We start from the raw sequence: 57,516 nt of genomic DNA, 5'->3' as shown, positions 1-57,516 counted from the left end.
GCCGCGCTGCCGGGCTTCCTGGCCGGGCTCAAGCAGGGCTGGGCGTTTTCGTGGCGTTCGCTGATGGCCGCCGAACTGATCGCGCTGTCGCCGGCGCTCGGCAAGGGGCTCGGCGCGTATCTGAACGAGGGCTCGTCGTTCAACAGCATGGAGGCCGTGATCTCGGCGATCTTCCTGATCCTCCTGGTCGGCGTCGGCATCGAACTGATCGTGTTCCGGCCGCTGGAGCGGTCGGTCCTGCGCGCGCGAGGGCTGACCGCTTCGCTCTAGGCCTGAGCGTTCACCTTCCGTCGGTGGCCTACCTACGAGACCGTAAGTTACGGTGTCGTAGGTAGGCGTTTTCCGTACCCAGGAAGGACGAACGCATGACCACGGTCCCCGAAAGCACCCGGCTGATGCTCGAGCTGGAGGGAACGGTCGAGGAGAACCTCAACCGGCATCTCTCGGTCGCCAAGGAGTGGATGCCGCACGAGTACGTGCCGTGGAGCGAGGGGAAGAACTTCGCCGAACTGGGCGGCGAGCCGTGGGATCCCGAGCAGTCGCGGGTGTCGCCGATCGCGCGGACGTCGTTGGAGGTCAACCTCCTCACCGAGGACAACCTGCCGAGCTACCACCGCGAGATCGAGCGGGCCTTCGGCCGCGACGGCGCGTGGGGCACGTGGGTGCACCGGTGGACCGCGGAGGAGGGCAGGCACGGCATCTGCATCCGCGACTACCTGCTGGTGACGCGCGCGGTGGACCCGGTCGAGCTGGAGCGGGCCCGGATGCAGACGATGCAGGCCGGATACGACAGCGGCGACAAGGCGTTGCTGAACGTCTTCGCGTACGTGTCCTTCCAGGAACTGGCGACGCGGATTTCGCACCGGAACACCGGGCGGTACACGCAGGATCCGCTGTGCGAGAAGCTGCTCTCCCGGGTAGCGATGGACGAGAACCTGCACATGGTCTTCTACCGGAATCTGGTGCAGGCGTCGCTGGAGCTCACCCCCGACGCGATGATGCGCGCGATCACCGACGAGGTCGTCCAGTTCCAGATGCCGGGCGCCGTGATCCCGAGTTTCGTGCGGAAGGCCGCGCTCATCGCGAAGGCGGGCATCTACGACCTGAGGATTCACCACGACGAGGTGATCTGGCCGCTGCTGCGGCAGTGGAAGATCTTCGAGCTGGAAGGGCTCGGCGAGGTCGGGGAGAAGGCCAGGGACGAACTCGATCAGTTCCTGAAGGCCCTCGACACTCAGGCGTCGCGGTTCGAAGAGCGACGCGCGGCCGCCGAAGCCCGCTCCGCCGCCCGGCGCTGACCGGACGGCGAAGCGAAATGCTCTAGCGAGAGCGGCGGGCTCCGGCGCGGGTTCCCGACGAGAACGCGGCGGCACCGCCACGGCGGGCAGGAGCGCCGCCGGAGCCGGTGCGGGACTGGGACTTCGCGGCCCCGGAACCGCGGCGCGGCTGCGACTCCGCCGCACCACGACGAGCCTGGCCGCCCTTGGGCGCGCCTTCGCGACGTCCGGTGGTCTCGGCGCCGCGACGGCCCTGACCGGCGGGGGCGCCACCGCGGCGATCACCCTCCGCCCGAGGCTGGCGCGAGCGGCCCTCCGAGGAGCCACCACTGCGACGTCCGCCACCGGAAGCGCCCCGACCACCGGCGGACGGGCCACGGCCACGGCCCGCGCGGTTACCGCGGCCACGGCTCGGCGGGCGGTCCTCTTCGTCGTCGCCCTTGCCGAGGATGGCCTCGCCGCTGGCGGAGACCTTCTTCGGCCGGGTGTCCACGATCGGCCGCCGCGGTGACGCGGTGAACGAACGCTCGCCGGGAGCCAGTTCGGCCAGCAGCGGATGGCCGGGGCCGAGCTGCGTCGTGGTCGGCTTGATGCCGGCCTTGCGGGTGAGGTCGCGGACGTCGCCGACCTGCGCGTCGGTCATCAGCGTGACGACGGTGCCGGACGCCCCGGCCCGCGCCGTCCGGCCGGACCGGTGCAGATACGCCTTGTGCTCGACCGGCGGATCGGCGTGGATGACCAGCGTGACGTCGTCGACGTGGATACCGCGGGCGGCGATGTCGGTCGCGACCAGTGTCTTCGCCGCACCGGAGGAGAACGCCTCCAGGTTCCGCGTCCGCGCGGTCTGACCGAGGTTGCCGTGCAGTTCGACCGCGGGCACGCCGGAGGCCATGAGCTTGCGCGTCAGCTGCTTGGCGCGGTGCTTCGTCCGGGTGAACACCAGGGTGCGACCCGGCGCCGCGGTGAGGTCGATCAGCACCGGCAGCCGGTGGACCTCCTCCAGGTGCAGCACGTGGTGCTTCATGGTCGAGACCGGCGACTGCGCCGAGTCGACGCTGTGCGTGACCGGATCGTGCATGAAGCGCTTGACCAGCACGTCGACGCCGGCGTCGAGGGTCGCGGAGAACAGCAGCCGCTGGCCACGCTCCGGGGTCTCGGCCATGATGCGCCGGACGTCGGGCAGGAAGCCGAGGTCGGCCATGTGGTCGGCCTCGTCCAGCACGGTGATCTCGATGTTGTCGAGTTTCACCTCGCCCGAACGCATGTGGTCGGCGAGCCGGCCGGGGCAGGCGACGACGATGTCGACGCCGTCACGCAGCCGGGTGATCTGGGGGTTGGGGCTGACGCCGCCGAAGATGGTGGTGACCTTGAGGCCGAGCGGCTTGGCCAGTGGAACGAACGAAGCTTCGATCTGGGTGGCCAGCTCGCGGGTCGGGGCCAGCACCAGCGCACGCGGACGGCCGGGGCGGCGCCGGGTCGGGCCGGCGGCGAGCCGGGCGAGGACGGGCAGCACGAAGCCGTAGGTCTTGCCGGAGCCGGTGCGGCCGCGGCCGAGGACGTCGCGCCCGGCCAGCGAATGCGGCAGCGTGGCGGCCTGGATCGGGAACGGGCTGGTGACGCCCTGCTCGGCGAGCGAGTCCACGAGGGTCTTGGGCAGGCCGAGTTCGGTGAAAGTAGGTGTGCTCATAAGCGTGTGGGCACAGGTGCGCCCTGGTATCTCCGTACGGATAGGAAGGGTTGTCCTGCCCGGCGCAGACCTCGGGGGGCCGCGGCGCGTGGTCTTCGACAACGAAACGCGGCCCGAGGCAGAACTGAGCGGACCGCGGCTCCAGTGTAGCGGGTCGTGATCTCCCCGACTACGTGATATCGCCCGCATCGGTCCGGCGATGTTCGTCGGTTCGGACGAGCCGGCCGCGGCGTCGCGGTGAAACGCTGGCCTGACCGTACGAAAGGGGACACGGGTGTCGAACGTTCAGGAGCTGCAAGGCGTGCTCGACGAGGGGGCGCGGGAGGTGGCTGTCCCCGGAGCCGTGGTGGGGGTGACCTACCGCGGCGAGGAGTCGGTTTTCGCCACCGGAGTGTCCAGTGTGGACACCGGTCTGCCGGTCGATCCCGGCACTCTGTTCATGATCGGCTCCACCAGCAAGACCTTCGCCGCGGCCGCCGTCATGGCCCTGGTCGAGGACGGCCTGCTGGACCTGGACAGGCCGGTCGTCGAGTACCTGCCCGATCTTCCGCTGGCGGATCCGGTCGCGCGGAAGACGGTGACCCTCCGGCATCTCCTCACCCACTCCGCCGGGTTCCTCGGCGACGTGGACTTCACGACCGGCTGGGGTGACGACGCGCTGGCCCTCGCCATCGCGAAGTTCGGTGAACTGCCGCAGAACTTCCCGCCCGGTGAGGTGTTCTCCTACTGCAACGCCGGGTTCCAGCTGGCCGGACGGGTCGTCGAGGTGGTGGCGAGCGAACCTTTCGAGGACGTCGTCCGCGCCCGGCTGCTCGAACCGCTCGGCATGACCGAGTCGTATTACCTGCCGTGGGAGGTGCTCACACGCCGTCACGCCGTCGGTCATGTGGTGCGTGAAAGCGGTCCGGCGGTCGAGCACACCGTGGGCCTGACCCGCGCGGACAGCGCGAGCGGCGGCCTGTGGTCCACGGCGGGCGACCAGCTGAAATGGGCCCGGTTCTTCCTGGCCGGCGAGGCCGAGGGTGAGCCGCCGCTCAGTGCCGCGTCCCGGGACCTCCTGCGCGCGCCACAGCGCAAGGCCGCCCTGCGGTTCGAGGAGGTCGGGCTGAGCTGGCTGCACACGAGCCACGGTGACGCGCGTTTGGTCAGGCATGGGGGGAACGTGAGCAACCTGCAGCTGTCGGACTTCGTGACCCTGCCCGAGGAGGACTTCGCCGTCACCGTGCTGACCAACAGCGCGGGCGGCTCCGCGCTGGGCGCGAAAATCGTCGATTGGTGCCTGGAGAAGCTGGTGGGGCTGCCTCCGCTCGCGAGCCCGCCGCCGGTGCCCCAGCCGGACATCGCCGAGTACCTCGGCCGCTACCAGACCGGGGACCTGGCGTTCGTGGTCAGCGACCGTGACGGCGCGCTGCAGGCCCAGCTGGTCGCCGACGTCGAAGGCCTCCCGTCGCCGCCGCCGTTCGAAGCCGTGTTCGTCGGCGACGACGCGATCGCCCCGGCCGCCGACACCCGGAAACCCACCGCGCGCTTCCTGCGGAATGAGCACGGGGAGGTGACTTCGGTCGAGTTCGGTGGCCGGACGGCGAAGCGGCGCGCTACGGTTACCGAGTAGTAACTTCGGCGACCAGGAGTGACGATGAGCGAAAAGGCGACCGCGTTGTTGCTGAACCCGGGTGGGTACGACCCACGGCAGTTCGACCCGGAGACGCGTCGCCTGCTTCGTGCCACCATCGAGTGGTTCGAACAGCGAGGCAAGCGCAAGCTCGTCGAGGACTACCACGAGCGCACCTTCTACGCGGACTTCATCGAGTTCGCGGGCAAGGAAGGGCTCTTTTCGACGTTCCTCACTCCCGGTGCCAGCGCCGAAGGGAATCCCGACAAGCGCTGGGACACCGCGCGGGTCGCCGCACTGTCGGAGATCCTCGGCTTCTATGGGCTGAATTATTGGTACCCCTGGCAGGTCACGATCCTGGGCCTCGGCCCGGTGTGGCAGAGCGCGAACGAGGCCGCCCGCAAACGCGCGGCGGACTCGCTCGCGGCCGGCGGCGTCGCCGCGTTCGGACTGTCCGAAAAGGAGCATGGCGCCGACATCTACTCGTCGGACCTCGTGCTGACCCCGGACGGCGCGGGCGGTTACCGCGCGAACGGGTCGAAGTACTACATCGGCAACGGGAACTGCGCGCGGACCGTGTCGGTCTTCGGCCGTATCGACGGTGTCGAGGGCCCGGATCAGTACGTGTTCTTCTACGCGGACTCCGAACACCCGAACTACCACGTGGTGAAGAACGTCGTGCCGTCACAGATGTACGTGGCCGAGTTCCGGCTCGACGACTACCCGGTGTCCGAAGAGGACATTCTGCACGTCGGCTCCGAAGCGTTCTCCGCGGCGCTGAACACGGTCAACATCGGCAAGTTCAACCTGTGCTTCGGCGGCATCGGCATGTCGACGCACTCGCTGTACGAGGCGATCACGCACGCGCACAACCGGGTGCTCTACGGCAAGAAGGTCACCGAATTCCCGCACGTGCGCAGGGAATTCGTCGAGGCGTACGCGCGGCTCATCGCGATGAAGCTGTTCTCCGACCGCGCGGTGGACTACTTCCGCAGCGCGAACCCGGACGACCGCCGGTACCTGCTGTTCAACCCGATCACCAAGATGAAGGTGACCACCGAGGCGCGGAAGGTCATCGGTCTGGTCGCGGACGTGGTGGCGGCCAAGGGTTTCGAGGCCGACACCTACCTGGCGATGTCCAAGAACGACATCGACGGCCTGCCGAAGCTGGAAGGCACGGTGGCGGTGAACCTCGCGCTGATCGCGAAGTTCGTGCCCGCGTATCTGTTCGCGCCCCAGGACTACGAGCCGGTGCCGACGCGTTCCGACGCGGCCGACGACGAGTTCCTGTTCCGTCAGGGCCCCGCGCGCGGGCTTTCGAAGGTGCGGTTCCACGACTGGCGCGAGGCCTACGCCAAGGCGTCCACGATCCCGAACGTCGCGCGGTTCACCGAACAGGCCGAAGCGCTGGTGAAGCTGTTCACCGACGCGGCACCGGACGAGGCGCAGCAGCAGGACATCGACTTCGGCCTCGCGCTGACCGAGCTGTTCACCCTCGTCGTCTACGGGCAGCTGGTGCTGGAGCAGGCCGAGATCACCGGCATCGAGACCGAGGTCGTCGACCAGATCTTCGCCATCCTGGTGCAGGACTTCAGCGCCACCGCGGTCGAGCTGCACGGGAAGTCGTCCTCGACCGAGGCGCAGCAGGCACTCGCGCTGGCTTCGATCCGGAAGCCGGTCGTCGACGCGGCGCGGTTCGACCACGTGTGGTCGCTGGTGCGGGACCTCTCCGGCGCCTACGCCATGAACCCGTAAAGGTCCGTGAAGGCCTCCTTCCCTACCCTGAGAGTAGGGAAGGAGGCCTTCACGGACTTCTGAGACCTACTTGCCGAAGCCGGCCTTCCGGAGCGCGTCCGCCATGGCGCCGCCGCCCCCGGAGTTGCCGCCGCGGTCCCGGCCGCCACCACGGCCGCCCTGGCCGCCACGCTGACCGCCGCCCTGACGCTGGCCGCCACCGCCCTGGCCGCGGTCACGGCCGCCGCCCTGCTCGCGAGCAGGCTTGCCGGGCTCGTCGTCCAGCCGCAGCGTCAGTGAAATCCGCTTGCGCGGCACGTCGACTTCCAGGACCTTCACCTTGACGATGTCGCCGGGCTTGACGACCTCACGCGGGTCCTTGACGAAGTTCTTCGACAGCGCGGAGACGTGCGCGAGGCCGTCCTGGTGCACGCCGACGTCGATGAACGCGCCGAACGCGGCCACGTTCGTCACGACGCCTTCAAGCCGCATTCCCGGCTTGAGGTCGCCGATCTTGTCGACGCCCTCGGCGAAGGTCGCGGTCTTGAACGCCGGACGCGGGTCGCGGCCCGGCTTTTCGAGTTCGGCAAGGATGTCGGTCACCGTCGGAAGGCCGAAGGTCTCGTCGACGAACTCCGACGGCTTCAGCGCCTGCAGCGTCCGCGAGTTGCCGATCAGCGAGCGGATGTCCGTGCCGGTGGAGGACAAAATCCGCCGCACCACCGGATACGCCTCCGGGTGCACCGAGGACGAGTCGAGCGGGTCGTCGCCGTCCGGGATCCGGAGGAAGCCCGCGCACTGCTCGAAGGCCTTGGGGCCGAGTCGCGCGACCTCCTTCAGCCCGGAGCGGGTCTTGAACGGCCCGTTCGCGTCGCGGTGCGCCACGATGTTCTCCGCCAGCCCCGTCGTGATACCGGAGACGCGGGTCAGCAGCGGCGCCGACGCGGTGTTGACGTCCACGCCGACCGCGTTCACGCAGTCTTCGACCACCGCGTCGAGTGAACGCGACAGCGAGACCTCCGACAGGTCGTGCTGGTACTGCCCGACGCCGATCGACTTCGGGTCGATCTTCACCAGTTCGGCCAGCGGGTCCTGCAGCCGTCGCGCGATGGAGACCGCGCCGCGCAGCGACACGTCCATGCCCGGCAGTTCCTGCGAAGCGAACGCCGACGCCGAGTAGACCGACGCGCCGGCCTCGGAGACGACGGCCTTGGTCAGCTTCAGGTCCGGATGCTTCTTGATCAGCTCACCGGCGAGCTTGTCGGTCTCGCGCGACGCGGTGCCGTTGCCGATCGAGATCAGGTCCACCTTGTGCCGGGCGCACAGCGCGGCGAGTTCGGCGATGGACTGGTCCCATTTGTTGGCGGGCTGGTGCGGGTAGATGACGTGGGTGTCGACGACCTTGCCGGTCGCGTCGACCACCGCGACCTTGACGCCGGTGCGGAAGCCCGGGTCGAGGCCCATCGTGGCGCGGGTGCCGGCCGGGGCGGCGAGCAGCAGGTCGCGCAGGTTCGCGGCGAAGACGCGGACGGCGTCGTCCTCGGCCGACTGGCGCAGCCGCATCCGCAGGTCGATCCCCAGGTGCAGCAGGATCTTCGTGCGCCATGCCCAGCGGACGGTGTCGTTGAGCCACTTGTCGCCCGGGCGGCCTTCGTTGGAGATGCCGAACTTGTGCGCGATGCGGGTCTCGTAGTCGGTGGGGCCGGTGCGCGGCTCTTCGGAGGGCTCCTCGGACTCCATCGTGAGGTCGAGGATCTCCTCCTTCTCGCCGCGGAACATCGCGAGGATCCGGTGCGAGGGGAGTTTGGTGTAGGGCTCGGAGAAGTCGAAGTAGTCGGAGAACTTCGCGCCCTCTTCGGCCTTGCCGTCGCGGACCTTCGAAGCCAGCCGGCCCTGCGACCACATCTTCTCGCGCAGTTCGCCGATGAGGTCGGCGTCCTCGGCGAAGCGTTCGACGAGGATCGCGCGGGCGCCGTCGAGCGCGGCCTGCGCGTCCGCGACACCCTTTTCGGCGTCGACGAACACCGCGGCGGCGGCCTGCGGGTCGGTGTTCGGGTCGCTCAGCAGCCCGTCGGCGAGCGGCTCCAGACCGGCTTCGCGGGCGATCATCGCCTTCGTGCGCCGCTTCGGCTTGAACGGCAGGTAGATGTCCTCGAGGCGGGACTTCGTGTCCGCCGCCATGATCGACGCTTCCAGCGCCTCGTCGAGCTTGCCCTGGCTGCGGATCGAGTCCAGCACCGCGACCCGGCGCTCGTCGAGTTCCCGCAGGTAGCGGAGGCGTTCTTCGAGCGTGCGGAGCTGGCTGTCGTCCAGCATCCCGGTGACCTCTTTGCGGTACCGGGCGATGAACGGCACGGTCGATCCGCCGTCCAGCAGGTCGACGGCCGCCTTGACCTGCCCTTCGCGCACACCGAGTTCTTCGGCGATCTTCTGCTCGACTGTCTGCAGGCCCTGCACGCTCACTCCCACGCTCCTGAATCCGCCCTCGGGTGCTCTGGACTCTGCATTCTGCCGCTCGTACCGAGCCGACTTTCGTATGGCCTCCCTTAACCGAAACCTTGACAGGCGTATTGGTCTAGTCCATTTTGAGGTGGCCGACGTCACCCGTTCGTGGAGGCCACCTGTGAAAGTCAAGCCGAAACACGCGTTCCTCGCCTTGCTGTCGTCACTGGCCGTGTGCCTGGGGGTGACTTTCGCGGTGTCGGGCAGCGCCTCCGCCGCCAACATCCTGACCAACCCCGGCTTCGAACTCGGGACCACGAGCGGCTGGACCTGCTCCGGCACGAACGCGGTGGTCAGCACACCGGTCCACTCGGGCAGCCGCGCGCTCAGCGCCACCCCGGCCGGGCAGGACAACGCCCGCTGCTCGCAGAGCGTGCCGGTGAAGGCCAACACCGCGTACACGCTGTCGGCGTGGGTGCAGGGCAGCTACACCTACCTCGGCGTCACCGGAACCGGGACGGGTGACAAGAACACCTGGACCCAGGGCGGTGCCAGCTGGTCCCAGCTGTCGCTGACCTTCACCACCGGCGCGTCCACCACCAGCGTCGACATCTACCTGCACGGCTGGTACGGCCAGCCCGCCTACTTCGCCGACGACGTCAACCTCGACGGCCCCGGCGGCTCACCGACCACGACGCCGACCACGCCGACGACGTCCACGAGCCCGACGACGACCACCACCACCAGCTCGCCGACGACCACGACGAGCACCCCGCCGACCGGGAACCTGCCGAAGCACGTGATCACCGGGTACTGGCAGAACTTCTACAACGGCGCGAAGGCGCTCAAGCTCGCCGACGTCCCGACGAAGTACAACATCATCGCGGTGTCCTTCGCCGACGCGACGACCACGCCGGGCGCGGTCACCTTCACCCTCGACTCCGGTCTTTCGAGCCAGCTCGGCGGCTACACCGACGCGCAGTTCAAGGCCGACATCAAGACGGCACAGGCACGCGGGCAGAAGGTCATCCTCTCCGTCGGCGGCGAGAAGGGCACGATCCGCGTCGACTCCTCGGCCGCGGCGGCGAACTTCGCCAACAGCATGAAGTCGCTCATCGCGACCTATGGCTTCGACGGCGTCGACATCGACCTCGAGAACGGCGTCAACGCGACCTACATGGCGCAGGCGCTGCGCAGCATCCACGCGGCGGGCGGCACGGTCATCACGATGGCGCCGCAGACGATCGACATGCAGAGCCCGGCGGCCGAGTACTTCAAGCTGGCGCTCAACGTCAAGGACATCCTGACGATCGTCAACATGCAGTACTACAACAGCGGCTCGATGCTCGGCTGCGACCAGAAGGTCTACTCGCAGGGCACGGTCGACTTCCTCACCGCGCTGGCCTGCATCCAGCTGCAGAGCGGCCTGCGGGCCGACCAGGTCGGGCTCGGCCTGCCCGCGTCGGGCTCGGCGGCCGGTGGCGGCTACCAGGCGCCCGGTAACACGGTCAACGCGCTGAACTGCCTGGCGAAGGGCACGAACTGCGGCTCGTTCAAGCCGTCGACGACGTACCCGACGATCCGCGGCGCGATGACCTGGTCGATCAACTGGGACGCCTCGCAGGGTTACGCGTGGTCGAACACCGTGAGCGCGGGGCTCGCCGGCCTCCCGTGAAACGCGTTTCGTCCTCTGAATGCGGTGGTTCGCACTAGCGACTACCGCATTCAGAGGACGAAATGCGGGGGTCAGAGCGGGGTGAGGGGGAGACGGAGGGCGGCCGGGGCGTGCGGGGGCACGACGGGCTTGAGAGGGGCGACAGGGGAGAGGCGCCGGTAGGGGGAACCCAGCGGTGGCCGCGGGTCGGCCTCTCCCTTGTTGGGCCACAACGACATCGCGCGCTCCGCCTGCGCGGTGATGGTCAGCGACGGGTTCACGCCCAGGTTCGCCGAAATCGCCGAGCCGTCGGCGATGTGCAACCCGGGGTGGCCGTGCACTCGCTGGTACGGATCGACGACGCCGGTCTCGGCGCTGTCGCCGATCGCGCAGCCGCCGATGAAATGCCCGGTGATGGGGATGTTCGCCAGATCCGTCCACGCGCCCTGCGCCAGCCCGCCGATCTTGTCCGCCACCCGCCGGGTGACCTCGTGTCCGGCGGGGATCCACTCGGGATTCGGGTCACCGATGCCCTGCTTCGTGGTCATGCGCCGGCCGAAGAGCCCGCGTTTGGTGTACGTGGTCACGGAATTGTTCAGCGTCTGCATCACCAGCAGCCCGACCATCCGCTCCGACCAGCGCCGCGGGTTGTGCAGCCGCACCAGGTGCCGGCGATTCCGCACGAGTTCGCGCAAACCCAGCACCCACCGGTGTTTCCCCGGCTCGGCGTCGACGAGCACCGTCGTCAGCAAGCCCATGAAGTTGCTGCCCTTGCCGTAACGCACCGGTTCGACATGCGTGACGGCGTCGGGGTGGATCGACGACGTGATCGCGACGCCGCGGGTGAAGTCGGTGTCCTCGCGCAGCGATCGCGCGGCTAGGACGGCCTCGGAGTTCGTCCTGGCGAGCAACCCCAGCCTTGGTGACAGGTTCGGCAGCGTGCCGGAGTCCCTCAGCGAATGCAGAAGCCTTTGTGTGCCCAGGGAAGCGGCGGCGAACACGACCTGCGAGGCGGTGAAGGTCTGCTTGCGCTTGCGTACCCACCGTCCTGTTTGGACGGTATCCACCGCGTAGCCGCCCTCGATGGGCCGGACCGACACGGCGGTGGTCAGGGGATGGACCGCCGCGCCCGCCTTTTCCGCCAGGTACAGGTAGTTCTTGACGGTCGTGTTCTTCGCGCCGACCCGGCAGCCGGTCATGCACTCCCCGCAGTGTGTGCACGGCTTCCGCGCGGGGCCTTCGCCACCGAAGAAGGGGTCGACGTCGCGCTTGCCGAAGTAGACACCGACCGGTGTCGGCCGGTAGGTGTCCGCGATGCCCATGTCCTCCGCGACCTCGCGCAGCACCCGGTCGGCCGGGGTGACCAGCGGGTTCTCCACCACGCCCAGCATCCGTTTCGCCTGGCCGTAATGCGGGGCGAGTTCGGCCTTCCAGTCGGTGATATGCGCCCACTGCGGGTCTTCGTAGAAGGTGTCCGGTGGCTCGTAGAGCGTGTTCGCGTAGACGAGAGAGCCGCCGCCGACGCCCGCGCCGCTCAGGACGAACGTGTTCTTCAGCAGAGTCAGCCGCTGGATGCCGTAGCAACCCAGTTTCGGGGCCCACAGGTATTTCCGCAGCCGCCACGACGTCTTCGCGAACTCGTCGTCGGCGAACCGGCGGCCGGTCTCCAGCACGCCGACGCGGTAGCCCTTCTCGGTCAGCCGCAACGCGGTCACGCTGCCGCCGAAACCGGAGCCGATCACCAGCACGTCGTAGTTCATCGCGATCCCGCCGTCCGGTAGTCGCCGAGGTCGAGCGTCTTCGTCCGGCGGTGGTATTCGGTCACCGAACCGGGCCAGTTCGTGGTCACCCGGCCGTTGTCCTGGCGGTACCAGCTGGCGCAGGTCGTCCAGACGCTGTCGGCGAGCCGTCGCTGGACCTCTTCGTCGTAGCGCTGTTCGACCTCGGGGACGACGTCCAGATAGGACACTCCGGGACGGCTGAGGTGTTCGACGGCTTGGCGGATGTAGCGCGCCTGGCGTTCGATCATGTAGATGATGGAGCCCGCGCCGAGGTTGGTGTTGGGCCCGTAGACACAGAACAGGTTCGGGAAGCCCGGCACCGTCATGCCGAGATACGCCCGCGCGCCGCCCTTCCACGCGTCGGACAGTGACTTCCCGCCGAGGCCCTCGACCTTCAGTTCGCCGAGGAAATCCGTTGCCGCGAAACCGGTTCCGTAGACGATGACGTCGGCCTCGTGCTCGACGCCGTCCTCGGTTCGCACCCCGGACGGCGTGATCGCGCTGATGCGGCCGGTCTCCACCGCGACGTTGTGCTGCGCCAGCGCGGGCAGGTACTCGTTGGTGAACAGGATCCGCTTGCAGCCCAACGGATAGTCCGGCGTGAGCTTCGTGCGCAGCCCCCGGTCCTTGAGGTGACGGCGGCGCAACTGGGCCGCGCGGAGTTCGAAGACCTTGGCCAGCGACGGATGTTTGGTCATCGCGTAGGTCGCGTACTCGGCGAGAAGGAAGATCCGGAGTCTGCCGAGCAGTTGCGTGGCGGGCAGCGAGCGGAACAGCCGCTGCTGCCAGCGGCGGTAGCGCGTGTCCCGTTTGGCCAGGATGTAGGGCGGGGTTCGCTGGAACACCGTCAGTTCCGCGGCCTGGCGCTGGGCTTCGGGCACGAACTGGATCGCGCTCGCGCCGGTGCCGATCACCGCGACCCTCTTGCCGCGCAGGTCGACGTCGTGGTCCCAGCGCGCGGAGTGAAAACTGGGGCCCTCGAAGGTGTCCTGGCCGGGGATGTCCGGCAGCACCGGCCGCGAGAGCTGCCCGACGGCGGGGACGAAGACGGTCGCCTCGAAGGTCTCGCCGTCCGCGGTCTCCACCCGCCAGAGCCCGCGCTCCTCGTCGAAGGACGCGCTGGTGACGCGAGTGTCGAAGCGGATGTGCGGTTCGAGCGCGTAGCGGCGGACCACGCGTTTGAGGTAGGCGTGGATGTCGGGCTGCAGCGAGAACCGCTTCGGCCAGTCGGGATTGGGCTCGTAGGAGAACGAGTACAGCGGCGAGGGGATGTCGCAGCCCGCGCCCGGGTAGGTGTTCTCCCGCCAGACGCCGCCCGGTTCGGCGGCGCTCTCCAGGATGGTGAAGTCGTCGAACCCGGCGCGTTTGAGTTCGATCGCCGTTCCGACCCCGCCGAAGCCCGTCCCCACGATCAGCACGCTCGTCTCGCCCATGCCGAACGAAGCTACCCACCGGTCACCCCTGGTGGAAGTACATGCCCGGCCACGCAATCGAGATTTCCGGCCACCTCGCGACCGCATTTCGTCCTCTAAATGCGGTAGTTCGCACTCCCAACTACCGCATTTAGAGGACGAAATGCACAGAATGGGCCTCGGACTTGGGGTGCGCCCAGGTCAGGAGGCGGTGAGCGGAGCTTTCGAGAGCGTTCAGATCGCGCTTCGGGACGCGTTCGAACGGAGTGATGACGACCGAAGCGGCCTTCTTCGCCGTCTTGATCTCCCAGAAGCCCTTCACCCACCCGTCGACCAGGATGGTGCCCTTGACCAGGCCGTTATGGGTGATGACGACCTTTCGGTACTCGTCGCTGATCGCGCGCGTGCGGTCGGCGTAGGACAGGATGGTCTGGTCGAACGGCCCCAGCAGCCGCGGCGGCGCGGGGGTGTCCGGATCCGGCCGCGGCGCGTCCGGCAGGTCGAACAGCTCGCGTCCGTTCTCGTCACGGAACGTCCGCAGCTCCGGCCGCAACCGCTCGGCGACCTCGCCGAGTTTCGTGATCCCGGCCCACGCCTGCGCGTCCTGCACACTGGCCGGCCCGAACGCGGCCAGATAGCGCCGGAACATCGCTTCCGGCGACGGCGTCGCGTCCGGTTCGGCGCCGAGCCAGTCCCCGGTGGTCTGATACGTCGGCTGTCCCGATTTGCCCCATACGCCGCGCGGCGGGATCTGCACCAGCGGCAGCAAGGCCCGCGCGACGTGTACCAGCGACGATGGCCCGGCGCTCTCCCAGCGCTTCGCGAGTTCCGCGCCTAGTTCGCCCGACGAAAGCGGTCGTTCGCCGAGCAGTTTGCGGGCGGTGCGGGCGATCTCCTGGTGGTCGAGGCCCTTGATCTCCGGGGAGAACTGGGTGTTTCCGTGCACCGACCGGTCGTAGAGGGGCTGCACGATCGGCCGCCACGCCAGCGCGTCCTCCCGCGTCACCAGGTGCACGGTGCCGCGCATGAGCGCGATCCGCACGACACTCTTGTCCAGCAGCAGCTTGGCCAGGTCGTCCTGGCGGAAGCCGTGCAGCCGCGTCCACAGCGCGAAGTACGGCGGGTTGGGCGCCTGCGCCTGCAACCCGGCGAGCTGCTCGACCGCTTCGAGCGCGGTCATCTTCGAACGCCGGAGCAGCAGTTGCCGGTCCAGCATGGCGCGGTTCAGCGCGCGCCTGCTCAACGTGTCGGACATGCGGCTCACCTTAAACGGGATCAAGGACAGCTACGGTCCTCAATGCGCCGATCGCTGCCGGGATCCATAATCCCGGCCATGGAACTACCGCCGCCGGTGATCCGCGATTGGGACTACCCCCGTGGCACGGCGAGCATCGTGCTCATGGCCCGCTTCGCCGCCGAGCACGGCGTCACCGGACTGGCCCACTACGAGCACGCCCCCGTGGACGGCCAGGTCGACGCGCGCCAGGAACTCGCCGTGGTCCGCGAGCTGATCCGCGGGCTCGGTGCAGGGGACGCCGTCGCACTGCGGCTGAGCAGGCGCTACCGGGTCAGCGCGTTCGGCATCTTCGGCTTCGCGTGCATCAGCAGCCCGACATTGGGTGACGCGATGCGCTTCGCGCTGCGATACCTGGACCTGAGCTTCACCTTCTGCATCCCGCACGTGACCGTCGAGGCCGGACGGCTCGCGCTGACCATGGACGACAGCCGGGTGCCCGACGACGTCGCCCGCTTCCTGATGTTGCGCGATCTCGGCGCCATCCACACCGTCATGCGCGACATCCTGCCGGACATCTCGTTGCGTTCCTTGTCGTTCCGGCACGAGCGACCCTCCACTGTGGACGAATATGTGCGGACCTTCGGGCTGGAGCCTTCGTTCTCCGCCCGGTCGCAGGTCGCCACCCTGGACCCGCTCCTGCTCGACAAACCGCTGCCGCAGGCCAACGACCAGACGGTCGCGGTGTGCGCCGCGCAATGCGATCTGCTGGTCTCCCGGAAACGTGAGCGGTCCGGGATCGCGCAGCAGGTCCGGGAACGGCTGGTGCGGCTCGGCGGGGTCGACGCCGGGATGGACGAGGTCGCGCGACGGCTCGCGCTCAGTCCCCGCACCCTGCGGCGTCGCCTGTTCGAGGCCGGGACCGGCTACCGCGCGTTGCTGGACGAGGTCCGCCAGGCGCTGGCGGAGGAGATGCTCGACACCGGCGTGCTCAGCGTCGAGGACGTCGCGCTGCGGCTGGGCTACGCCGAGGCGTCGAGTTTCATCTACGCCTTCAAACGCTGGAAGGGGATGACGCCGGCGGCTTATGCCCGGCGGAACGCGTTGCGAGCACGGCCGGGTAAGTGACCCGCAGCAGGTGCAGGATCGAATCGGTGAGGAAGATCCGCAGTTCTTCGCGGTCGAGCGTGCCGCGGATCAGCCACTCGCGTGACGCGGCGCGCAGCATCCCGCCGTACGAGCGGATCATCGCGCGGAGTTCTTCACGACCCTCGGTGATGTCGCTCATCAACGCGGCCGCGAGCACGCGGTCGGCGGCGATCTCGTCACCCTCCAGCATGATCCGCTCGATGTCCGGGTCGCGGCCGACGGCTTCCTGGCCGATCGCGGTCAGCCACGCCTGCTCGTTGCGTTCGACGACTTCGATCCAATGCCGGACGCTGATCTCGAGCCGCTCTTCGGCGGTCGTGTCCGGCAGGTTCTCGATCACCGGCGCGGGCACGATCATCATCTGCCGCACGACTTCCAGGTACAGCTCGCGTTTACCGCCGAAGTAGTGGTTGATCAGCGGCCTGGCCACCCCGGCGGCCTTCGCGATGTCCGAGGTCGACACCGAGGCGTACGTACCCGCGCCGAACAGCCGTCGTGCCGCGGCCAGGATCTCCGCACGCCGGGCGGCCGGTTCGAGTCGGCGCCGCCGGATCTCCGGATCGGTGCTCATGGGCCGAGCGTAACCGTTTCACGTGGGCGGGTGCCGTTATCGAACCGGAACAACCGGCCGGTAACCCTCCGCGCCCCGGGTGCGACGTTCGTGGCGAGGGAGCGGGCGTCATAGGTAGGGACGAATGGCCAGTGCCGAACGCGAACCGGTGTGCCGCCCCGGACGGTGGGTCAGTGTGCGGCTGCAGCATCGTGACGTCCGGATCCAAGGTGACAGCGGGGACGAAACCGTCTCCTACGCCGGGATCGTGATCACCAGTTTCGAGAATGGCGCCGAGGTCGGCGAACGGTGGATCCCGCTCGGGGTCGATCCGTCGGAGGCCGACGACGAACAGCTCATCCAGCAGTTGCGGGACGCGCTGATCTGGCAGGCGCGGCAGCCGCCGAAGGCCGCGGGGGAGTAGCGCACGCGTGCAGCCTCGCATCCTGGGGTTCCGCGACAGCCAGACGCGCCAAGGGGCCTACTGCGTCCGAAGCCCGTCGAAAGCGATCTTGCACACCGCGTCCGCCAGTTCCGTCCCCGCCGAGCCCCGCCGCGGCCGGTACCACTCGATCAGCGAGTTCACCATGCCGTACAGCAGCCGCGCGGTGACCGCCGGATCGATGTCGGGCCGCACGTCGCCTTCGGTTTCGGCCTGTTTGACCAGTTCCGTGACCAGCCGGTCGAATTCGCGCCGCCGCGCCAGCGCCGCGCGCTCGATCTTGGTGTTGCCCCGCACCCGCAGCAGCAGCGTGACGAACGGCAGCTGCCCGACCAGCACGAGGACACTGCCCCGCACCAGATGCTCCAGCTTCTCGATCGCCCTGCCCTCGAAGGACTCCGTCTCGGCGGCGACGGCGAACAGGCCGTTCAGCGCGCGGTCGACGGCGAGTCGCAGCAGTTCCTCCTTGCTCGGCACGTGGTGGTAGATCGCGGATTTCGTGATGCCGAGCTTGCGGGAGAGGTCTTCCATGCTGGTGCCGTCGTAGCCGCGTTCGTTGAACAGCTTGACCGCGACCTGCAGCAGCGATTCGAGGTCGTAGCCGGGGCGTCCCCGGCGGGCGGGCGTGCTCAACCGCGGTCCCGCTCGTCGAGGACGCGGCGCATCTTGCCCAGCGACCGTTCCAGTGTGTCCGGGTCGACCACCTCGACGCCGACGCTCACGCCGACGCCGTCCTTGACCCCGGCGATCAGCCGCGCGGCGGCTTCGGCGCGTTGCTCGGCGGTCGCGTCCGGGCGGGCTTCGACGCGGACGGTCAGGTGGTCCATCCGGCCCTTGGTCGAGCGCACCAGCTGGAAATGCGGGGCGAGCGCGGGGGTCACCAGCACGACTTCCTCGATCTGCGTGGGGAAGACGTTGACGCCACGCAGGATGATCATGTCATCGGTACGGCCGGTCACCTTCTCCATCCGCCGGTACGACGGCCGCGCGGTGCCCGGCAGCAGCCGGGTGAGGTCGCGGGTGCGGTAGCGGATGATCGGCAGCGCCTGTTTGGTGAGCGAGGTGAACAGCAGTTCCCCGGTGTCGTCGATCGGTTTCTCGGTGAACGGGTCGATCACCTCGGGGAAGAAGTGGTCCTCCCAGATGTGCAGCCCGTCCTTGGTCTCGACGCATTCCTGCGCGACACCGGGCCCCATCACCTCGGACAGGCCGTAGATGTCGACGGCGTCGATGCCGACGCGTTCCTCGATCTCGGTGCGCATCTGCTCGGTCCACGGTTCCGCGCCGAAGATGCCGACCTTGAGCGAACTGGTCTGCGGGTCGATGCCCTGTCGCTCGAACTCGTCGAGCAGCGTGAGCAGGTACGACGGCGTGACCATGATGATCTCGGGTTTGAAGTCGGTGATGATCTGCACCTGACGCGCTGTCATGCCACCGGACGCGGGAATCACCGTGCAGCCCAGTTTTTCGGCGCCGTAGTGCGCGCCGAGGCCGCCGGTGAACAGGCCGTACCCGTAGGCCACGTGGACCTTGTCGCCCGGCCGCCCGCCCGCCGCGCGGATCGACCGCGCCATCACCGTCGCCCAGGTGTCGATGTCGCCGGCGGTGTAGCCGACGACGGTCGGCTTGCCGGTGGTGCCGCTGGACGCGTGGATCCGGCTGACCTGCGATTCCGGCACCGCGAACATGCCGAAGGGATAGTTGTCGCGCAGGTCCTGCTTGGTGGTGAAGGGGAACTTCGCCAGGTCTTCCAGCGCCTTGCAGTCGTCCGGATGGACACCGGCCTCGTCGAACTTCCTGGTGTAGAACGGCACGTTGTCGTAGGCGTGCCGCAGCGTCCACCGGAGCCGGTTCAGTTGCCGCGCCTGGAGTTCGCCGATGGTGAGGTTCTCGGCGTCGTCGCTGAAAGTCATCGTCATGCCTTCTGGATGGTGCGGCTGCGGCCGCGGAATTCGGCGACGACCTCCGGCCCGTCGGGGGTCTCCCGGTGCACGGTGACGTCGTAGATGCCGTTGCGCCCGTAGCGGGTCCGCTCGGTGGCGGTGGCGATGAGGTGGTCGCCGAGTGCGCCGGTGGCGACGAAGGAGATCTCCGCGCCGGACGCGACGGTGACCGGACCATGACTGTTGCAGGCGCAGGCGAACGTCGTGTCGGCGAGCAGGAAGACATAACCGCCATGGGCGATGCCATGGCCGTTGACCATCGTCTCGGTGATCCGCATGGTGGCGACGGCGTGCCCCTCGGCCGCCTCGACCAGCTCGATACCCAGCGCGCTCGACGCCAGGTCGTCGGCGAACATCGCGTGCGCCGCGTTGGTCGTCATCACACCACCTGGTTACTGACCGAATGGACGGTTGTTAAAGGGTGCCGCCAGTAAAGGCGTGCTTCCGCGTGGATGTCAAGGATCCGCCGCCGTCCGGGGGTTTGCAAGACCCCGGACGCGAGCTACAGTGAATTACTGAACGGACGGTCTGTTAATCCACCATCGAAGGGTTCGGCCCCATGGCATTGCTGCGCAGCTACGTCTCCGGCGGATGGCACACGGCGGACAACGACGGAGTGCCGCTGCACGACGCCTCGACGGGCGAGGAGGTCGCCCGGGTCTCGTCCGACGGCATCGACTTCGCCGCCGCGCTGGAGTACGGCCGCCGCACCGGCGGACCCGCCCTGCGTGAGCTGACCTTTCATCAGCGCGCCGCGTTGCTGAAGGCGCTGGCCTCGCACCTGCGCGAACACCGCGACGAGCTGTACGCGCTGTCGGCGCGCACGGGTGCGACCAAGACCGACTCGATGGTCGACATCGACGGCGGCATCGGAGTGCTGTTCGCCTACTCCAGCAAGGGCAAGCGCGAACTGCCGAACGACACCGTCTACGTCGACGGCAACGTGGAGCCGCTGAGCAAGGGCGGCACCTTCGTCGCCCAGCACATCGCCGTGCCGCTGCGCGGTGTCGCCGTCCAGATCAACGCCTTCAACTTCCCGGTCTGGGGCCCGCTGGAGAAGTTCGCGCCCGCGTTCCTCGCCGGGGTGCCGAGCCTGATCAAGCCGGCCAGCCAGACCGCGTACCTGACCGCGCGGCTGGTCGAGATCATCATCGACGCCGGCATCCTGCCCGAGGGCACGCTGCAGTTCGTCGCGGGCAGCGTCGGCGACCTGCTCGACCACGTCACCGCGCAGGACCTCGTCTCCTTCACCGGTTCCGCTTCAACGGCGCAGAAACTGCGTGCGCATCCGGCGATCGTGCGCAACTCGGCCCGGTTCAACGCCGAGGCCGACTCGCTGAACTGCTCGATCCTCGGCCCGGACGCCAAACCCGGCACCACCGAGTTCGACCTCTTCGTCAAGCAGCTGACCACCGAAATGACGGTCAAGGCCGGGCAGAAGTGCACCGCGATCCGTCGCGCGTTCGTCCCCGCCGACCTGCTGGACGACGTCGCCGAGGCCGCGAGCGCGCGGCTGGCGAAGGTCACCATCGGCAACCCCACCGCCGAGGGTGTCCGGATGGGCGCGCTGGCCAGCCTGGAGCAGCGTGAGGAGGTCCGGCGGTCGCTCAAGGCGCTGCTGGACGTCGGGTCGGTCGTCTTCGGCGACCCGGAGCGGGTCGAGGTCGTCGGCGCGGACGCCGAGCGCGGCGCGTTCATCTCGCCCGTGCTGCTGAAGGCGGACCCGGAGCGTTCCGAGCCGCACGAGGTCGAGGCGTTCGGCCCGGTCTCCACGTTGCTGCCCTACACCTCGACCGAGCAGGTCGTCGAACTCGCCGCCCGCGGCGGCGGCAGCCTCGTCGGCTCCGTCGTCACCGCGGACGCGGAGTTCGCACGCGAGGTCGTGCTCGGGGTCGCGCCGTACCACGGCCGTCTGCTGGTGTTGGACGCCGACGACGCCAAGGAGTCCACCGGCCACGGTTCGCCGATGCCGCAGCTGGTCCACGGCGGCCCCGGGCGCGCCGGTGGCGGCGAGGAGATGGGCGGGATCCGCGGCGTGCTGCACCACATGCAGCGCACCGCCGTCCAGGGCAGCCCCAAGGTGCTCAGCACGGTCACCGGCCGCTGGGTCGCGGGTGCCCCGCGCACCGAGAGCGACGTCCATCCGTTCCGGAAGTCCTTGGCGGAACTGAAGATCGGCGACTCCGTGGTCGCTGGGCCGCGCACTGTCACCCAGGAAGACGTCGACCACTTCGCCGAGTTCACCGGTGACACCTTCTACGCCCACACCGATCCCGAGGCCGCGGCGGCGAACCCGCTGTTCGGCGGCATCGTGGCGCACGGATACCTCGTGGTTTCGTTCGCCGCAGGCCTGTTCGTCTCGCCCGAGCCCGGTCCGGTGCTGGCCAACTACGGCTTGGAGAACCTGCGGTTCCTCACCCCGGTGAAGGTCGGCGACTCGTTGACGGTGACCTTGACCGCCAAGCAGATCACCCCGCGCATCGACCAGGAGTACGGCGAAGTCCGCTGGGACGCCGACGTGACCAACCAAGACGGCGACTCGGTCGCCAAGTACGACGTGCTCACCCTGGTGGCGAAGGAGCAGGCATGACAGCGACGGTGTCCGAGGAAGACCTCGAACGGCATTTCGAGGCGACCATCGCGCGTGACCAGCGCATCGAGCCGCGCGACTGGGTGCCCGAGGGGTACCGCAAGACGATGATCCGGCAGATCGCGCAGCACGCGCATTCGGAGATCATCGGCATGCAGCCGGAAGGCAACTGGATCACCCGGGCGCCTTCCTTGCGGCGCAAGGCGATCCTGCTCGCGAAGGTGCAGGACGAGGCCGGTCACGGGCTGTACCTGTACTCGGCGGCGGCCACGCTCGGCGCCGACCGGGCGGACCTGACCGACAAGCTCATCAACGGCAGGCAGAAGTACTCGTCGATCTTCAACTACCCGGCGCTGACCTTCGCCGACGTCGGCGTGATCGGCTGGCTGGTCGACGGCGCGGCCATCTGCAACCAGGTCCCGCTGTGCCGCAGTTCCTACGGGCCGTACGCGCGCGCCATGATCCGCATCTGCAAGGAGGAGTCCTTCCACCAGCGGCAGGGCTTCGAACTGCTGATGACCATGATGCGCGGCACGGAAAAGCAGCGGGAAATGGTGCAGGAGGCGGTCAACCGCTGGTGGTGGCCGTCGCTGATGATGTTCGGCCCGCCGGACGCGGAATCGCCGAACACCGCGCAGTCGATGGCGTGGAAGGTCAAACGGCACACCAACGACGAGCTGCGTCAGCGCTTTGTCGACATGTCCGTTCCGCAGGCGGAGGCGCTGGGCGTCACCTTCCCGGACCCGGACCTGAAGTGGAACCCCGAACGCGGCCACTACGACTTCGGCGCGGTGGACTGGGACGAGTTCAAGAACGTGTTGAAGGGCAACGGTCCGTGCAACGCCCAGCGCGTCGCGCACCGGCGCCGGGCACAGGAAGACGGCGCGTGGGTGCGGGAAGCCGCCGTCGCGCACGCAGCGAAGAAGGGTTCGTGATGAAGCACGACTGGCCGTTGTACGAGGTGTTCGTCCGGGGAAAGCGCGGCCTGAACCACGTGCACGTGGGTTCGCTGCACGCCGCCGACGACGAGATGGCGCTGCACCACGCCCGGGATCTCTATACCCGCCGCAACGAAGGCGTGTCGATCTGGGTCGTGCGCGCGAGCGCCATCACCGCGTCCTCGCCGGACGAGAAGGACCCGTTCTTCGCGCCCAGCGGCGACAAGGTGTACCGGTATCCGACGTTCTACGACATCCCCGACAACGTTCCGCACATCTGACATGAGCTTCGACAACGCCTACGAGGCGATCACCGAGGAAAATGACTCGCGCTGGGCCTTCGGCACCGGCTTCGAGGATCCACTGTCCGGTGTGGACACCACGGTTCCGTCCGGTGTGGACGGTACGCGGCTGGCCGCGTACTGCCTGATGCTCGGCGACGACGCGCTGATCTTCTCGCACCGCCTGCAGGAATGGTGCACGAACGCGCCCGAACTCGAGGACGAGGTCGCGATCGCCAACATCGCGCTCGACCTGCTCGGACAGGCCCGTCTGCTGCTCGCCCGCGCGGGCAAGGCCGACGGGAGCGAGCGCACCGAGGACTCCTACGCCTTCTTCCGGAGTGAGCAGGAGTACCGCAACGTCCGGCTCGCCGAACTCGACGGCGGCCACTTCGGCCAGCTGATCGCGCGGCTGCTGGTGTTCTCGATCTGGCGGCTGGCCTTGTTGCAGCGCTTGCAGACCAGTGTCGATCCGGTGCTGGCGGCCATCGCGGACAAGGGCGTCAAGGAGGTCGCCTACCACCGTGACTACGCCGCCCAATGGGCCGTGCGGCTCGGCGACGGGACCGAGTTCTCCCACGCGCGGATGCAGGAGGGCCTGGACGCGGTCTGGCCCTACGTCGACGAGCTTTTCGTGGCACACCAGGACGAGTTCGTCGAATCGCCGTCGCTGCGGCCCGAGTTCGACGCGATCCTCGACCAGGTGCTGGCCGTCGCGAAGCTGACGCGCCCCGAGGCCGGCGCCATCGCCGGGGTCTCCGGCCGGATGGGCCGCGACGGTGTGCACACCGAGCGGATGGGTTACCTGCTGGCGGAGCTGCAAAGTGTCGCCAGGGAACATCCGGACGCGACATGGTGACCGCGTACGCCGTGGCGGCCACGGTCACCGACCCGGAACTGCCGATGCTCACCCTCGCCGATCTGGGCGTGCTACGGGAAGTGTCCGAAGAGGACGGTCGAGTGGTCGTCGCGATCACCCCGACCTACACCGGCTGCCCGGCGATGGACACCATGCGCGACGACCTCGTGCACGCGCTGACCGGGGCGGGCTACGGCGAGGTCGAGGTCCGGACCGTGCTGCGGCCCGCCTGGTCCACCGACTGGATCACCGAGGACGGCAAGCGGAAGCTGGCCGAAGCGGGCATCGCGCCGCCGGGGGCCGCGCCGCGGCGGACCGGGCCGATCCCGCTCACGTTGAGCCCGCCGGTGTCGTCGGTCCGTTGCCCGCACTGCGGTTCCGCGGACACCGAGGAGCAGTCCCGGTTCAGCGCGACGGCGTGCAAGGCCCTGCGCCGCTGCCGTTCCTGCCTCGAACCGTTCGAACACGTCAAGGAGATCTAGCGTGACCGCGTCCACTCTGCGCCGCACGGGGTTCCACACCCTGAAGGTCTCCGGCGTCCAGCGCCTCTGTGACGACGCCGTCGCGGTGACCTTCGACGTACCCGAAGACCTCGCCGAAACCTTCCGGTTCAAGGCGGGCCAGTCGCTGACCCTGCGCCGCGAAATCGAAGGCCGGGACGAGCGCCGCTCGTACTCGATCTGCGCGCCGGCCGGTGCGGCGCCGCGCGTCGGCGTCCGGGAGGTGCCGGGCGGGCTGTTCTCGTCGTGGCTGGTGCGCGACGTGCGCCCCGGCGATGAGATCGAGGTCGCCGCGCCGACCGGCAACTTCACCCCGGATCTGGACTCCGCCGGGCACCACGTGCTGATCGCGGCGGGTTCGGGCATCACGCCGGTGCTGTCGATCGCGTCGTCGCTGCTCGGCGCTTCCGACGCCACCGTGACCGTGCTCTACGGCAACCGGCGCACCGACACCGTCATGTTCGCCGACGACCTCGCGGATCTGAAGGACCGCTACCCGGCGCGGCTCGAACTCGTCCACGTGCTCTCGCGTGAGCCGCGCGAGGCCGAACTGTTCACCGGGCGTCTGGACGCGGAGAAGCTGCGGCGCCTGTGCACCGTGCTGATCCCGGCCGACGACGTCGCGCACTGGTGGCTGTGCGGCCCGTTCGACATGGTGACCGGTGCGCAGGAACTGCTGCGCGCCCTCGGCGTGCCGGACGAGCGTGTCCACCAGGAACTGTTCTATGTGGACACTCCGCCGGAGCCGGTGCAGCACATCGACCCGGCCGTCGTGGGGTCCTCCAGCGAGGTCACGCTGGTCCTCGACGGCCGGTCGACGACGATGACGCTGCCGCGCAACTCCTCCCTGCTCGACGGCGCGCAGAAGTACCGCCCGGATCTGCCCTTCGCCTGCAAGGGTGGGGTGTGCGGCACCTGCCGGGCGAAGATCTGCGACGGCAAGGTGGACATGCGGCGCAACTTCGCGCTGGAGAAGGCCGAAGTCGACGCCGGTTTCGTGCTCACCTGCCAGTCGGTCCCGATCTCCGAGTCCGTCACCGTGGACTTCGACGCCTGACCACCCCGCATTTAGAGGACTGAATGCGCTTCCGGACCTGGCCGACGGGAGAGGCCGAGGTCGTTCTAGGTACCTACGGCGGGTGGGTGCGGTAGTGGCCGGTCCGTGAAGGACTCCTTGCAGGTCAGGCGTAAGTACATGATGGCCCCCTTCCTTGCGCCTAGCGCAAGGAAGGGGGCCATCATGTACTTACACGCGAGCAAGACCGCAGGTGACGAGTAGGTCCCTAAGAGAGGGTTCGCTCCAACCCGAATCGCCACTCACGCCCCCCGGCGTTGCCCCCGCGTTTCGTCCTCTAAATGCGGTACTTGCGTGCGCCACTACCTCGTTTCGTCCTCTGGATGCGGGAGGGGCAGCCATCTGGTGATACCGATGTCGGCGAGGAACGGCCGGTCGTGGCTCGCCACGATCAGCGCGCCCCGGTAGGCGCGTAACGCCTCGGTGAGGCGTCGCACGCTCGCCAGGTCGAGGTTGTTCGTCGGCTCGTCGAGGATCAGCAGTTTCGGCGCCGGGTCGGTGAGCAGTAGCGCCGCCAGCGCGGCCCGGAAGCGTTCCCCGCCGGACAGTGACGCCACCGTTCGTTCGGCCGCCGTGCCCCGGAACAGGAACCGTGCCAGCCGGGCGCGGATCTCGTTGTCCGTGAGCGACGGCGCGAACCGGCGCACATTGTCCACAATGGACATGGTGTCGTCGAGGATGTCGATCCGCTGGGGAAGCAGCCGGGCGGGGACGAACAACCGCACGTCGCCCGACTTCGGTGGGAGGTCGCCGGTGATCGTGCGGAGCAGGGTGGTCTTGCCCGAACCGTTCGGTCCCACGAGCGCGATCCGCTCGGGCCCCATGACGTGCAGATTCGCCGCCGGGCCGAAGCGGGGAACGGCGTCGATGCGGAGCGCGTCCTGTCCCGGCGACACCAGGGTTTCCGGCAGTTCGACGCGGATCTCGGCGTCCTCGCGCACCAGCTCTTCGGCGGCCTTCAGCGTCTCGACGGCGTCCTCCAGCCTGTCGGCGTGCAGGTTCCGGTACTTGCCCGCGGCGATCTGCGCGTCCTCCTGGCGTTTGCGCATCCGCACCTTGGGTTCGCGTTTCCGGTCCCACATCTGCCGGCCGTAGCGGGCCCTCCTGGCGAGCTTGATCCCGGCCTCGACCAGCTCCCGTTTCTGCCGTTTGACGTCGGATTCCGCCGCCCGGACGTGGCGCCGCGCGGCCTCCTGCGCCACCTCGACGGCGTGTTCGTACTCCGCGAGGTCGCCGCCGTACAGGGTGACCTCGTGGTCGCGGACCTCGGCGATCCGGTCGACGGACCGAAGCAGTTCGCGGTCGTGCGAGACCACCACGAGGATCCCGGTCCAAGCCGCCACCTCGCGGTACACGAGTTCGCGGGCCCGCAGGTCGAGATTATTGGTCGGTTCGTCCAGCAGCAGGACGGCCGGCCGGCGCAACAACAACGCGGCCAGGCCGAGCAACGTCAGTTCGCCGCCGGACAGTTCGCCCGCCCGCTGGTCCAGGCGGACGACGCCCAGGCCGAGCCGGTCGAGGATCGCGCGGGTGCGTTCCTCGACATCCCAATTGTCGCCGATGGTGGTGAGGTGCTCCTCGGCGGTGTCGCCGCTCTCGACGGCCTTGATCGCCGCGCGGATCGCCGTCACACCCAGGACGTCGTCCACTCGCCGCTCGGTGTCCAGGACCAGGTTCTGCGGCAGGTAGCCGATTTCCCCCGGCGTGGTGATCGAGCCGGATTCGGGCCGCAGCCTGCCTGCGAGCAGGCTCAGCAGCGTGGACTTGCCGGAACCGTTGGTGCCGACCAGCCCGGTACGGCCGGTGCCGATGGTGAGCGAGAGCCGCTCGAACACGGGGGCGCCGTCGGGCCAGGTGAAAGTGACGTCGGAAAGCGTCAAAGAAATAGACATGAGACTCCCTGCGAAGGAGGTGGATGAGGGCGCAGGTTCGTCTCACAGGATCATGGGGCCGAGGCTAGCCGACCGCCCCGAACTAACGCAACTCTTTTTGCGTTAGTTCGCGAGGGCATACTGGCGACGTGATCGAACGCCCACACGTCCTGCTGTCCGCCGCGGTCTCACTGGACGGCTACCTCGACGACGCGACCGACACCCGGCTGGTGCTGTCCAACCAGGACGACTGGGCCAGGGTCGACGGCCTGCGCGCGGCGTCGGACGCCATCCTGGTCGGGGCGAACACCGTCCGCGCGGACAATCCCCGGTTACTGGTCCGCTCGCCGGAGCTGGTGCGCGAGCGGGTCGCGGCCGGGCGGCCGGAACAACCGGTCAAGGTGACGCTCACGCGCAGTGGCTCACTCGATCCGGGGGCCCAGTTCTTCACGCTCGGCGACACGGAGAAGCTGGTGTACGCGCCGCCTGGCGTCGTCACGGGGGTAAAGGCGACCGTGGTCGAGCTGACCGGCCTGCGCGAGATGCTGGCGGATCTCCACGCGCGCGGCGTGCGGCGGCTGATGGTCGAAGGCGGCGGCTCGATCCACACCCAGTTCCTCACCGAGGGACTGGTCGACGAGCTGCATCTGGCGATCGCGCCGTTCTTCGTCGGTGACCCGCGCGCGCCGCGATTCGCCGGTCCCGGCGCCTTCCCTCGCGGGCTCACTCTTGTCGAAAGCACCCGGCTGGGTGACATCGCCGTGCTGGAGTACCACGCGACACCGGAACCGTCCGAAGTGGACATTCTGCGGTTGCGCGAGGCCATCGCACTGGCGGATCTTTGCCCGCCGAGGACTTTCCGCGTCGGCGCGGTCATCACCGGCGCCGACGGCGAAGTGATCTCCACCGGTTACTCGGGCGACGGCGACCCCGCCAACCACGCGGAGGAAGCCGCACTCGCGAAACTCGAACCGGGAGACCCGCGACTGGCGAAGGCGACGATGTACACGTCGCTGGAGCCGTGCAGTTCGCGGACGTCACATCCGCGAAGCTGCACCCAGCTCATTCTCGACGCCGGCCTTCCCCGAGTCGTGTTCGCCTGGCGCGAACCGTCCGTGTTCGTCGACTGCGTCGGCGCCGAAACGCTGGAAGCGGCCGGACGCCGGGTGATCGAGGTACCCGCCCTCGCCGCCGGCGTCCGCCGCGCGAACACCCACATTCCGGGTGTCCACCTCTAGTCCGTGTGCTGCGGCACTACTTGCAGGCGTCGCAGCAGCCGCAGCCCACACCGGTGCACGCCGAGCAGCAACCGTGACGGAGCACGACCTTCAACAGACGCTTGATCATCGCTGTCCTCCCGATCATTGATGTCCCACCGCCCCTGTCACGCTAAGTTCTGCGCATATGACAGTGGTACCGCCGGGCGGGCCATGGGCCTGCTCCACCGGGTGACGTCAGGCTTCGAGGTCGCCCTCCAGCGAGAGGTAGACCTCGCGCAGCTGAGCCAAAAGATCGGCGTCCGGCTCCGCCCACAGCCCCCGGTCGGCGGCCTCGTTCAGCCGCTCGATGATGCCGCGCAGCGCCCACGGATTGGCCTGGCGCAGGAACTCCTGGTTGACCTCGTCGAGTACGTAGGACTCGGTGAGCTTCTCGTACATCCAGTCGCCGACCACGCCGGCGGTGGCGTCGAAACCGAACAGGTAGTCGACCGTCGCCGCCAGTTCGAAGGCGCCCTTGTAGCCGTGCTTGCGCATCGCGGCCAGCCAGCGCGGGTTGACCACGCGGGCACGGAAGACACGGGCGGTCTCCTCGCCGAGGGTGCGGGTGCGGACGGCGTCCGGGGTGGTGCTGTCGCCGACATAGGACGCGGGCGCGGTCCCGGTCAGCGCGCGGACGGTCGCGATCATCCCGCCGTGGTACTGGAAGTAGTCGTCGGAGTCGGCGATGTCGTGCTCACGGGTGTCGGTGTTCTTGGCCGCGACCACGATTCGCTTGTACGAGTTCTCCATGTCCTCGCGGGCGGGCCTGCCGTCGAGATCCCGGCCGTAGGCGAACCCGCCCCAGACCGCGTAGACCTCGGCGAGATCCTTGTCGTCACGCCAGTTCCCGGAGTCCATCAACGGCAGCAGACCCGCGCCGTACGCGCCGGGCTTGGAGCCGAAGATCCTCGTGGTGGCCCGGCGTTCGTCACCGTGCGCGGCCAGATCCGCGCGGGTGTGGGCGCGCACGAAGTTCTGCTCGTCGGGCTCGTCGAGGCCCGCCACGAGGCGCACCGCGTCGTCCATCAGGCTGATCACATGCGGGAAGGCGTCACGGAAGAAACCGCTGATCCGCACGGTGACGTCGATCCGCGGCCGCCCGAGTTCGGCGAGCGGGATCGCCTCGATGCCGGTGACCCGGCGCGACGCCTCGTCCCAGACCGGCTGGACACCCAGCAGGGCAAGGACTTCGGCGGCGTCGTCACCCGACGTGCGCATGGCCGACGTGCCCCAGACCGAGAGGCCGACCGAGCGTGGCCAGTCGCCGGTGTCTTCGCGGTAGCGCCGGAGAAGCGAGTCGGCGAGCGCCTGCCCGGTCTCCCAGGCGAGTCGGCTCGGAATCGCCTTCGGGTCGACGGTGTAGAAGTTGCGGCCGGTCGGCAGCACGTTGATCAGGCCGCGCAGGGGAGACCCGCTGGGGCCTGCCGGGAGGTAGCCGCCGTCGAGCGCGTGGAGCACCGCGTCGAGTTCGCCGCTCGTGCCGGCCAGACGGGGCACGATCTCGGTCGCGGCGAAGGTCAGCACGCGGGCGACGTCCTGGTGTTCCGGCACGTCGGCGACGACCTCCGCGACGGCGGCGGGGGACCAGCCCCTGGCCTCCATCGCCTCGACGAGCGAGCGTGCCTTCTGCTCGATCGCGTCCACTTCGGACAGTGGGGCGTCGCTGTTCTCCTTCAGCCCCAACGCGGAGCGCAGACCCGGAACCGCGCCCTGTTTGCCGCCCCACATCTGCTGGGCGCGCAGCATCGCGAGCACAAGGTTGATCCGCGCCTCACCTTCCGGAGCGGCACCGAGGATGTGCAGGCCGTCGCGGATCTGGGCGTCCTTGACCTCGCACAGCCAGCCGTCGATGTGCAGCAGGAAGTCGTCGAACTCCGCGTCGTGCGGCCGTTCTGCGACCCCGAGGTCGTGGTCGAGCTTCGCGGCCTGGATCAGTGTCCAGATCTGCGCGCGGATCGCGGGCAGCTTCGCCGGGTCCATCGCGGCGATGTTGGCGTGCTCGTCGAGAAGCTGCTCCAAGCGGGCCATGTCGCCGTAGCTCTCGGCGCGGGCCATCGGCGGGATCAGGTGGTCGACGATCGTGGCGTGCGCACGCCGTTTCGCCTGCGCGCCCTCGCCGGGGTCGTTGATCAGGAACGGGTAGATCAGCGGCAGATTGCCCAGGACGGCGTCCGGCGCGCACGAAGCCGAGAGGCCCGCCGTCTTGCCGGGAAGCCATTCGAGCGAACCGTGTTTGCCGAGGTGGACGACGGCGTGCGCGCCGAATTCCCGCTCCAGCCAGCGATAGGCGGCCAGATAATGGTGGCTCGGCGGGAGGTCGGGGTTGTGGTAGATCGCCACCGGGTTCTCGCCGAACCCGCGGGGCGGCTGGATCATCAGGATGACGTTGCCGGACTGGAGCGACGCGAGCACGATGTCGCCGTTGTCGACGTAGAGCTCGCCGGGAGCGGGGCCCCAGTGCTCCTCCATCGCCTCACGGAGTTCCGCGGGCAGTTCGGCGAACCACTCGCGATACTGGTCGGCGGGAACGCGGATCGGGTTGCCGGACAGCTGTTCTTCGGTGAGCCACTCCGGATCCTGCCCGCCCGCGGCGATGAGCGCGTGGATCAGCGCGTCACCATCGGGCTGCTCGGTTCCGGTGGGTTCGACGCCGGGGAACGGGTCTTCGCCGAGGTCGTAACCCCGATCGCGCATGAGGCGCAGCAGCTCGATCGCGGACGCGGGAGTGTCGAGGCCGACGGCGTTACCGACGCGGGAATGCTTCGTCGGATACGCGGACAGCATCAGCGCGATACGGCGTTCCGGCGGCGGTGTGTGGCGCAGCCGGGCGTGGGCCAGCGCGATCTTGGCGACCCGGGACGCGCGCTCGGCGTCCGGCACGTACTTGGGGAGGCCGTCGTCGTCGATCTCCTTGAACGAGAACGGGACGGTGATCAGCCGACCGTCGAACTCGGGGACGGCCATCTGGTTCCCGGCGTCGAGCGGGGAGAGGCCGTCGTCGTTCGCCGACCAGGTCTCGCGGTCGCTGGTGAGGCAGAGGGCCTGGAGAATCGGGATGTCGAGGGCGGCCATCTCGGAGACGTCCCACGCCTCGTCGTCACCACCGGCGCCGACCTCGGACGGCCGGGTGCCACCGGCGGCCAGCACGGTGACCAGGAGCGCGTCGGCCTTGGTCAGCTCGGCCATCATCTCCGGCTCGCGGGTGCGCAGGGACGCGCAGTGGATCGGGAGGGCGCGGCCCCCGGCGTCCTCGATGGCGTCGGCGAGGGAGTGGACGAACTCGGTGTTGCCGGAGAGGTGATGCGCCCGGTAATACAGGATCGCGATGACCGGGCCTTCGGTGGTCTTGGGTTCGCGCTCGAGGACACCCCAGAGCGGCTGCACCGCGGGTGGCTCGAAACCGTCGCCGGTGAGCAGGAGCGTGTCGCTCAGGAAGCGCTGCAACTGGGTGAGGTTCTCCGGCCCGCCCTGCGCGAGATACGCGTGTGCCTCCGCCGCGGTACCGGCCGGGACCGTGGACAGCTTCATGAGCTGCGCGTCCGGCGTCTGCTCACCACCGAGGACGACCACGTGCGCGCCACTCGCGCGGACCGTGTCGAGTCCCTCCTGCCAGCTGCGCTCGGAGCCGAGGATCCGGGCGACGACGATCTGGACGCCGTCGAGCAGGGCGGGCAACTCGGCGAGGTCGAGCCGGGCCGGGTTCGCCAGCCGGTAGCCGGCCTCGCTGGAACGGGCGCTGAGCAGGTCGGTGTCCGAAGTGGACAGAAGCAGGATCACGGCAGTCCTCACTCGGGGTGTCCGCGCCCCGGGTCGTGCGGTCGCGCCGGCCGGAGTTCCTGGCTTCCCCTCTTTCACCTGGGAGGGGTGACAGTGGCGGGACCGCCCCGGATTCTCACCGGGTTCCTCCACCTGCCGACGCGTGGGTTCGAAGCTCACTCTCCGGTGCGCCTCGGCCCGGCGTCAAGGTGATGTGCCCTTCAGGGAACAGGCCCCAGCGTTCGCGCTGGTCGGAGGCGGTGGTGGGGCCATCATGTACCACTCACGACCTCGGCGCTCAAGCCGATCGCTCCGAGGAATCCCCGATCCGCGGGAAAGGGGCGGTGGAGAAGATGACCTCCACCGCCACCTCGAAGAACGCCGCGATCCGCAGGGCGAGGTAGAGGCTCGGGCTGTACTCGCCGCGTTCCAGGTACCCGATGGTCTGGTAATGGACGCCCAGCGCATCGGCGAGCTCGCGGCGGGAGATGCCTCGTTCCGCGCGCAACATCGCGATCCGGTTGTAAACGACCTCGCTCATGAACTAGCCAATTCGCTGCATCGCCTTTTCCCGTCGTGCCGCCACCGAGGACCCGGACTCGCGCCGCGCCATGCGCCGCAGGACGACCGGGGCCAGTGTCAATCCGATCACGGCCCAGACGGCCAGTACACCGAGGGTCTCCCATGGCCGCCAGGACTGCCCGATCTCCACCATCACCGTCGAGTCCGGCAGCAGCGCCGACCGCATGCCGAGGCCGAGCCAGTACATCGGGAACACCTGGCCGATGCCCTGCAGCCATTCCGGCAGCGCGGTGATCGGGTAGAAGATCCCGGAGATCGCGCCGATTCCCAGTGTCGGCAGCATGATCAGCCCGATGCTGCGCGCGTTCGAGGTCAGCGAGCCGAAGATCGCGCCGATCGGCATGGTGGCGAGCAGGCCGAGCGCCAGCACCCACAGCAGGCCCAGCCACGAAGCCAGGCCGCCGGGGGCGATGCCGTCGAACAGGATCAGGCTGGGGATCAGTACCAGCAGCATCCCGATGATCGTGCTCAACGACACCGTGACGACCTTGCCCACGAGGTAGCCGAGCATGCCGTTCGGTGTGGCCTTGGCGCGCAGGAGCGTGCCGTCCTCGCGTTCGACGGCGAGGATGCCCGCCATGCCGAGCATGCCGCTGAACACGATCGACGCGCCCAGCACGCTCGGCACGGTGGCGGAGCCGAGCGAGAACTCGGTCCCCGGCAGTTTCGAGTCGCGCATGAAGAACATGACGACCACGAAGATCACCGGGAAGAGGAAGGTGTTGAAGAGATCCTCCCGGTTGGTCATCATCTGGCGGCCTTCGATCCAGCCGCGTCGGATGCCCAGCCGGACACTGTGCTGAACCGCGTTCATCGCGTGCTCACCGCCTCCAGGGATTCGGCCGTGCGGACCAAGGTCATGTACGTGTCTTCCAGTGACGCCCGCCGGACCTCCAGATCGGCGATGGCGTCGCCGTGCTGCTTGAACAGTTCGTGCACGTACTTCGTCGATTCCGTGGTCGAGTGCACGAACCGCTGACCGTCCAGGGTCCAGCGCACCTCGGCCTCTCCGGCGATCTGCCTGCTCAGCGCGTCGGCCGAACCGTCGGCGACGATCCGGCCGTGGTTCAGGATCAGGATCCGGTCGGCCAGTTTCTCGGCCTCGTCGAGGTCGTGCGTGGTCAGCAGGATCGTCGTGTCGTCGTCATCGGTCAGCCGGTGCACGAGTTCGTGGAACTCGCGCCGCGCCTCCGGGTCCAGCCCGGCGGTCGGCTCGTCGAGGAACAACAGTTCCGGACGGCCGACGATGCCGATCGCGACGTCGAGACGGCGCCGCTGCCCGCCGGAGAGCATCCGGACCTTCTTGTCCGCGTGTTCGGTCAGGCCGACCGCGGCGACCAGCTCGTCCGGATCCCACGGCCGCTTGATGCGATCCGTGGAGTACGGCGCGTAGTAGCCGCCCAGGTGTTCCAGCAGCTCGCGCACCCGCCACTTCGCGTGGTCGCGCCAGGCCTGGAGGACGACCCCCAGCCGGGCCCGCCAGTTCTCGTCCGCGTGCGCCGGGTCGGTGCCCAGCACGCTGACCTCGCCCTCCGACCGCATCCGGAAGCCTTCGAGGATCTCGATCGTCGTGGTCTTGCCCGCGCCGTTCGGGCCCAGCAGGCAGATCACCTCGCCGCGGTGCGCGGTGAAGTCGACGCCGTGGAGGACGTCGTTCGTGCCGTACCGCATCCGGAGATCTTTGACGGCGATCATCACGTCCTGTGGATCTCTCATTGGTCACCCCCATCTCAGTGCTGCGATCGAATGTAGCACAACTACTATATTTGGTCCGACGAATACTGTCGGAGAACGGGCCATCTACAGTGAGCGCATGTCCACGAGCGCACGTGTCCGAGCCGACGCGTGCCCTGGTGTCTTCGCCACGCACGACGCCGCCGACGGTCCGCTCGCCCGGGTCCGCTTGCCTGGCGGCGCCATCACCGCGGACCAGCTCAGGGCGCTCGCCGAAGCCGCCGAAGACCTCGGGGACGGCGCCCTCCATCTGACCTCCCGCGGGAACATGCAGCTGCGCGGCGTCACCCGGCCCGGTCTCGCGGGCAGGCTCGCCGCGGCCGGGCTCCTGCCCTCGCCGTCGCACGAACGCGTCCGCAACATCCTCGCGTCGCCGCTCAGCGACACCGCGCAGAAGCTCGCCCCGGCGCTCGACGAGGCACTGTGCGCCGTTCCCGAGCTGGCCGAACTCCCGGGACGCTTCCTCTTCGCCCTCGATGGCGGCCAAGGCGACGTCGCGGGCGAGGGCGCCGACGTCTGCTGGCGCGACGGAGCCGTGCTGCTCGCCGGTGAGGACACCGGCCTGCGGGTCACCGCCGAGCACGCCGTCGAGACGCTGATTTCGGTCGCGCGCGCGTTCCTTCGCGTGCGAGGAACGGCCTGGCGGATCAGCGAACTCGCCGATACGGAGCCGCTGCTCAAGGGCATACCGGGGGAACAGGCGGAACCGCGAAAGTTCGAGGTGGACCCGGGCCTCCCGATCGGGCCGATCGGGGACGCGACCGGGGTCGCCCCGGTCTTCGGCAGGCTCACCTCGGCCCAGGCCCGCAAGATCGCGAAGGCCGGAAACGCCGTGGTCACCCCGTGGCGATCGATCCTGGTCCTCGGCGCCCTGGAAGCGGACCCGGGGCTGATCACCGATCCGGGCGCGCCGTCGCTCGGGATCAGCGCCTGCGTCGGGCGGCCGGGCTGCGCGAAGTCGCTCGCCGACGTGCGGGCCGACGCGGCGCGGGTCGGCCGGACCCCGAGGGTGCATTTCGCCGGGTGCGCACGGCGATGCGGAAAGCCCGCGCGCGAGCACGTCGACGTACTCGCGACGGAGGACGGTTATCTGGTCGGCGGGGCGTTCGTCCCGGTCGGCGAGCTAACGGAGACGTTGGCGACGTTGGCGGAGAAGGGAACACAGTGATCGACTACATCCGGGACGGGGCCGAGATCTACCGGCATTCGTTCGCGACCATCCGCGAGGAGGCGGATCTCGCGATCCTCCCCGACGACGTCGCGGTACTGGCCGTGCGGATGATCCACGCCTGCGGGATGGTCGACCTGGTCGACGACCTCCGCTACAGCCTCGACGTGGTGGAGTCCGGTCGAGCGGCCCTCGAAGCGGGCGCGCCGATCCTGTGTGACGCCAACATGATCGCCTCCGGGGTGACCCGCAAACGCCTTCCCGCCGCCAACGAGGTGCTGTGCACGCTGTCCGATCCGAAGGTGCCGGGGCTGGCCGAGCGGATGGGCACCACCCGCTCCGCGGCCGCGCTGGAGTTGTGGCGCGACAAGCTGCCCGGCTCAGTGGTGGCGATCGGCAACGCGCCGACCGCGCTGTTCCGGCTGCTGGAACTGCTGGACGAGGGTGTCGGGGCCCCGGCGGCGATCATCGGTGTCCCGGTGGGCTTCGTCGGCGCCGCCGAGTCCAAAGTGGAGCTCGTCGAACGCGCTCCCGCCCCCTATCTGGTGGTGCACGGACGTCGTGGCGGCAGCGCGATGGCCGTCGCCGCGATCAACGCGATGGCGAGTGAGGTCGAATGAGCGGGCTCGGGAAACTCTGGGGTGTCGGGCTCGGTCCCGGTGACCCGGAACTGATGACGGTCAAGGCCGCGCGGCTGATCGGCGAGGCCGACGTCATCGCCTATCACAGCGCGCGGCACGGCCGCAGCATCGCGCGATCGGTCGCCGAGCCGTATCTGCGGGACGGCCAGATCGAGGAGAAGCTGGTCTACCCGGTCACCACCGAGACCACCGACCACCCCGGCGGCTACGAAGGCGCGATCGCCGATTTCTACGAGCTGAGCGCGAAACGGCTCGCCGAGCATCTCGACGCCGGACGCGACGTGGTCGTGCTCTGCGAGGGCGACCCGTTCTTCTACGGCTCCTACATGTACATGCACGAACGGCTCGCCGACCGCTACGAGGCGACCGTGGTGCCCGGCGTGACGTCGGTGAGCGCGGCGTCGTCGGTGCTCGGCCGTCCGCTGGTGCAGCGCGACGAGGTCCTCACCATCCTGCCAGGCACCCTGCCCGCGCCGGAACTCGCGCGACGGCTGGCCGACACGCAAGCCGCGGCGGTGCTCAAACTCGGCCGCACGTTCGGCAACGTCCGCGAGGCGCTGGCCGAGGCCGGGAAACTGGACGACGCCTTCTACGTCGAACGCGCGACCTGGCAGGCGCAGCGCGTCGAGCCGTTCGCCGACGTGGACCCGGAGTCGGTGCCGTACTTCTCGCTGGCACTGCTGCCCAGCCCGGCCTACGCCTCCCGGCTCGCCGACGAAGCCGAAGTCACCCGGAAGCGGGAAACGCACACCGGTGGCGAGGTCGTGGTCGTCGGACTCGGCCCGGCGGGCCCGGACTGGCTGACACCCGAAGCGACCGAGGAACTGGCCGCGGCGGAGCACATCGTCGGTTACGGCCCGTACGTCGCGCGAGTGCCGCAGCGCGCGGGCCAGCAGCGGCACGCGTCGGGCAACCGGGTCGAGGCGGACCGCGCCGTGGAGGCGCTCGAACTGGCCTCGACCGGGGCCAGGGTCGCGGTGGTGTCCTCGGGTGACCCTGGCGTGTTCGCCATGGCGTCGGCGGTGCTGGAGCAGGTCGCCGCCGGGCACGGCGCGGGGACGCGGGTGCGGATCGTGCCGGGGGTGACCGCCGCGCAGGCGGCCGCGTCCCGGGTCGGTGCACCGCTGGGGCACGACTACTGCGTGCTTTCGCTGTCCGACCGGCTCAAGCCGTGGGAGATCATCGAACGGCGGCTCGACGCGGCGGGTGCCGCGGATCTCGTGCTCGCGCTGTACAACCCGGCGTCGCGGACGCGGACCACGCAGCTCGCGCAGGCCCGCGACGTGCTGCTCCGGCATCGCGCGCCGGAGACGCCGGTGGTCGTCGCCCGCGACGTCGGCGGCCCGGAGGAGGACATCCGCGTCGTCACGCTCGGTACCCTCGATCCGGCGAGCGTGGACATGCGCTGCCTGCTGATCGTGGGCTCGTCCAAGACCCGCGCCGAGAACGGGATCGTCTGGACGCCTCGCACCTACGAGTGACGGCCGAGCCCGGCAGTTCGCCGAAGCGACCGATCTGAGGGAGTCGCTGGACCGGGACAAGGGCAGCCTCGCCGCGTACCGGCTCGCGCCGATCCAAGAGACCCACGACGGTCTGCTCGCGTTGTGGGACGTCGCCGACCCCCAACGACCGAGCTTGGTTTCGACCCCTGCGGCCCGACAGCGGCGCGCTGTACAAGATGGCGCTCAGCCCCGACGGCCACACGATCGCCGCGGGCGTCAAGGAGCTGGCGTTCGGCCCGACCGGCAGGGAACTGGCGGCGTCGGCGTTCCGGACGGTGCGCGTCCCGGACGCATACGCTCGCGGTCGGGGGCAGCGGGGTGCGGCTGTGGCAGACGGACGCCGAGCGGGTGGGCGAGGAGATCTGCCGGTCGGCGACGCCGAGGATCACGAGAGAAGAGGTGGGAGAGTTACTTTCCGGGGCTCGACCACACGCCACCGGGCGAAGGCTGACTCCCTCCGTAATAAACATATAGCGCATAGGGGGACTTGCCACAAGCCCCCGGTCATACCGCAGACTCACTCGCCGTAGCCGGAACCTGCGGAAATGGGAGCCTGTGTCAACTCAGGGTCATGAAGAAGAACTGCGATCCGAACGCGAATACGTCGCCGGGCTCTACACGCGCCTGGACGCCGAACGCGCACGGGTGAAGGGGGAGTTCCAGGCCGCGCTGGGCGGAACCGGCGGGACGGCCATGGAACGGGACGTCGAGGTGCGCGCGCTGGACCGGGAGTCGCGGCGGCTGAACGTCGTCGACAACGGACTGTGCTTCGGCAGGCTGGACAGCGTTTCGGGGGAGACCTCCTACATCGGCCGCATCGGTCTCTTCGACGAGGCGAAGGACTACGAACCGGTGCTGCTCGACTGGCGGGCACCGGCGGCGCGCCCGTTCTACACCGCGACCGCGGCGACGCCGGAGAAGATGCGCCGTCGCCGCCAGTTCCACACCCACGGGCGTGAGCTGCGCGGCTTCACCGACGAGGTGTTCGGCCGTCCCAGCGAGGACGCGGAGGGTGACGCGGCGCTGCTCGCGGCCGTCAACGCCCCCCGAGGGGAGGGGATGCGCGACATCGTCGCGACGATCCAGGCCGAGCAGGACGAGATCATCCGGCACGAGCACCCCGGCGTTCTGGTGATCGAAGGCGGTCCGGGTACCGGGAAGACCGTGGTGGCACTGCACCGCGTCGCCTACCTGCTCTACACGCAGCGCGAGCGGATGGAACGCCACGGCGTGCTCGTGGTCGGGCCGAATCCGGCGTTCCTGCACCACATCGGCCGCGTCCTGCCGTCGCTGGGCGAGACCGACGTGGTGTTCATGACCACCGGCGACTTCGTCCCCGGCAAGCACGTCACCGCCGAGGACGGACCGGAGGTGGCGCGGCTCAAGGGCTCGCTGAAGATGCTGGACGTCCTCAAAGCCGCCGTCGCCGACCGCCAGCGGGTGCCGGAGGAGCCGCTCGAGATCGAGCTCACCGACGTCACCGTGCGGATCGACGCCGAGACCGCGGAATGGGCGAGGGAAGAGGGGCGCAAGAGCGAGCTGCCGCACAACGAGGCCCGCGCGGCGTTCCTCGACATCGTCACCTACGTGCTCACCGAACGGGCGATCGCGCGCATCGGCCGCGGCTGGCTCAGCCGGGACGACCGCGACGAATGGGAGCGGCTGCGCAAGGACCTGCTCGAGGAGCTCGCGGAGAGCGAGGCGTTCACCGCCGCGCTCGACGCGCTCTGGCCGATCCTGACGCCCGAAAGCCTGCTGGGCTCGCTCCTTTCGTCGGAGGAACGGCTGCGGGCGGCCGGAGCCGACCCGGCGTTGCTGCGCGCCGACGGCGAGGCCTGGACGGTCTCGGACATGCCGCTGCTCGACGAACTCGTCGACCTCCTCGGGCGGGACACGGCGGCGGAAAAGGCGGCGGAGCAGGCCGTGGCACGGGAGAAGAAGGCCGAGGCCGAGTACGCCGAAGGTGTGCTCGACACGATGAAGCTCGACCGCGAGGAGATGGACGAGGACGTCATGCTGTCGGCGGAGAACCTGCTCTTCGCCGGCGAACTCGCCGACCGGTTCGTCGAGCACGACACCCGCAGCCTGGTCGAACGCGCCGCGGCGGACCGGGACTGGACCTATCGGCACGTCGTGGTCGACGAGGCACAGGAACTGTCCGAAATGGACTGGCGAGTGCTGATGCGGCGCTGCCCCAGCCGGTCCTTCACCGTGGTCGGCGACCTCGCGCAGCGCCGGTCCGAAGCCGGGGCACGGTCGTGGGCGTCGATGCTGGAGCCGTACGTGCCGGGCCGCTGGGTGTACCGGTCGCTGACGGTGAACTACCGCACGCCGTCGGAGATCATGGCCGTCGCCGCCTCGGTGCTCGCCGAGTTCGCGCCGGACGTCCGGGCGCCCGCTTCGGTCCGCTCCACCGGCGTCCCGCCGTGGGCGCGGGCCGTCACCGACGACACCTTGGCCGCGGCCATCGAGGAGTTCGCCGAGGACGAAGCCGGCCGTGAAGGCACCAGCGTCGTGATCGGGCCGCCGGGGGTGCCGGGCACCGTGCCCGCCTCGGAGACGAAGGGCCTCGAGTTCGACGCGGTCCTGGTCGTGCACCCGGACCGGATCCTCGCCGACGGCCCCCGTGGCGCGGCCGAGCTCTACGTCGCGCTCACCCGCGCCACCCAGCGGCTCGGGGTGCTGTACGAGGGTTCGTTGCCGTCGGAGCTGGCCGGGCTGACCACGCGGTGACGGCCGGCCGTCCGGCCGACCACCTCAGCTGGCCGTCGCCGAGCCAGGAAGTCCGTGAAGGCCTCCTTCCCTACCTTGAGAGTAGGGAAGGAGGCCTTCACGGACACACCACCGCGCCAGGGGGATCTGAGCGTCTACAAGGGACACTTCGGGGACCGAGGAGGCTGAGCCGCGCGAAGGGGCCTCACGCGGGGTCGACAGGTCGGCGTATTACTTCCGAAGTCCGCAGCGCCCGATTCGGGTGATATGCGAGGCTTCGGGAGGGGGTCGTGAGTGCCAATCAGGGTTAGAACCCTCATCCGCACTCACGACCCCGCGCCGAAACGTACTTATAGGCCTCAATCGGGCGCCAAGTCGACAGAAAGTGTCCGTTGTGGACACTGACGCCCAAGAGTGGCGCCCAGAATCAGCCCGGGAAGTCCGTGAAGGCCTCCTTCCCTACCTTGAGAGTAGGGAAGGAGGCCTTCACGGACACGCCACCGCCAACGCCACCGCGCCACGGACACGACAACCTCGAAGGCTTCTACCGCGTCGGGTCCTTGCCGTTCGGCTGCCGCGGTCCGGGACCCGGCGACCACCAGCCCGGGACGACCTTCTCGCCGTGGATGATCGTCGGCGCGATCCCCTCGGTGAACGGTTCGACCTGCAGCAGCTGGCCCCACGACTGACTCGGCTGGCCGATCAGGTAGCTGGGCACCTCGGGTTCGGCCGCGACCTCTTCGAGCCAGCCAATCGGGCCGCCGTTGGTGCTGGACGCCCAGTTCGCCTCGTCGGCGACGGCGCCGGGGGTGATCCGGTAGTCGGGCACCTTCGAGATGCCGTCGTGCGAGGTCACCGGTTGCACGCACGGGTAGACGAACGACGCCGGCCAGTCGACGTACACCTGCTTGCCCGCGATCTTCTCGGTCAGCGTGGTGAACGTCGGGACCCGGGGCGCGGACGCGGCGATCCAGCCGTCCTCGGTCAGGTCGTTGTCCACGATGTTGATCCGCACGGACGTCGTCTCGGCGGGGAGGTCGCGCAGGTTGATGCGGGTGTCGTTCCAGCCGTTCGTCCCCGCGCCCGGCGGGAGCACGAACTGGCTGCGGAGGACCTTCACGCCTTCACTGGTGTTCACGCCGTAGTCGAGACTGACCGACGTCGGCCGTCGTGACGCCCCGGCGGTGGCCACCACGATCTGGCCGTCCGCGGGCTTTTCGGCGAGGGCGTACCAGTCGCTGCGGAGCCGTCCGGCGCGGGTTTCGGGGTCGAGGAAGCTGCTCCACATCGGCACTTCGTCGGGTTTGAACCCGTGTGGCGGTTCGGCCAGCGGGTCCTTGTCGTCGAGGGCGCGGGTGTGGAACCCGGTCTGCACGCGGCCGTTGTCCTGTTCCGGATCGGGCAGCGGCGGCGGGGTCTGCCCGGCGGGCGGCTCCTCTTTCTTCACCGGCACGGTCCGCTGTTCGGGCTGGGCCCGCAGGATGCTCGTGGCGGCGTCCCGTTCCACCATCACGTGGTCGGAGAGGTTGCAGCTCTTCCCGGACAGATGCCCGAAGTTCGCGGCACCGAGGCTGTAGGAACCGGCCTGGTTGTGGATCGCCCACGCCATGCTGACGAACTCGCCCGTGGCCATCAGACCGCAGACGACCACCAGCGAGAGTGAACCGAGCCGCAGCGACCGGCCTCGGCCTTCCTGCGGCCCCGCCGGCAGCCCCGGCCGGTGCGCGCGGACGTTCTCCACGAACGCGTATACGCCGGAGATCGCGGCCGCGATGAGCAGGATCGTCGACAGCGGGATCCCGCCGATCGAGGGCGCCACGGCGGTCCACTGCACGCCGAGTTTCGAGACGAACCAGTACGAGTTGGGTCCGGTCGCGGCCAGCGCGCCGACCACGAGCAGCCCAGCGAGGAACGCCGCCCGGTTGCGCCTCGACCGCAGCACCGTCGAACTGGTCGCCAGCGCGGTCAGCGCCGCCATGGCCGCGCCGACCGCGGCGAACGCGCCGAAGTGGTGCGTCCACTTGGTCGGGGTCAGCGCCAGCAGCAGGAAGAACAGCGCGACCGTGCCGATCAGGCGGCGGCTGGGGCCGAGTGCGGCGCCGGGGATCCGGCCGCGGCGCAGCAGCACCACCAGACACGCCCCCGTGCACAGCAGCACGAGCAGCACGGGGAACCGGCGCGGCGCCGAACCGTCCGGCAGGCTCTCGAAGAGCAACTGGTAGCGCGCGAGTTCTTGGAACCACGACAGGTTCGGGCCGACCTGGGTGCGGATCCGGGTCGCCTCCTGCACGGTGGCGAAGGTCTGGTCGGCGAACACCACGACCAGCACCAGCAGCCCGGCGGCCAGCACCGGCGCGAGCACCGGCAGCCAGCCGTTCTCGGCGCGCTGGCGGACCAGTTTGAACAGCGGGCGGGCCGCGACCAGGAACGGCGCGACGGCGATCAGCCCGGTCGGCGTCGCGGCCAGGGTGAAGCCGGCCGCGGTGAGACCGAGGGCCAGCGGCAGCAGACGGCGGGTCACCAGCGCGCGCTCGACGGCGCAGATCGCCAGCAGCGAGCCCAGCGCGGCGACCGGTTCCGGCCGGACGCCGTTGTTGTACGGCATCCACCAGACCAGGAACACCGCGGCGGCGGCCCAGCCCGCCGCTCGGCTCGTCCGTACCTGGGTGCCGAGGCGGGGCATGACCTCGCGGCTGATCAGCAGCCAGCTCAGCACGCCGAGCAGGAACGACGGGAGCCGGATCCACGGCGGCACCGTGCTGACGTGCGCCATCAGCTGATACACGTGGTAGAACCAGCCGAACGGTGCCTCGGCGACGCCGAACCAGCGGTGGTAGTTGGTCAGGTAGCCGGTCTCTTCGGCGACTCTCGACATCGTGAGGATGTAGCCGTCGTCCGAGGTGACTGGGCCGATGAAGACCCACGCGCCGAGCGCGATGATCACCGTCGCGTCGCGGGCGGTCAGCCGCCACCAGCCGACCGGTGCCCACCTGGGCGCGCGACGGGCGAAACCGGAGTCCATCCGCCACACCGCGATCAGGCAGCCGATGAACGACAGCGCCGCGAGCACCCCGATGATCCACTTCAGCACCGTGGGCGAGGTCTGGTAGCGGGTGTCCGGGACCACCGAGACGTGCAGGCCGTCGATCGGGTCCTTGCCGTCGTTGATCGACGAATAGATCCCGACCAGCCGCGGCCGGACGTCGCCCTCGGCGTGGAACACCACGGTCTCGGCGACGGTCACCGTCATCTGGTTCGCGTCCGTACGGAGCTTGACGTCGCAGTTGTGCGACGACGTCGACTGAGGAGGCAGCGGCTGCTGCACGATCTGCTGGCCCTGGCTGGAGGCGAGCAGCACGCCGTTGTCGATGCGCAGCTGCAGGCCGACGCCCTTGCCCGCGCGCGGGTCGGTGCGGCCGTCGGGCACGGTGGAGAACAACAGTGCCTGGCCCGGCGAGCGCGCGTCCAGCGAACGGATGGTCGAGCACGGCAGATCGACGCGCAGGTCCTGTGCCCAATACCCGGTCAAGGGCGCGTTGACGGAGCGGGTGTCGCCGCCCGTTGGCCAGACGACCTCCGCTGTGTCCTGCACCACCGGCAGGAAGGGGAAAGCCAACGCGCACAAGGCGGACAGCAACCCCAGCGTGACAGCGATCAGACGCATCGGCGCAACGCTAACGGGTCTGGTCCGAACGGCTTACGCAGGGCTGCCCTTGCTCGGCACCCCGAGCCGGATCAGGGCGTCCTGGACTGTCGTCACGCTGGCCGTTTCGGGTCGCCGCGGCCGCCGGACGACGACCACGGGGAGGCCGAGTCCGCGGGCGGCGGTGAGCTTCGCCGCGGTCATCGCGCCGCCGCTGTCCTTCGTGACGAGCACCTGGACGCCATGCCGCTCCATCAGCCCGCGTTCCTTCTCGACCGTATACGGGCCGCGGTCCAGCAGGACTTCTCGCCGCCGGGGGAGTGGTTCCTCGGGCGGGTCGACGCAGCGGATCAGGAACCAGAGGTCGTCGAGCCCGGCGAAGGCGGCGAGCCCCTGCCGCCCGCTGGTGAGGAACACGCGTTCGCCCAGCCCCGGGAGCAGCCGCGCGGCGTGGTCGAGGTCGTCCGCCCAGTGCCAGGTGTCGCCTGGCTGCTCGGTCCAGCCGGGCCTGGCCAACCTGAGCAGTGGCGTGTTGGTCGCCTGTGCGGCTTTCGCCGCGTTGGCGCCGATGCGTTCCGCGAAGGGGTGTGTCGCGTCGATCATCGCGGAGACGTCGTTTTCGGTCAGCCAGCGCGCGAGGCCTTCCGGGCCACCGAAGCCGCCGACGCGGACTTCGCCGTCGGGCAGTTTCGGGCGCGCGACGCGGCCCGCGAGGGACGACACGACGTGCTCACCACGCGCCACGAGTTCCTTCGCCAGCTCGCGGGCTTCGCCGGTGCCGCCCAGAATCAGCAGGGTCATCGGGTGACAGCCGCGCGCCACCGTTCGAGCGTGCGCAGGTTGGCGAGCGTTTCCGCCCAGGTGAGTTCGGGCGCCTGCCGGTCGGCGAGATGCGCGGCGACGTGGTCGGCCTCGCGAGCGAAGAGGCCTTGAGTCGCTTCCACTTCGATCACCTCGGGCTCCCGGCCTTCCGGCGTGAGGATGATCTGCGACGACCTCGGCCGGCGCATCTCGTGGATCCACGCCGGTTTCGGCACGTACAGCTGCCCTTGCGAGCCGTAGACGCGGATGTGGTCGTCCTGGGTCAGCTGGAAACCGCAGGCCAGCTGCGCGAGGATGCCGCCGGGCAGCCGCAGCAGTCCGAACGCGACCTCGTCGATGCCGTTTTCGTCCAGCTTGGCCATGCCGAGCACCTCTTCGGGCTCGACGACGTCCTGTCCGGTCGCCGCCTGCGAGACCAGCCGCGCGAGCGAGGTGCAGTAGCAGCCGACGTCGAAGATCCCGCCGCCGCCGAGCGCTGGATCGGTGAGCCGGGGGACGGCGAAGTTGTAACTGAAGGCGACGTCGACGGCGCGGACCTCGCCGATGGCGCCACACGAGATCAGCTCCGCCAGCCGCCGGATCTGCGGATGCAGCCGGTACATGAACGCCTCCATGAGGAAGACGTCGTTGGCGCGGGCCGCTTCGATGACCTTCTCGGCTTCGTCGACCGAGACGGTCAGCGGTTTCTCGCACAGGATGTGCTTGCCCGCCTCGGCCGCGCGGATCGCCCATGCGCCGTGCAGCGGATGCGGCGTCGAGATGTAGACCGCGTCGACGTCCGGATCGGCGAGCAGGTCGTCGTAGGAGCCGTAGCATTTCGGGATCTCGAAGCGGCTCGCGAACTCGGCCGCCCGATCACCGGAGCGCGCGGCGACGGCCTCCAGCACACCGTGCTTGCTTTCGTCGACGCCCGCCGCGAACTCGGCGGCGATGGTCCCGGCGGCCAGCAGGCCCCAGCGCAGTTCCTTCATAACGACTCCGGTTGGTTGGCTCGATCGCGGGTGGCCGAATACAGGAAGCTGTCGGGAAACCCTTCGGCGGCGAGGACTTCCCCGACGAAGATCATCGCGGCGCGGGTGATCCCGGCTTCGCGTGACCGGGCGGCGATGGTGCCGAGCGTGCCGCGCAGCACCTGCTCACCGGGCTGGCTCGCCAACGCGACCACGGCCGCCGGGCAGTCGTCGGTGTAGAACGGCCGCAATTCGTCGACTACTTGCTCGATGCGGTTGATCGCGAGATGCAGCGCGAGGGTGGTGCCGGTGCGGGCGAAGTTCGCCAGCGTTTCACCCGGTGGCATGGCGGTGGACCGGGCCTGCGCCCGCGTGACGACCAGGCTCTGGCCGACCTCCGGCACGGTCAGTTCGCGCTTGAGCAGCGCGGCCGCGGCGGCGAACGCGGGCACCCCCGGCGTGACGTCGTAGGGAACACCCGCCGCGTCGAGGCGGCGCATCTGCTCGGCGACCGCGCTGTAGATCGACGGATCCCCGGAACACAGCCGCGCGATCTCATGCCCGGTCCGGTGGGCCTCGACCATCCGCTCGACGATCGCGGGCAGGTCGAGGTTCGCGGTGTCGACGAGCACTGCGTCCGGAGGGCAGTACTCCAAAAGCGCTGTCGGCGTCATGCTGCCGGGGTACAGGCAGGTTTCGCAGCGGCTCAGCAGGTCACGGCCTCGCACGGTGATGAGGTCGGCGGCGCCGGGTCCGGCTCCGATGAAATGGACTGTCACGCCTTGCTCCATTGGGTCACGACCCGCGCCGGGGTCCAGCCGGTGAAACCACCCAGCGGTGCGGCCTGTTCGACGCCGAGACGGATCAGCTCTCCGCCGTGTTCGGCGTACGCGCGGGCCAGTGCCTGTTCGGCTTCGAGGGTCACGCCGTGCGCGACGATCCGGGCGCCGGTCGCCAGGCAGGCGTCGAGCACGCCGGGCACGGTCGGCCCACCGCCGACGAAGATCGCGTGCGGCTTGGTCAGCCCTTCGAGTGCTTCGGGCGCGGTACCGATCACCACGTCGAGTTCCGGGACGCCGAGCGCGTCCGCGTTGCGGGTGATCCGGGCGGCGCGCTCCGGCGAGCGCTCGACCGCGATCGCCCGGTTCAGTGGATGCAGGCGGGACCACTCGATGCCGACGCTGCCCGCGCCCGCGCCGACGTCCCACAGCAGTTCGCCGGGCGACGGTGCGAGCCTGGCCAGCGCGGACGCGCGGAGGTCGCGTTTAGTGAGCTGACCGTCATGCTCGAACACGTCGTCGGGCAGGCCGGTCAGCGGCAGCGCGGGTCCATCGGCCTCGATGGCGTACACGGTCAGCGAGCCGGGGCCGATCCGCTCGTCGGGCCCGCCGAGGTCGGACAGCGCGGTGACGCGGCTCTTGCCGTAACCACGGGCTTTGAGCAGGTCAAGCAGGTCTTCGGCGTTCGCGCCGAGGACGAGGATCTTCCGTCCCGGAGCCAGAACCCGGCTCACCCGGCCGATCGCGCGGCCGACGACGGTGACCACCTCGGTCTCCTCCGCCGGCCAGCCGAGCTTCGCGCGGGCGAGCGTCACCGAAGAGAGCGCCGGCATGATCTCGACGTCGTAGCCGCGCTGGATGAGCGTCGTGCCGATGCCCGACAGCAGAGGATCGCCGCTGGCCAGCACGCACACGCGGCCTTCGCGTTCGGCGAGGAAGCCGTCCAGACCCGGAAGGAGCGGGCTGGGCCAGGGTTCGCTCTTCATCCCGGCGGGCAGGTACGCGAGCTGACGCGGAGCGCCTACGACCACGTCGGCGCCGAGCAGCGCCTCCTTGGCCCGCTCGGACAGGCCGGACCAGCCGTCGGCCCCGATGCCGACCACGGTCAGGGGTGATTTTTCGCGCACCTCGGTCACGCTAGACGACGGAATTCCTATGCGATGATCGGCCAGAGGTCGTCGACGACAGGAGAGCTGTGAAGCCGTATCCGTTCACCGCCGTTGTGGGGATGCCGGATCTGCGCCTGGCGCTGGTGCTTTCCTCCATCTCGCCCGCCGTCGGCGGGGTGCTGGTGCGCGGGGAGAAGGGCACGGCGAAGTCGACGATGGTGCGCGCGCTGGCCGGTCTGCTGCCCGGCGTCGACGTCGTGGACGCTTGCCGGTTCTCCTGCGATCCCGTCGAACCCGACCCGGCCTGCCCGGACGGCCCGCACGCCGGGGGTTCGCCCGCGCACCGCCGTCCCGCGCGGCTGGTGGAGCTGCCGGTCGGCGCGGCCGAAGACCGCGTGATCGGTTCGCTGAACCTGGAACGCGCGCTGGCCGACGGGGTCACCGACTTCCAGCCCGGGCTGCTCGCGGCCGCGCATCGCGGGCTGCTGTACGTCGACGAGGTCAACCTTCTGCACGATCACCTGGTCGACACGTTGCTCGACGCCGCCGCCATGGGCCGCGCGACCGTCGAGCGCGAAGGTGTCTCGGTGTCGCATGCCGCCCGGTTCGTCTTGATCGGCACGATGAACCCCGAGGAAGGCGAACTGCGGCCGCAGTTGCTGGACCGCTTCGGGCTCACCGTCGAGGTCGCCTCCAGCCGTGATCCGGAACTGCGGGTCGAGGTCGTCCGGCGGCGGCTCGCCTACGAAGCCGACCCCGACGGCTTCGCCGGTCAGTACGCCGCGGCCGACGCCGAACTGGCCGCGGACATCGAGGCGGCACAACGGCTTCTGCCCTCGGTCAAGCTGCCGGACGACGCACTGCGGCAGATCGCCGAGGTCTGCGCGTCCTTCGAAGTCGACGGGATGCGCGCGGACATCGTGACGGCGCGGACCGCCGTCGCGCACGCTGCTTGGGCCGGGCGCACCGAGGTGACCACCGACGACGTCCGGGTCGCGGCCCGGCTCGCGCTGCCGCACCGCCGTCGCCGCAATCCCTTCGACGCGCCCGGGATCTCCGAGGAGCAGCTGGAACAGGCGTTGCGGGACGCCGAGCCCGAGAGGCCCGGCCCGGACGATGACGGCCCCGGTTCCGGTGCCCCGCCGGAGGGTGGCGAGGCTTCCGGACCGCCGCCGTCGGAAGGCGGCCAGGAGCCGTCGGGCGGTGGCGAGAGCGGCGGTGAGCAGAAACCGGTCGGAGCCGGGGAAGCCTTTCGTGCCAGGCGGTTCGAGGTGAAGGGCACCGGCGAGGGCGCCGCCGGACGGCGATCCCGCGCGATCACCGACAACGGCCGCACCATCGGCGTCCAGCCCGCCGGGGTGAAGGACGGGCATCCGCATCTTCTGGCGACCGTGCGCGCGGCCGCGCCGCACCAGCGTGCCCGCGGCCGGAGTGGCGCCGGGCTCGTGCTGCGGGCGCGGGATCTGCGGTTCGCGCGGCGTGAAGGCCGCGAGGGCAACCTGGTGCTGTTCTGTGTCGACGCGTCGGGCTCGATGGGCGCGCGACAGCGCATGCGCGAGGTCAAGACAGCGGTGCTTTCGTTGCTCCTCGACGCGTACCAGCGACGTGACAAAGTGGGCCTGGTGACCTTCCGCGCCTCAGGAGCCGAACTCGCGCTGCCGCCGACGATCAGTGTCGACGCCGCGGCGTCCCGTTTGGACGGTCTAGCGACCGGCGGCCGGACCCCGCTGGCGGAGGGACTCCTTGAAGCGGCAAGGGTTCTGCGGATCGAAGCGGTGCGCGATCCGCTGCGCCGCCCGCTGCTCGTCGTCGTCACCGACGGCCGCGCGACCAGTGGCGCCGACGCCGTCCAGCGCGCGAAGCAGGCGGCCGGGCTGTTGGCCGGGAACGTGACATCGATCGTGATGGACTGCGAGAGCGGCAAGATGCGTCTCGGGCTCGCCGCGGAACTGGCGGAACACCTTGGCGCGGAACATGTTCCGGTCGCCGAGGTCGCCGCAGACACACTCGCGGGCACCGTCCGCACCCGTCTTTCGGAGAGGGCCGCGTAATGCCACAGGGCAAACCGGAAACCGTGCCCGCCGACGGTCTCACCACCCGTCAGCGCCGCAATCGTCCGCTGCTCGCCGTGCACACCGGCGAGATGAAGGGGAAGTCCACGGCCGCGTTCGGGATGGCGTTGCGCGCGTGGAACCAGGGTTGGTCGATCGGCGTGTTCCAGTTCGTCAAGTCGGCGAAATGGCGTGTCGGCGAGGAAGCCGCGTTCCGCGCGCTCGGCGAGCTGCACGACGACACCGGCCAAGGCGGGCCGGTCGAATGGCACAAGATGGGCGAAGGCTGGAGCTGGGCGCGCAAGTCCGGGACCGAAGAGGACCACGCCGCCAACGCCCGCGAGGGCTGGGCCGAAATCAAACGCCGTCTCGCCGCCGAAACCCACGACTTCTACGTGCTCGACGAGTTCAGCTACCTGCTCAAATGGGGCTGGCTCGAAGTCGATGACGTCGTCTCGACACTGACCTCGCGCCCCGGCCACCAGCATGTGGTGATCACCGGCCGGTACGCGCCGCCGGAGCTGATCGAGGCCGCGGATCTGGTCGCCGAGATGACCAAGGTGAAGCATCCGATGGACGCCGGGCAAAAAGGCCAGCGAGGCATCGAATGGTGAATCGCGTGGTCATCGCCGCGCCCGGCTCCGGGCACGGGAAGACCACGATCGCCGCGGGCCTGATGGCGGCGTTGCGCGCGCGGGGCCTGAAGGTGTCCGGGCACAAGGTCGGCCCCGACTTCATCGACCCGGGTTACCACGCCCTCGCGACCGGGCGGCCCGCGCGGAACCTCGACCCGTTCCTGCAGGGTGAGGAGCAACTGATCCCGTTGCTGCTGCACGGTTCCGCCGGTGCGGACATCGCCGTCATCGAAGGCGTGATGGGCCTGTTCGACGGGGCGCTCGGCACCGAGGGGTACGCCTCGACGGCGCACGTCGCGCGGCTGCTGGACGCCCCGGTCGTGCTCGTCGTGGACGCCTCGGCCGCTTCGCGCAGTGTCGCGGCGACCGTGCTCGGATTCGCGCAGTACGACACCCGCGTCCGGCTCGCCGGGGTGATCCTCAACAAGCTGGGCTCGCAGCGGCACGCGGACGAGATCGTCACCGCGCTGGAGGCGACCGGGGTCCCGCTGCTGGGCACGTTGTACCGCAACGAAGAGATCCACGCGCCCAGCCGTCATCTCGGCCTCGTGCCCGCGGCGGAGCGGGCGGGTGAATCGGAGCGGTTGTTGCCGGAACTGGCCGGGTGGATCAGCGAAGGCGTCGATCTCGGCGCTGTCGTCCAGGTCGCTCGTTCGGCTTCGCGGCTTTCGGGAGAGCCTTGGCGGCCCCCGCTTTCCCACGACGGACCGCGCACGGTGGTCGCCGCCGCGGCGGGGCCTGCGTTCACCTTCCGCTACACCGAGGCGATGGAACTGCTCGCCGCCGCCGGTGTCGACGTCGTCGAGGTGGATCCGTTGCGGGACAAGGAACTTCCCGAAGGCTGTGCCGGACTGTACTTCGGCGGCGGTTTCCCCGAGGTGCACGCCGAAGAGCTGTCGGCGAACGTCGGCCTGCGGTCGGCGGTCGCGCGGGCCATCGGCGACGGGATGCCCGTCGTGGCCGAATGCGCGGGCCTGTTGTATCTGTGTCAGGACATCGACGGCTTGCCGATGACCGGTGTCCTCGACGCGTCGGCCACCATGACCAAACGCGGGAAACTCGGCTACCGCAAGGCGTTCTCGCCCGCGGACACCGTGCTGACCGTCGCCGGGCAACGTGTCACCGGCCATGAGTTCCACCGCACGGTGATCGAACCCGGCAGCGGACCGACGCCGGCCTGGGGCTGGGACCGCACGCCCGACGGGTTCGCGTCGGCGTCACTGCACGCGTCGTACCTGCATGTCCACTGGGCGGGCTACCCCGAACTCGCCGAGCGGTTCGCCGCCGCGGTGCACGCCCATGGCTGACTACGATCTCTGGCATCACGGCGACCGCGAAGTCGGCGAGGGGCTCGTCGATCTGGCGGTCAACGTCAGGCTTCCGGCCCCGCCCGCTTGGCTGCGCGCCGAACTGGCGGCGGCCCTGGACGATCTGGCCGCGTATCCGGACGTCACCGCGGCGACCGCGGCGGTGGCCGCTCGGCACGCTTTGCCGGAGTCGCAGGTCTTGGTGACCTCCGGCGCGGCTGAAGCCTTCACGCTGCTGGCCACCGCGTTGCGTCCGTCTCACGCCGTCGTCGTGCACCCGCAGTTCACCGAGCCCGAAGCCGCTTTGCGCGCGGCCGGTCACACCGTGCACCGCGTGCTGTTGTCGCCCGAGGACGGCTTCCGGCTGCGTTCGGTTCCCGAAGAAGCGGATCTGGTGTTCGTCGGGAACCCCACGAATCCGACGTCGGTCCTGCATCCGGCCGAGAAGCTGCTGGCACTGGGCCGCCCGGGCCGCTTGGTCGTCGTCGACGAGGCCTTCCTCGACGCCGTCCCCGGCGAGACGGGAAGCGTTGCGGGACAACCGGGTTTCGTCGTTCTCCGAAGCCTGACCAAGACCTGGGGCATCGCCGGTCTTCGCGCCGGTTACGTGCTGGCGGAAGAGTCCGTTGTGGACACTTTGCGCGCGGTTCAGCCGCCGTGGTCGGTCTCGTCGCTCGCCGCCGTCGCCGTGGTGGCTTGTTGCCGTCCGGCGGCGTTGGAAGAAGCGGAAAAGCTCGCGGTGGCGGCGGAATCGGACCGGGAGTACCTGGTTTCGGGCTTGACGGCCTTGGGCGTCGAGGTGCTGGGGGAGCCGCGCGGTCCGTTCGTGCTCGTGCGGTCGCCCGGGGCGGACGGCGTGCGGGAACGGTTACGGGAGGCCGGGTTCGCGGTGCGGCGCGGGGACACCTTCCCGGGGCTGGACGCGCGGTATCTGCGGATCGCGGTGCGGGACCGGGAGACGGTGGACGCGTTCCTGGCGGCGTGGCGGCAGTTGCCCTGACCCGAAGCGCCACGCCGTGAAGGCCTCCTTCCCTACCTTCAGAGTAGGGAAGGAGGCCTTCACGGACGCATCTGCTGAAAGGAGCCTCCCCCGCAGGGCGATGCCGGGAAAGCGCCCTTCGCCGCGCGTGATGACTTCAGCCCCGATCCAGCCCACCTCACCGGGCAAAGATGGTTGGATGGGCCGGTGAACTTCGTGATCGGCGTCTTCGATCTCTTCGCCTACACCATCCCCGGCGCGCTGTACGTCGCGTTCTTCGGTTACCTCGGAACGAAGCTCCACATCCTGACGGCGGCCTCCATCGGTGGCGTGCCCACGGTGGTGATGGTCATCGTGATCGTGGTCCTGAGCTTCCTGCTGGGCTATCTGGCCTATCCGCTCGGCGACGCCATGGAACGGATCGTGCCGCGACGTCGGCAGCGGATCCCGGCGGAAGAGTTCCTCCGCCGGATGCCCGCGGCCCAGGATCGCCCGTACCTCAAGGAGAGTCCGCATCTCCTGCTGTGCGCGCTGCAACTGCACGACAAGGATGTCGCCGTCGACGTCACCCGGTTGCGCGCGTCCGGGCTCATGGTGCGCAACTGCGCGCCGCCGCTGCTGTTCGGGGCGATCGCGGCGATCGTCGAGATCTTCGCGGGCAAGCACCCGTTCGTCGCCTCCGCGGTCGCGGTGCTGCTACTGGCGGCGTCGTTCACGTTGGTCTCGCAGGGCCGCAAACTCGGGCTGTGGGCCGGGATGAAAACCCTCGAACTGTGCTTCTGGCTGCCGGAAATCGACGAGAAGCTGGCGACGGGGGAAAGCTAGTCGCAAATCCGCTTGAACGCGGTCGCGCCCGGACGCGCGTGAAAGGCGACTTCGTGGCCGAGGTCGTCCCGGAACACCGCGCGGTCCGGACTCGGCAGGGTCATCCTGCCGCGTTGGTAAGGATTGTCCCAGCCGGGCGGGGCGCTGAACGCTTCGCCGATCAGCGGCCGCTCGGCCTCGAAGTAGACGCCGTCGACGAGCGCTTCGTCGATGCCGCAATGGGTGTACAGCGCGAACGGGAACGACCTCGCCGGTGGGAGGATCGCGACCGGGAGATCCGACGGGACGTTCTCGGAGCGTGGCGAACCGGTCAGGACGGCCACCACCGTCAGCGCGGCGAGCGCGGCCGAAACCAGCCAGACAGTGCGCATCGGACCTCCCGTTCACCGCGTTCACGCGTGAAAGGCCCGAAAAGTTGCCTCCTCAGAACGACGACGCCAGCAAGACCCCCGCGACGGCGACCTCGACGCAGCCTCCGAGCACGTCCCCGGTGACCCCGCCCAGCCGCTGAACGCACCGCGCCAGCAACGCCGACGCGGCCAGATAGCCGGCCACCACCGCGGTCAAGCCTTGCCACCACGGAAGCACCAGCGCCGCCGCACCGGCGAGCACGGCGAACACCGCCGCGGCCGTCCACACCGGCACCGATCCGGCGACTGTCGCGCCCAATCCCTCAGGCCGCGCGGAGGGGACACCCCGGGCGCAGCACAGGGAAAGCACGCCGCGTCCGGCGACGACGGCGATCGCGGCCGCCGCGATCCCGTGCCCGGCCGTGATCGCCCCGGCCAGCGCGCCGACCTGCACGAGCAGGACCAGCACCAGCGTCGCGATCCCGGTCGGCCCGGAATCCCCGCGCCGCATGACCTCCAGCGCCCGTGCGCGGTCGTACGAGGCGCCGAGCCCGTCGGCCGTGTCGGCGAGACCGTCCAGATGGAGCCCGCGGCTGCCCAGCGCGACCGCGCCCAAGGCCAGTGCCGCCGACGCGAAGGAGGGCAGGCCGATCAACTCACCCAAGTAGACGATCACGGCGGCGACGGCGGCGAGCGGCAGGACGGCCGGCGGCGCGAGGACCATCGCGCCCCCGGCCACCCGCCGGTCGATCACCCGCGGCGCGGGCACCCGGACCGTGGTCAAGGTGCCGACAGCCATCTTCAGCGCGTCCAGGATCAAGCGAGATCCGCCAGCAGGCCCATGTCCGCGAGGATCGCCCGCGCCGCCCTCAGCGTCGGCACCGCCTGCACCGCGCCGCTGCCCTCACCGAGCCGCAGCCCGAGGTCGAGGATCGGCTCCAAGCCGAGCGCCTTCAACGCATACGCTTGCGAGGGCTCCGTCGAACGATGTCCCGCCAGCCACCACTGCTCCGCACCCGGCGCGATTTCCCTGGCCACGAGCGCGGCCGCGCCGGAGAAGACGCCGTCGAGCAGCACCGGGACGCCGCGGACGGCGGCCTGCACGAGAAAGCCCGCCGTCGCGGCGAGACAGGCGCTGCCGAGCGCGGTCAACACCGCGAAGGGGTCCTTCATCGCTCCGGCGCGGGCCAACGCGGCTTCGACGACCGCGACCTTCCTTGCCCGCCCCTCCTCGTCGATGCCGGTCCCCGTGCCGACGACTTCTTCCGCGCCCAGGCCGAGCACCGAAGCGACCACGGCCGCGCAGACCGTCGTGTTGCCGATCCCCATGTCGCCGGGGATGAGCAGCTCCGCGCCGCCGTCGATCTCCTCGTCCGCGATCGCGAGGCCGTGTTCGAACGCCGTGCGCGCCTCGCCCTCGGAAAGCGCGTCCTCGACGTCGATGGCGCCGGAACCCCGCCGCACCTTGTGCGCGGTGACTTCGGCGGGCACGTCCGCGCCGTCCCAGTCCACCGCGATGTCCAGCGCCCGCACCTTCGCCCCGGCGAGTTCGGCCAGCACGCCGACGCCGCTCTTCCCGGCGAGGAAGACCCGGACCATCGCCGCGGTGACTTCGCGCGGGTACGCCGACATACCGGAGACCCCGTGGTCCCCGGCGAACACGACCACCCGGACGTCGTCCAGCGGTCGCGGCGGAACGACGCCGTGCGCGGCGCTGAGCCACGCGGCGAGGTCTTCGAGCCGTCCGAGCGAACCCAGCGGTTTGACCAGGCCGTCCAGTCTGGTGCGCGCGGCGGCTTCGGCGGCGGCGTCCCGGGTGGCGATACGCATAGCGGCTCCCTAAGGCAGGTCGAGGGTCCGTCCGGCGACGACCAGCACGGTCCGATCGGAAAGGGCGGACACCCGGTTGTTCAGCGCGCCAAGCACATCACGGAACAGGCGGCCGGACACCGTCGCGGGCACCACACCGCTGCCGACCTCGTTGCTGACCGCGATCACCGGCACGTCGGCCTGCGCCCAGGCCGCCAGGAAGTCCTCGAGCCGCTCGTCGAGCCGCTGTTCCCAGCCCGCGCGCTGCTCCCAGGCGCCGACCTCGTCGAGAACGCGGCTGATCCACGTGCCGAGGCAGTCGATGAGCAGCGGATGCGTCGCCGTGCGCAGCACCGTGGCCAGGTCGGTGGTCTCGATCGTCTTCCAGTTGCCCGGCCGCCGCGCGCGATGCGCGGCCACGCGAGCGGCCCATTCGGGATCTTCGGCGCTCGGCGGCAGTCCGGGCGCGAGGTAGGTCAGGTGCGGGTGGCGGGACGCGAGCCGCTCGGCGTGATGTGACTTCCCGGAGCGGACGCCGCCCAGTATCAGCACCTTGCCGTCGTCGCGCGAATAGCGGCGAAGTGCCCGTGCGAGAGTCTCCAGAACCCCCGCGAGGCGATGCGTCAGCTTGGTCATACCCCGCATTCTCGTGCACGCGCTACGGTTCGCCACGTGCCACTCCGACAAGCCGCCACCGCAGCCGGACTCGTTACCGGTTACGTCGCCGACGCCGTCTTCGGAGATCCACGGCGATGGCATCCGGTCGCCGGCTTCGGCCGTGCCGCGCAAGCCCTTGAACAGCGGGTTTGGGCGGATTCGAAGGTCAAGGGCGCGGCGTACACCGCCGCCTGCGCGGGGACGGTCACCGGATTGGGGGTCGCTGCCCAGTTCGTGACCCGGAAGCGGCCGTTCGCGCGGTTCGCGCTCACCGCGGCATCCACGTGGGTGGTTCTGGGCGGACGCGGGCTCGCGGCCGAGGGCACGCGGATGGCCCGGCTCCTCGACGACGGCGATCTTCCCGGCGCGAGGCAGCGGCTCCCGCATCTGTGTGCCCGTGACGCGACCGGGCTCGACACCGAGCAGCTCGCGCGCGCGACCACCGAGTCCATCGCCGAGAACACCTCGGACGCCGTCGTCGCGCCACTGCTGTGGGGAGCGGTCGCCGGAATCCCCGGGCTGCTCGGGTACCGCGCGCTCAACACCCTGGACGCGATGGTCGGTTACCGCTCGCCGAAGTACGCGAACTTCGGCTGGGCCTCGGCGCGCGCGGACGATCTGGCCAACCTGGTCCCGTCCCGCGTCGGCGCGGCGCTGACCGTGGCGTCGGCGCCGCTGGCGGGCGGTTTCGCCAAACCCGCGTTCCGGACCTGGCGCCGCGACGGGAAGCACCACCCGAGTCCCAACGCCGGCCAGGTCGAGGCCGCTTTCGCCGGGGCACTCGGAGTCCGGCTCGGCGGGACGAACAGCTACGGCGGCCGCACCGAGCAGCGCGGCGTCCTCGGTGACGGCCGCGAGCCGGAACCGGTCGACGTGCGCCGCGCGGTCCGGCTGTCGAGAGCGGTCGGGCTCGCCGCGCTGGCCGTCGCGGTGGCGGTCACGCGATGAGCGGCCTGCTCGTCGCGGGGACGACGTCGGACGCGGGCAAGAGCCTGGTCACCGCCGCGCTCTGCCGCTGGCTCGCCCGCCGCGGGGTGCGGGTCGCGCCGTTCAAGTCGCAGAACATGTCGAACAATTCGATGGTGTGCGCGGACGGCGCCGAGATCGGCCGCGCGCAATGGCTCCAGGCGCGGGCGGCCAGGGTCGAACCCGAGGCCGCGATGAACCCGGTCCTGCTGAAACCCGGGAGCGACCGCCGCAGCCATGTCGTCGCGC

At 69.7% G+C, this 57,516-nt stretch carries 48 protein-coding genes and 1 riboswitch (2 of these 49 only partly in view); of the genes, 25 read left to right on the top strand and 23 right to left on the bottom strand.

Translation table 11 applies throughout. From position 1 onward, the window contains the following. Together AVL48_RS33535 and AVL48_RS33530 are read left to right on the top strand one after the other, a co-directional pair. Nucleotides 1-270, top strand: partial view of an ABC transporter permease gene (locus AVL48_RS33535; protein WP_061981431.1) — the 3' end only. Its footprint begins 624 nt before the window's first position; only the last 270 of its 894 coding nucleotides appear in the window; the start codon falls outside the window, past its left edge; it ends in the stop codon at nt 268-270. 95 nt (nt 271-365) lie between these two features. Continuing rightward, nucleotides 366-1,298, top strand: a complete 933-nt coding sequence (locus AVL48_RS33530; protein WP_061981432.1) for an acyl-ACP desaturase — start codon at nt 366-368, stop codon at nt 1,296-1,298. Nucleotides 1,299-1,320: 22 nt separating this feature from the next. Here the strand turns inward: AVL48_RS33530 and AVL48_RS33525 are convergent, their stop codons facing one another. Next, nucleotides 1,321-2,964 (bottom strand): DEAD/DEAH box helicase, encoded by a 1,644-nt coding sequence (locus tag AVL48_RS33525; protein WP_061981433.1) that lies wholly within the window; start codon nt 2,962-2,964, stop codon nt 1,321-1,323. A gap of 274 nt (nt 2,965-3,238) precedes the next feature. On the opposite strand from AVL48_RS33525, the gene AVL48_RS33520 reads away from it, so the two are divergent. Continuing rightward, complete coding sequence (locus AVL48_RS33520) at nt 3,239-4,576, top strand: serine hydrolase domain-containing protein (RefSeq protein WP_061981434.1); 1,338 nt, start codon at nt 3,239-3,241, stop codon at nt 4,574-4,576. A 24-nt stretch (nt 4,577-4,600) separates the two neighbouring features. Next, complete coding sequence (locus tag AVL48_RS33515; RefSeq protein WP_061981435.1) at nt 4,601-6,331, top strand: acyl-CoA dehydrogenase family protein; 1,731 nt, start codon at nt 4,601-4,603, stop codon at nt 6,329-6,331. A gap of 66 nt (nt 6,332-6,397) precedes the next feature. Here AVL48_RS33515 and AVL48_RS33510 read toward each other — a convergent pair whose 3' ends face one another. After that, on the bottom strand, nt 6,398-8,773 hold the full coding sequence (locus tag AVL48_RS33510; RefSeq protein ID WP_061981436.1) for a Tex family protein: 2,376 nt from the start codon (nt 8,771-8,773) through the stop codon (nt 6,398-6,400). Between the two features lie 160 nt (nt 8,774-8,933). Between AVL48_RS33510 and AVL48_RS33505 the strand changes: the two genes are divergently transcribed. Next, nucleotides 8,934-10,427 carry a chitinase gene (locus AVL48_RS33505; protein WP_061981437.1) on the top strand — a complete coding sequence of 498 codons (1,494 nt, stop codon included), beginning with the start codon at nt 8,934-8,936 and terminating at the stop codon, nt 10,425-10,427. Nucleotides 10,428-10,498: 71 nt separating this feature from the next. Here AVL48_RS33505 and AVL48_RS33500 read toward each other — a convergent pair whose 3' ends face one another. The 3 genes from AVL48_RS33500 to AVL48_RS33490 all read right to left on the bottom strand — a co-directional run bounded on the left by AVL48_RS33500 (nt 10,499) and on the right by AVL48_RS33490 (nt 14,854). Next, nucleotides 10,499-12,166, bottom strand: coding sequence for a GMC oxidoreductase (locus AVL48_RS33500; protein ID WP_061981438.1), 1,668 nt, complete (start codon nt 12,164-12,166; stop codon nt 10,499-10,501). After that, complete coding sequence (locus AVL48_RS33495) at nt 12,163-13,620, bottom strand: flavin-containing monooxygenase (protein WP_061981439.1); 1,458 nt, start codon at nt 13,618-13,620, stop codon at nt 12,163-12,165. Before AVL48_RS33495 ends, AVL48_RS33500 begins: the two co-directional genes overlap by 4 nt. A gap of 130 nt (nt 13,621-13,750) precedes the next feature. Beyond that, nucleotides 13,751-14,854 (bottom strand): winged helix DNA-binding domain-containing protein, encoded by a 1,104-nt coding sequence (locus AVL48_RS33490; RefSeq protein ID WP_061981440.1) that lies wholly within the window; start codon nt 14,852-14,854, stop codon nt 13,751-13,753. A 78-nt stretch (nt 14,855-14,932) separates the two neighbouring features. Here AVL48_RS33490 and AVL48_RS33485 point away from each other — a divergent pair, with 78 nt between their 5' ends. Next, complete coding sequence (locus AVL48_RS33485) at nt 14,933-15,961, top strand: AraC family transcriptional regulator (protein WP_061981441.1); 1,029 nt, start codon at nt 14,933-14,935, stop codon at nt 15,959-15,961. Here AVL48_RS33485 and AVL48_RS33480 read toward each other — a convergent pair. Then, complete coding sequence (locus tag AVL48_RS33480) at nt 15,888-16,553, bottom strand: TetR/AcrR family transcriptional regulator (protein WP_061981442.1); 666 nt, start codon at nt 16,551-16,553, stop codon at nt 15,888-15,890. The genes AVL48_RS33485 and AVL48_RS33480 overlap by 74 nt on opposite strands. Before the next feature lie 124 nt (nt 16,554-16,677). Here AVL48_RS33480 and AVL48_RS33475 point away from each other — a divergent pair, with 124 nt between their 5' ends. Beyond that, a complete protein-coding gene (locus tag AVL48_RS33475) occupies nt 16,678-16,956 on the top strand; it encodes a hypothetical protein (RefSeq protein ID WP_061981443.1) in 279 nt (92 codons plus the stop codon). A gap of 57 nt (nt 16,957-17,013) precedes the next feature. Here the strand turns inward: AVL48_RS33475 and AVL48_RS33470 are convergent, their stop codons facing one another. From AVL48_RS33470 to paaI, 3 genes are read right to left on the bottom strand one after another with little or no spacing between them, the layout of a single operon-like run. Then, the gene (locus tag AVL48_RS33470; protein ID WP_061981444.1) at nt 17,014-17,607 is read right to left on the bottom strand and encodes a TetR/AcrR family transcriptional regulator; all 594 of its coding nucleotides are present in this window, start codon (nt 17,605-17,607) and stop codon (nt 17,014-17,016) included. Then, nucleotides 17,604-18,893, bottom strand: a complete 1,290-nt coding sequence (gene paaK, locus AVL48_RS33465; protein ID WP_167386342.1) for a phenylacetate--CoA ligase PaaK — start codon at nt 18,891-18,893, stop codon at nt 17,604-17,606. The genes AVL48_RS33470 and paaK overlap by 4 nt, the downstream gene beginning before the upstream one ends. Further along, nucleotides 18,890-19,273 (bottom strand): hydroxyphenylacetyl-CoA thioesterase PaaI, encoded by a 384-nt coding sequence (paaI, locus tag AVL48_RS33460; protein ID WP_061981603.1) that lies wholly within the window; start codon nt 19,271-19,273, stop codon nt 18,890-18,892. The genes paaK and paaI overlap by 4 nt, the downstream gene beginning before the upstream one ends. A gap of 203 nt (nt 19,274-19,476) precedes the next feature. Here paaI and paaZ point away from each other — a divergent pair, with 203 nt between their 5' ends. From paaZ to paaE, 6 genes are read left to right on the top strand one after another with little or no spacing between them, the layout of a single operon-like run. Next, on the top strand, nt 19,477-21,507 hold the full coding sequence (gene paaZ / locus AVL48_RS33455) for a phenylacetic acid degradation bifunctional protein PaaZ (protein ID WP_061981446.1): 2,031 nt from the start codon (nt 19,477-19,479) through the stop codon (nt 21,505-21,507). Further along, nucleotides 21,504-22,442, top strand: coding sequence for a 1,2-phenylacetyl-CoA epoxidase subunit PaaA (paaA, locus tag AVL48_RS33450; RefSeq protein WP_061981447.1), 939 nt, complete (start codon nt 21,504-21,506; stop codon nt 22,440-22,442). Before paaZ ends, paaA begins: the two co-directional genes overlap by 4 nt. Beyond that, a complete protein-coding gene (gene paaB, locus AVL48_RS33445; RefSeq protein WP_061981448.1) occupies nt 22,442-22,726 on the top strand; it encodes a 1,2-phenylacetyl-CoA epoxidase subunit PaaB in 285 nt (94 codons plus the stop codon). The genes paaA and paaB overlap by 1 nt, the downstream gene beginning before the upstream one ends. A 1-nt stretch (nt 22,727) precedes the next feature. Continuing rightward, nucleotides 22,728-23,585, top strand: a complete 858-nt coding sequence (gene paaC, locus AVL48_RS33440) for a 1,2-phenylacetyl-CoA epoxidase subunit PaaC (RefSeq protein ID WP_061981449.1) — start codon at nt 22,728-22,730, stop codon at nt 23,583-23,585. Further along, nucleotides 23,579-24,067: a 1,2-phenylacetyl-CoA epoxidase subunit PaaD gene (gene paaD, locus AVL48_RS33435; RefSeq protein WP_061981450.1), complete on the top strand. Its 489-nt coding sequence runs from the start codon at nt 23,579-23,581 to the stop codon at nt 24,065-24,067. The genes paaC and paaD overlap by 7 nt, the downstream gene beginning before the upstream one ends. Nucleotide 24,068: 1 nt before the next feature. After that, nucleotides 24,069-25,142, top strand: a complete 1,074-nt coding sequence (paaE, locus tag AVL48_RS33430; RefSeq protein ID WP_061981451.1) for a 1,2-phenylacetyl-CoA epoxidase subunit PaaE — start codon at nt 24,069-24,071, stop codon at nt 25,140-25,142. Between the two features lie 320 nt (nt 25,143-25,462). Here paaE and AVL48_RS33425 read toward each other — a convergent pair whose 3' ends face one another. After that, nucleotides 25,463-27,052, bottom strand: a complete 1,590-nt coding sequence (locus AVL48_RS33425; protein WP_177242306.1) for an ABC-F family ATP-binding cassette domain-containing protein — start codon at nt 27,050-27,052, stop codon at nt 25,463-25,465. Between the two features lie 128 nt (nt 27,053-27,180). On the opposite strand from AVL48_RS33425, the gene AVL48_RS33420 reads away from it, so the two are divergent. After that, entirely contained in the window at nt 27,181-28,269 is a 1,089-nt protein-coding gene (locus tag AVL48_RS33420; protein WP_061981453.1) for a dihydrofolate reductase family protein, read from the top strand. A gap of 216 nt (nt 28,270-28,485) precedes the next feature. Here AVL48_RS33420 and cobN read toward each other — a convergent pair whose 3' ends face one another. From cobN to AVL48_RS33400, 4 genes are all read right to left on the bottom strand, one after another. Further along, nucleotides 28,486-32,067 (bottom strand): cobaltochelatase subunit CobN, encoded by a 3,582-nt coding sequence (gene cobN, locus AVL48_RS33415; protein WP_061981454.1) that lies wholly within the window; start codon nt 32,065-32,067, stop codon nt 28,486-28,488. Between the two features lie 35 nt (nt 32,068-32,102). After that, nucleotides 32,103-32,218, bottom strand: a riboswitch (cobalamin riboswitch). A 126-nt stretch (nt 32,219-32,344) separates the two neighbouring features. Further along, nucleotides 32,345-32,587, bottom strand: coding sequence for a helix-turn-helix transcriptional regulator (locus tag AVL48_RS33410; RefSeq protein ID WP_061981455.1), 243 nt, complete (start codon nt 32,585-32,587; stop codon nt 32,345-32,347). A 3-nt stretch (nt 32,588-32,590) separates the two neighbouring features. Further along, a complete protein-coding gene (locus AVL48_RS33405) occupies nt 32,591-33,442 on the bottom strand; it encodes an ABC transporter permease (protein ID WP_061981456.1) in 852 nt (283 codons plus the stop codon). Beyond that, nucleotides 33,439-34,344: an ABC transporter ATP-binding protein gene (locus AVL48_RS33400; RefSeq protein WP_061981457.1), complete on the bottom strand. Its 906-nt coding sequence runs from the start codon at nt 34,342-34,344 to the stop codon at nt 33,439-33,441. The genes AVL48_RS33405 and AVL48_RS33400 overlap by 4 nt, the downstream gene beginning before the upstream one ends. 97 nt (nt 34,345-34,441) lie before the next feature. Between AVL48_RS33400 and AVL48_RS33395 the strand changes: the two genes are divergently transcribed. The 4 genes from AVL48_RS33395 to helR all read left to right on the top strand — a co-directional run bounded on the left by AVL48_RS33395 (nt 34,442) and on the right by helR (nt 40,406). Continuing rightward, a complete protein-coding gene (locus AVL48_RS33395) occupies nt 34,442-35,530 on the top strand; it encodes a precorrin-3B synthase (protein ID WP_061981458.1) in 1,089 nt (362 codons plus the stop codon). Then, nucleotides 35,527-36,150 carry a precorrin-8X methylmutase gene (locus AVL48_RS33390; RefSeq protein ID WP_061981459.1) on the top strand — a complete coding sequence of 208 codons (624 nt, stop codon included), beginning with the start codon at nt 35,527-35,529 and terminating at the stop codon, nt 36,148-36,150. Before AVL48_RS33395 ends, AVL48_RS33390 begins: the two co-directional genes overlap by 4 nt. Next, nucleotides 36,147-37,652, top strand: a complete 1,506-nt coding sequence (locus AVL48_RS33385) for a precorrin-2 C(20)-methyltransferase (protein ID WP_061981460.1) — start codon at nt 36,147-36,149, stop codon at nt 37,650-37,652. The genes AVL48_RS33390 and AVL48_RS33385 overlap by 4 nt, the downstream gene beginning before the upstream one ends. Before the next feature lie 576 nt (nt 37,653-38,228). Then, nucleotides 38,229-40,406: an RNA polymerase recycling motor ATPase HelR gene (gene helR, locus AVL48_RS33380; protein WP_177242307.1), complete on the top strand. Its 2,178-nt coding sequence runs from the start codon at nt 38,229-38,231 to the stop codon at nt 40,404-40,406. 523 nt (nt 40,407-40,929) lie between these two features. Here the strand turns inward: helR and AVL48_RS33375 are convergent. The 5 genes from AVL48_RS33375 to AVL48_RS33355 are packed head-to-tail and all read right to left on the bottom strand — an operon-like array spanning nt 40,930 to nt 47,715. Continuing rightward, the gene (locus AVL48_RS33375) at nt 40,930-44,049 is read right to left on the bottom strand and encodes an arabinosyltransferase domain-containing protein (RefSeq protein ID WP_074038112.1); all 3,120 of its coding nucleotides are present in this window, start codon (nt 44,047-44,049) and stop codon (nt 40,930-40,932) included. Nucleotides 44,050-44,082: 33 nt separating this feature from the next. Next, nucleotides 44,083-44,829 (bottom strand): cobalt-precorrin-6A reductase, encoded by a 747-nt coding sequence (locus tag AVL48_RS33370; protein WP_061981607.1) that lies wholly within the window; start codon nt 44,827-44,829, stop codon nt 44,083-44,085. Further along, nucleotides 44,826-45,821, bottom strand: coding sequence for a Gfo/Idh/MocA family protein (locus tag AVL48_RS33365; RefSeq protein WP_061981461.1), 996 nt, complete (start codon nt 45,819-45,821; stop codon nt 44,826-44,828). Before AVL48_RS33365 ends, AVL48_RS33370 begins: the two co-directional genes overlap by 4 nt. Continuing rightward, nucleotides 45,818-46,579, bottom strand: a complete 762-nt coding sequence (gene cobM, locus AVL48_RS33360; protein ID WP_061981606.1) for a precorrin-4 C(11)-methyltransferase — start codon at nt 46,577-46,579, stop codon at nt 45,818-45,820. The genes AVL48_RS33365 and cobM overlap by 4 nt, the downstream gene beginning before the upstream one ends. Beyond that, on the bottom strand, nt 46,576-47,715 hold the full coding sequence (locus AVL48_RS33355) for a bifunctional cobalt-precorrin-7 (C(5))-methyltransferase/cobalt-precorrin-6B (C(15))-methyltransferase (protein WP_061981462.1): 1,140 nt from the start codon (nt 47,713-47,715) through the stop codon (nt 46,576-46,578). Before AVL48_RS33355 ends, cobM begins: the two co-directional genes overlap by 4 nt. Before the next feature lie 59 nt (nt 47,716-47,774). Here AVL48_RS33355 and AVL48_RS33350 point away from each other — a divergent pair, with 59 nt between their 5' ends. The 5 genes from AVL48_RS33350 (at nt 47,775) to AVL48_RS33330 (ending at nt 53,485) form a co-directional block, all read left to right on the top strand. Then, on the top strand, nt 47,775-49,739 hold the full coding sequence (locus tag AVL48_RS33350) for a putative cobaltochelatase (RefSeq protein ID WP_061981463.1): 1,965 nt from the start codon (nt 47,775-47,777) through the stop codon (nt 49,737-49,739). Beyond that, on the top strand, nt 49,739-50,353 hold the full coding sequence (gene cobO, locus AVL48_RS33345) for a cob(I)yrinic acid a,c-diamide adenosyltransferase (protein WP_061981464.1): 615 nt from the start codon (nt 49,739-49,741) through the stop codon (nt 50,351-50,353). The genes AVL48_RS33350 and cobO overlap by 1 nt, the downstream gene beginning before the upstream one ends. Beyond that, the gene (locus AVL48_RS33340) at nt 50,347-51,681 is read left to right on the top strand and encodes a cobyrinic acid a,c-diamide synthase CobB (RefSeq protein ID WP_061981465.1); all 1,335 of its coding nucleotides are present in this window, start codon (nt 50,347-50,349) and stop codon (nt 51,679-51,681) included. Before cobO ends, AVL48_RS33340 begins: the two co-directional genes overlap by 7 nt. Further along, nucleotides 51,674-52,681, top strand: a complete 1,008-nt coding sequence (gene cobC, locus AVL48_RS33335; protein WP_061981466.1) for an Rv2231c family histidinol phosphate aminotransferase CobC — start codon at nt 51,674-51,676, stop codon at nt 52,679-52,681. The genes AVL48_RS33340 and cobC overlap by 8 nt, the downstream gene beginning before the upstream one ends. Nucleotides 52,682-52,867: 186 nt before the next feature. Continuing rightward, entirely contained in the window at nt 52,868-53,485 is a 618-nt protein-coding gene (locus tag AVL48_RS33330; protein WP_061981467.1) for a hypothetical protein, read from the top strand. On the opposite strand, the gene AVL48_RS33325 is transcribed toward AVL48_RS33330, so the two are convergent. Genes AVL48_RS33325 through AVL48_RS33310 form a run of 4 tightly spaced genes read right to left on the bottom strand, consistent with a single transcriptional unit; the run spans nt 53,482 to nt 56,280 of the window. Continuing rightward, nucleotides 53,482-53,856, bottom strand: coding sequence for a hypothetical protein (locus AVL48_RS33325; protein ID WP_061981468.1), 375 nt, complete (start codon nt 53,854-53,856; stop codon nt 53,482-53,484). The two genes, AVL48_RS33330 and AVL48_RS33325, sit on opposite strands and share 4 nt — an antisense overlap. Nucleotides 53,857-53,908: 52 nt before the next feature. Beyond that, nucleotides 53,909-54,655 carry an adenosylcobinamide-GDP ribazoletransferase gene (locus AVL48_RS33320; protein WP_143104783.1) on the bottom strand — a complete coding sequence of 249 codons (747 nt, stop codon included), beginning with the start codon at nt 54,653-54,655 and terminating at the stop codon, nt 53,909-53,911. Then, nucleotides 54,652-55,665, bottom strand: a complete 1,014-nt coding sequence (gene cobT / locus AVL48_RS33315; RefSeq protein WP_061981469.1) for a nicotinate-nucleotide--dimethylbenzimidazole phosphoribosyltransferase — start codon at nt 55,663-55,665, stop codon at nt 54,652-54,654. Before cobT ends, AVL48_RS33320 begins: the two co-directional genes overlap by 4 nt. Nucleotides 55,666-55,674: 9 nt before the next feature. Continuing rightward, nucleotides 55,675-56,280 carry a bifunctional adenosylcobinamide kinase/adenosylcobinamide-phosphate guanylyltransferase gene (locus AVL48_RS33310; RefSeq protein WP_061981470.1) on the bottom strand — a complete coding sequence of 202 codons (606 nt, stop codon included), beginning with the start codon at nt 56,278-56,280 and terminating at the stop codon, nt 55,675-55,677. A 36-nt stretch (nt 56,281-56,316) separates the two neighbouring features. Here AVL48_RS33310 and AVL48_RS33305 point away from each other — a divergent pair, with 36 nt between their 5' ends. Both AVL48_RS33305 and AVL48_RS33300 read left to right on the top strand, forming a co-directional pair. Then, nucleotides 56,317-57,249 carry a cobalamin biosynthesis protein gene (locus tag AVL48_RS33305; RefSeq protein WP_061981471.1) on the top strand — a complete coding sequence of 311 codons (933 nt, stop codon included), beginning with the start codon at nt 56,317-56,319 and terminating at the stop codon, nt 57,247-57,249. Next, a protein-coding gene (locus AVL48_RS33300) for a cobyric acid synthase (RefSeq protein WP_061981472.1) crosses the window boundary here: on the top strand, nt 57,246-57,516 show its beginning. 1,199 nt of this gene lie beyond the right edge of the window; the window shows 271 of its 1,470 coding nt (coding positions 1-271); its start codon is at nt 57,246-57,248; the stop codon falls past the right edge of the window. Before AVL48_RS33305 ends, AVL48_RS33300 begins: the two co-directional genes overlap by 4 nt.

The sequence above is a fragment of the Amycolatopsis regifaucium genome (assembly GCF_001613935.1).
Taxonomy (GTDB): domain Bacteria; phylum Actinomycetota; class Actinomycetes; order Mycobacteriales; family Pseudonocardiaceae; genus Amycolatopsis; species Amycolatopsis regifaucium.
Note: the sequence above shows the minus strand (reverse complement) of the source record. Positions and strands in the feature narration are given on the sequence as shown.

Bases quoted from the DNA above. Each gene is read 5' to 3' on its own strand.
- AVL48_RS33530 (WP_061981432.1), top strand. From the start codon at position 366: ATGACCACGGTCCCCGAAAGCACCCGGCTGATGCTCGAGCTGGAGGGA.
- AVL48_RS33525 (WP_061981433.1), bottom strand. From the start codon at position 2,964: ATGAGCACACCTACTTTCACCGAACTCGGCCTGCCCAAGACCCTCGTG.
- AVL48_RS33515 (WP_061981435.1), top strand. From the start codon at position 4,601: ATGAGCGAAAAGGCGACCGCGTTGTTGCTGAACCCGGGTGGGTACGAC.
- AVL48_RS33500 (WP_061981438.1), bottom strand. From the start codon at position 12,166: ATGAACTACGACGTGCTGGTGATCGGCTCCGGTTTCGGCGGCAGCGTG.
- AVL48_RS33495 (WP_061981439.1), bottom strand. From the start codon at position 13,620: ATGGGCGAGACGAGCGTGCTGATCGTGGGGACGGGCTTCGGCGGGGTC.
- AVL48_RS33490 (WP_061981440.1), bottom strand. From the start codon at position 14,854: ATGTCCGACACGTTGAGCAGGCGCGCGCTGAACCGCGCCATGCTGGAC.
- AVL48_RS33485 (WP_061981441.1), top strand. From the start codon at position 14,933: ATGGAACTACCGCCGCCGGTGATCCGCGATTGGGACTACCCCCGTGGC.
- AVL48_RS33480 (WP_061981442.1), bottom strand. From the start codon at position 16,553: ATGAGCACCGATCCGGAGATCCGGCGGCGCCGACTCGAACCGGCCGCC.
- AVL48_RS33475 (WP_061981443.1), top strand. From the start codon at position 16,678: ATGGCCAGTGCCGAACGCGAACCGGTGTGCCGCCCCGGACGGTGGGTC.
- paaK (WP_167386342.1), bottom strand. From the start codon at position 18,893: ATGACGATGACTTTCAGCGACGACGCCGAGAACCTCACCATCGGCGAA.
- paaI (WP_061981603.1), bottom strand. From the start codon at position 19,273: ATGTTCGCCGACGACCTGGCGTCGAGCGCGCTGGGTATCGAGCTGGTC.
- paaZ (WP_061981446.1), top strand. From the start codon at position 19,477: ATGGCATTGCTGCGCAGCTACGTCTCCGGCGGATGGCACACGGCGGAC.
- paaA (WP_061981447.1), top strand. From the start codon at position 21,504: ATGACAGCGACGGTGTCCGAGGAAGACCTCGAACGGCATTTCGAGGCG.
- paaB (WP_061981448.1), top strand. From the start codon at position 22,442: ATGAAGCACGACTGGCCGTTGTACGAGGTGTTCGTCCGGGGAAAGCGC.
- paaC (WP_061981449.1), top strand. From the start codon at position 22,728: ATGAGCTTCGACAACGCCTACGAGGCGATCACCGAGGAAAATGACTCG.
- paaD (WP_061981450.1), top strand. From the start codon at position 23,579: ATGGTGACCGCGTACGCCGTGGCGGCCACGGTCACCGACCCGGAACTG.
- AVL48_RS33425 (WP_177242306.1), bottom strand. From the start codon at position 27,052: ATGTCTATTTCTTTGACGCTTTCCGACGTCACTTTCACCTGGCCCGAC.
- AVL48_RS33410 (WP_061981455.1), bottom strand. From the start codon at position 32,587: ATGAGCGAGGTCGTTTACAACCGGATCGCGATGTTGCGCGCGGAACGA.
- AVL48_RS33405 (WP_061981456.1), bottom strand. From the start codon at position 33,442: ATGAACGCGGTTCAGCACAGTGTCCGGCTGGGCATCCGACGCGGCTGG.
- AVL48_RS33400 (WP_061981457.1), bottom strand. From the start codon at position 34,344: ATGAGAGATCCACAGGACGTGATGATCGCCGTCAAAGATCTCCGGATG.
- AVL48_RS33395 (WP_061981458.1), top strand. From the start codon at position 34,442: ATGTCCACGAGCGCACGTGTCCGAGCCGACGCGTGCCCTGGTGTCTTC.
- AVL48_RS33385 (WP_061981460.1), top strand. From the start codon at position 36,147: ATGAGCGGGCTCGGGAAACTCTGGGGTGTCGGGCTCGGTCCCGGTGAC.
- AVL48_RS33375 (WP_074038112.1), bottom strand. From the start codon at position 44,049: ATGCGTCTGATCGCTGTCACGCTGGGGTTGCTGTCCGCCTTGTGCGCG.
- AVL48_RS33370 (WP_061981607.1), bottom strand. From the start codon at position 44,829: ATGACCCTGCTGATTCTGGGCGGCACCGGCGAAGCCCGCGAGCTGGCG.
- AVL48_RS33365 (WP_061981461.1), bottom strand. From the start codon at position 45,821: ATGAAGGAACTGCGCTGGGGCCTGCTGGCCGCCGGGACCATCGCCGCC.
- cobO (WP_061981464.1), top strand. From the start codon at position 49,739: ATGCCACAGGGCAAACCGGAAACCGTGCCCGCCGACGGTCTCACCACC.
- AVL48_RS33340 (WP_061981465.1), top strand. From the start codon at position 50,347: ATGGTGAATCGCGTGGTCATCGCCGCGCCCGGCTCCGGGCACGGGAAG.
- cobC (WP_061981466.1), top strand. From the start codon at position 51,674: ATGGCTGACTACGATCTCTGGCATCACGGCGACCGCGAAGTCGGCGAG.
- AVL48_RS33325 (WP_061981468.1), bottom strand. From the start codon at position 53,856: ATGCGCACTGTCTGGCTGGTTTCGGCCGCGCTCGCCGCGCTGACGGTG.
- cobT (WP_061981469.1), bottom strand. From the start codon at position 55,665: ATGCGTATCGCCACCCGGGACGCCGCCGCCGAAGCCGCCGCGCGCACC.
- AVL48_RS33310 (WP_061981470.1), bottom strand. From the start codon at position 56,280: ATGACCAAGCTGACGCATCGCCTCGCGGGGGTTCTGGAGACTCTCGCA.